The 57,671-nt window shown below is 71.3% G+C and carries 51 protein-coding genes, 2 tRNA genes and 1 pseudogene (1 of these 54 running past the window's edge); 20 read left to right on the plus strand and 34 right to left on the minus strand.

The features are described from left to right. The first annotated feature begins 125 nt into the window (after positions 1 to 125). The 6 genes from ACZ4FV_RS16925 (at position 126) to ACZ4FV_RS16950 (ending at position 6,968) form a co-directional block, all read left to right on the plus strand. Positions 126 to 1,292, plus strand: coding sequence for a PucR family transcriptional regulator (locus ACZ4FV_RS16925; protein ID WP_395872725.1), 1,167 nt, complete (start codon positions 126 to 128; stop codon positions 1,290 to 1,292). 98 nt (positions 1,293 to 1,390) lie between these two features. After that, a complete protein-coding gene (locus tag ACZ4FV_RS16930; RefSeq protein ID WP_395872723.1) occupies positions 1,391 to 2,572 on the plus strand; it encodes an ACP S-malonyltransferase in 1,182 nt (393 codons plus the stop codon). 73 nt (positions 2,573 to 2,645) lie between these two features. Further along, entirely contained in the window at positions 2,646 to 3,656 is a 1,011-nt protein-coding gene (locus ACZ4FV_RS16935) for a beta-ketoacyl-ACP synthase III (RefSeq protein WP_395872721.1), read from the plus strand. Between the two features lie 79 nt (positions 3,657 to 3,735). Further along, positions 3,736 to 3,984 carry an acyl carrier protein gene (locus ACZ4FV_RS16940; protein ID WP_395872719.1) on the plus strand — a complete coding sequence of 83 codons (249 nt, stop codon included), beginning with the start codon at positions 3,736 to 3,738 and terminating at the stop codon, positions 3,982 to 3,984. A gap of 133 nt (positions 3,985 to 4,117) precedes the next feature. Beyond that, positions 4,118 to 5,419, plus strand: a complete 1,302-nt coding sequence (gene fabF / locus ACZ4FV_RS16945) for a beta-ketoacyl-ACP synthase II (RefSeq protein WP_395872717.1) — start codon at positions 4,118 to 4,120, stop codon at positions 5,417 to 5,419. A 103-nt stretch (positions 5,420 to 5,522) separates the two neighbouring features. Next, positions 5,523 to 6,968 (plus strand): acyl-CoA carboxylase subunit beta, encoded by a 1,446-nt coding sequence (locus ACZ4FV_RS16950; RefSeq protein WP_402230871.1) that lies wholly within the window; start codon positions 5,523 to 5,525, stop codon positions 6,966 to 6,968. A gap of 124 nt (positions 6,969 to 7,092) precedes the next feature. Here the strand turns inward: ACZ4FV_RS16950 and ACZ4FV_RS16955 are convergent, their stop codons facing one another. Beyond that, positions 7,093 to 7,587: a DUF3145 domain-containing protein gene (locus tag ACZ4FV_RS16955; RefSeq protein WP_026218798.1), complete on the minus strand. Its 495-nt coding sequence runs from the start codon at positions 7,585 to 7,587 to the stop codon at positions 7,093 to 7,095. 328 nt (positions 7,588 to 7,915) lie between these two features. On the opposite strand from ACZ4FV_RS16955, the gene ACZ4FV_RS16960 reads away from it, so the two are divergent. Then, on the plus strand, positions 7,916 to 8,887 hold the full coding sequence (locus tag ACZ4FV_RS16960) for an SGNH/GDSL hydrolase family protein (RefSeq protein WP_395872715.1): 972 nt from the start codon (positions 7,916 to 7,918) through the stop codon (positions 8,885 to 8,887). A 168-nt stretch (positions 8,888 to 9,055) separates the two neighbouring features. Here the strand turns inward: ACZ4FV_RS16960 and ACZ4FV_RS16965 are convergent. Further along, a tRNA-Ile gene (locus tag ACZ4FV_RS16965) sits at positions 9,056 to 9,129 on the minus strand. 258 nt (positions 9,130 to 9,387) lie between these two features. Here ACZ4FV_RS16965 and ACZ4FV_RS16970 point away from each other — a divergent pair. Then, on the plus strand, positions 9,388 to 10,332 hold the full coding sequence (locus ACZ4FV_RS16970; RefSeq protein ID WP_465322840.1) for an NADP-dependent oxidoreductase: 945 nt from the start codon (positions 9,388 to 9,390) through the stop codon (positions 10,330 to 10,332). 125 nt (positions 10,333 to 10,457) lie between these two features. On the opposite strand, the gene ACZ4FV_RS16975 is transcribed toward ACZ4FV_RS16970, so the two are convergent. After that, positions 10,458 to 11,432, minus strand: coding sequence for an LLM class flavin-dependent oxidoreductase (locus tag ACZ4FV_RS16975; RefSeq protein ID WP_395872711.1), 975 nt, complete (start codon positions 11,430 to 11,432; stop codon positions 10,458 to 10,460). A gap of 107 nt (positions 11,433 to 11,539) precedes the next feature. Between ACZ4FV_RS16975 and ACZ4FV_RS16980 the strand changes: the two genes are divergently transcribed. Then, positions 11,540 to 12,076: a nuclear transport factor 2 family protein gene (locus ACZ4FV_RS16980; protein ID WP_395872709.1), complete on the plus strand. Its 537-nt coding sequence runs from the start codon at positions 11,540 to 11,542 to the stop codon at positions 12,074 to 12,076. A 54-nt stretch (positions 12,077 to 12,130) separates the two neighbouring features. Here the strand turns inward: ACZ4FV_RS16980 and ACZ4FV_RS16985 are convergent. Next, positions 12,131 to 12,206 (minus strand) — tRNA-Asn (locus ACZ4FV_RS16985). A gap of 162 nt (positions 12,207 to 12,368) precedes the next feature. Between ACZ4FV_RS16985 and ACZ4FV_RS16990 the strand changes: the two genes are divergently transcribed. Then, complete coding sequence (locus ACZ4FV_RS16990; RefSeq protein WP_395872707.1) at positions 12,369 to 12,668, plus strand: YtxH domain-containing protein; 300 nt, start codon at positions 12,369 to 12,371, stop codon at positions 12,666 to 12,668. Positions 12,669 to 12,814: 146 nt separating this feature from the next. Here ACZ4FV_RS16990 and ACZ4FV_RS16995 read toward each other — a convergent pair whose 3' ends face one another. The 9 genes and pseudogenes from ACZ4FV_RS16995 to ACZ4FV_RS17035 all read right to left on the minus strand — a co-directional run. After that, positions 12,815 to 14,287, minus strand: coding sequence for an FGGY-family carbohydrate kinase (locus ACZ4FV_RS16995; protein WP_395872705.1), 1,473 nt, complete (start codon positions 14,285 to 14,287; stop codon positions 12,815 to 12,817). Between the two features lie 41 nt (positions 14,288 to 14,328). After that, complete coding sequence (locus ACZ4FV_RS17000) at positions 14,329 to 15,483, minus strand: RNA polymerase sigma factor (protein WP_395872704.1); 1,155 nt, start codon at positions 15,481 to 15,483, stop codon at positions 14,329 to 14,331. A gap of 137 nt (positions 15,484 to 15,620) precedes the next feature. Continuing rightward, on the minus strand, positions 15,621 to 17,555 hold the full coding sequence (gene dnaG, locus ACZ4FV_RS17005; protein ID WP_395872702.1) for a DNA primase: 1,935 nt from the start codon (positions 17,553 to 17,555) through the stop codon (positions 15,621 to 15,623). Between the two features lie 52 nt (positions 17,556 to 17,607). Beyond that, entirely contained in the window at positions 17,608 to 18,867 is a 1,260-nt protein-coding gene (locus ACZ4FV_RS17010) for a deoxyguanosinetriphosphate triphosphohydrolase (protein ID WP_402230815.1), read from the minus strand. A gap of 114 nt (positions 18,868 to 18,981) precedes the next feature. Further along, positions 18,982 to 19,830 carry an RNA polymerase sigma factor WhiG gene (gene whiG / locus ACZ4FV_RS17015; RefSeq protein ID WP_395872698.1) on the minus strand — a complete coding sequence of 283 codons (849 nt, stop codon included), beginning with the start codon at positions 19,828 to 19,830 and terminating at the stop codon, positions 18,982 to 18,984. 733 nt (positions 19,831 to 20,563) lie between these two features. Next, a complete protein-coding gene (gene dprA / locus ACZ4FV_RS17020) occupies positions 20,564 to 21,802 on the minus strand; it encodes a DNA-processing protein DprA (protein WP_465322841.1) in 1,239 nt (412 codons plus the stop codon). Further along, the gene (locus tag ACZ4FV_RS17025; RefSeq protein ID WP_465322864.1) at positions 21,799 to 23,358 is read right to left on the minus strand and encodes a YifB family Mg chelatase-like AAA ATPase; all 1,560 of its coding nucleotides are present in this window, start codon (positions 23,356 to 23,358) and stop codon (positions 21,799 to 21,801) included. Before ACZ4FV_RS17025 ends, dprA begins: the two co-directional genes overlap by 4 nt. Before the next feature lie 404 nt (positions 23,359 to 23,762). Then, on the minus strand, positions 23,763 to 23,921 hold the full coding sequence (locus ACZ4FV_RS17030; RefSeq protein ID WP_465322866.1) for a hypothetical protein: 159 nt from the start codon (positions 23,919 to 23,921) through the stop codon (positions 23,763 to 23,765). A gap of 660 nt (positions 23,922 to 24,581) precedes the next feature. Then, positions 24,582 to 24,806 (minus strand): annotated as a pseudogene (locus ACZ4FV_RS17035) (helix-turn-helix domain-containing protein); the annotation flags it as partial. Between the two features lie 71 nt (positions 24,807 to 24,877). Between ACZ4FV_RS17035 and ACZ4FV_RS17040 the strand changes: the two are divergent. The 3 genes from ACZ4FV_RS17040 (at position 24,878) to ACZ4FV_RS17050 (ending at position 27,939) form a co-directional block, all read left to right on the plus strand. Beyond that, entirely contained in the window at positions 24,878 to 25,537 is a 660-nt protein-coding gene (locus ACZ4FV_RS17040) for an ATP-binding protein (protein ID WP_465322842.1), read from the plus strand. 390 nt (positions 25,538 to 25,927) lie between these two features. Further along, positions 25,928 to 26,233, plus strand: coding sequence for a hypothetical protein (locus ACZ4FV_RS17045; protein WP_465322843.1), 306 nt, complete (start codon positions 25,928 to 25,930; stop codon positions 26,231 to 26,233). Between the two features lie 875 nt (positions 26,234 to 27,108). Further along, positions 27,109 to 27,939, plus strand: a complete 831-nt coding sequence (locus ACZ4FV_RS17050) for a hypothetical protein (protein WP_465322844.1) — start codon at positions 27,109 to 27,111, stop codon at positions 27,937 to 27,939. Between the two features lie 12 nt (positions 27,940 to 27,951). On the opposite strand, the gene ACZ4FV_RS17055 is transcribed toward ACZ4FV_RS17050, so the two are convergent. Further along, positions 27,952 to 28,731, minus strand: a complete 780-nt coding sequence (locus ACZ4FV_RS17055; protein WP_465322845.1) for a GntR family transcriptional regulator — start codon at positions 28,729 to 28,731, stop codon at positions 27,952 to 27,954. 190 nt (positions 28,732 to 28,921) lie between these two features. Here ACZ4FV_RS17055 and ACZ4FV_RS17060 point away from each other — a divergent pair, with 190 nt between their 5' ends. The 4 genes from ACZ4FV_RS17060 (at position 28,922) to ACZ4FV_RS17075 (ending at position 32,498) form a co-directional block, all read left to right on the plus strand. Then, positions 28,922 to 29,299, plus strand: a complete 378-nt coding sequence (locus ACZ4FV_RS17060) for an SCO3933 family regulatory protein (protein ID WP_465322846.1) — start codon at positions 28,922 to 28,924, stop codon at positions 29,297 to 29,299. After that, positions 29,299 to 30,609, plus strand: a complete 1,311-nt coding sequence (locus tag ACZ4FV_RS17065) for an FtsK/SpoIIIE domain-containing protein (RefSeq protein ID WP_465322847.1) — start codon at positions 29,299 to 29,301, stop codon at positions 30,607 to 30,609. The genes ACZ4FV_RS17060 and ACZ4FV_RS17065 overlap by 1 nt, the downstream gene beginning before the upstream one ends. Continuing rightward, complete coding sequence (locus ACZ4FV_RS17070; protein WP_465322848.1) at positions 30,606 to 30,797, plus strand: hypothetical protein; 192 nt, start codon at positions 30,606 to 30,608, stop codon at positions 30,795 to 30,797. The genes ACZ4FV_RS17065 and ACZ4FV_RS17070 overlap by 4 nt, the downstream gene beginning before the upstream one ends. Before the next feature lie 249 nt (positions 30,798 to 31,046). Continuing rightward, positions 31,047 to 32,498 (plus strand): replication initiator, encoded by a 1,452-nt coding sequence (locus ACZ4FV_RS17075; RefSeq protein WP_465322849.1) that lies wholly within the window; start codon positions 31,047 to 31,049, stop codon positions 32,496 to 32,498. Positions 32,499 to 32,661: 163 nt separating this feature from the next. Here the strand turns inward: ACZ4FV_RS17075 and ACZ4FV_RS17080 are convergent, their stop codons facing one another. The 12 genes from ACZ4FV_RS17080 to rpsP all read right to left on the minus strand — a co-directional run bounded on the left by ACZ4FV_RS17080 (position 32,662) and on the right by rpsP (position 42,468). Continuing rightward, positions 32,662 to 34,251, minus strand: coding sequence for a recombinase family protein (locus ACZ4FV_RS17080; RefSeq protein ID WP_465322850.1), 1,590 nt, complete (start codon positions 34,249 to 34,251; stop codon positions 32,662 to 32,664). A 139-nt stretch (positions 34,252 to 34,390) separates the two neighbouring features. Next, a complete protein-coding gene (locus ACZ4FV_RS17085) occupies positions 34,391 to 34,966 on the minus strand; it encodes a YraN family protein (RefSeq protein ID WP_465322851.1) in 576 nt (191 codons plus the stop codon). 45 nt (positions 34,967 to 35,011) lie between these two features. After that, positions 35,012 to 35,338 (minus strand): DUF2469 domain-containing protein, encoded by a 327-nt coding sequence (locus ACZ4FV_RS17090; RefSeq protein ID WP_395872691.1) that lies wholly within the window; start codon positions 35,336 to 35,338, stop codon positions 35,012 to 35,014. Positions 35,339 to 35,477: 139 nt separating this feature from the next. Next, positions 35,478 to 36,047, minus strand: coding sequence for an NUDIX hydrolase (locus tag ACZ4FV_RS17095; RefSeq protein ID WP_395872690.1), 570 nt, complete (start codon positions 36,045 to 36,047; stop codon positions 35,478 to 35,480). Positions 36,048 to 36,132: 85 nt separating this feature from the next. Continuing rightward, positions 36,133 to 37,155, minus strand: a complete 1,023-nt coding sequence (gene lepB, locus ACZ4FV_RS17100; protein WP_395872688.1) for a signal peptidase I — start codon at positions 37,153 to 37,155, stop codon at positions 36,133 to 36,135. Between the two features lie 140 nt (positions 37,156 to 37,295). Then, positions 37,296 to 38,444, minus strand: a complete 1,149-nt coding sequence (gene lepB, locus ACZ4FV_RS17105; RefSeq protein ID WP_465322852.1) for a signal peptidase I — start codon at positions 38,442 to 38,444, stop codon at positions 37,296 to 37,298. Continuing rightward, positions 38,437 to 39,507 carry a signal peptidase I gene (gene lepB, locus ACZ4FV_RS17110; protein WP_465322853.1) on the minus strand — a complete coding sequence of 357 codons (1,071 nt, stop codon included), beginning with the start codon at positions 39,505 to 39,507 and terminating at the stop codon, positions 38,437 to 38,439. Before lepB (ACZ4FV_RS17110) ends, lepB (ACZ4FV_RS17105) begins: the two co-directional genes overlap by 8 nt. Positions 39,508 to 39,572: 65 nt before the next feature. Further along, positions 39,573 to 39,932, minus strand: coding sequence for a 50S ribosomal protein L19 (gene rplS, locus ACZ4FV_RS17115; RefSeq protein ID WP_395872682.1), 360 nt, complete (start codon positions 39,930 to 39,932; stop codon positions 39,573 to 39,575). A gap of 153 nt (positions 39,933 to 40,085) precedes the next feature. After that, complete coding sequence (gene trmD, locus ACZ4FV_RS17120; RefSeq protein ID WP_395872680.1) at positions 40,086 to 40,904, minus strand: tRNA (guanosine(37)-N1)-methyltransferase TrmD; 819 nt, start codon at positions 40,902 to 40,904, stop codon at positions 40,086 to 40,088. After that, positions 40,901 to 41,608, minus strand: coding sequence for a ribosome maturation factor RimM (gene rimM / locus ACZ4FV_RS17125; RefSeq protein ID WP_402230800.1), 708 nt, complete (start codon positions 41,606 to 41,608; stop codon positions 40,901 to 40,903). Before rimM ends, trmD begins: the two co-directional genes overlap by 4 nt. 150 nt (positions 41,609 to 41,758) lie before the next feature. Continuing rightward, a complete protein-coding gene (locus ACZ4FV_RS17130) occupies positions 41,759 to 41,998 on the minus strand; it encodes an RNA-binding protein (protein ID WP_020553237.1) in 240 nt (79 codons plus the stop codon). A gap of 2 nt (positions 41,999 to 42,000) precedes the next feature. Further along, on the minus strand, positions 42,001 to 42,468 hold the full coding sequence (rpsP, locus tag ACZ4FV_RS17135; protein WP_360310613.1) for a 30S ribosomal protein S16: 468 nt from the start codon (positions 42,466 to 42,468) through the stop codon (positions 42,001 to 42,003). 264 nt (positions 42,469 to 42,732) lie between these two features. Between rpsP and ACZ4FV_RS17140 the strand changes: the two genes are divergently transcribed. Next, on the plus strand, positions 42,733 to 44,439 hold the full coding sequence (locus ACZ4FV_RS17140; protein ID WP_395872676.1) for a proline--tRNA ligase: 1,707 nt from the start codon (positions 42,733 to 42,735) through the stop codon (positions 44,437 to 44,439). A gap of 84 nt (positions 44,440 to 44,523) precedes the next feature. Here ACZ4FV_RS17140 and ACZ4FV_RS17145 read toward each other — a convergent pair whose 3' ends face one another. From ACZ4FV_RS17145 to ACZ4FV_RS17180, 8 genes are all read right to left on the minus strand, one after another. Next, positions 44,524 to 45,060, minus strand: a complete 537-nt coding sequence (locus ACZ4FV_RS17145) for a hypothetical protein (RefSeq protein WP_395872674.1) — start codon at positions 45,058 to 45,060, stop codon at positions 44,524 to 44,526. Between the two features lie 85 nt (positions 45,061 to 45,145). Beyond that, positions 45,146 to 47,446: a bifunctional serine/threonine-protein kinase/ABC transporter substrate-binding protein gene (locus tag ACZ4FV_RS17150; protein WP_465322854.1), complete on the minus strand. Its 2,301-nt coding sequence runs from the start codon at positions 47,444 to 47,446 to the stop codon at positions 45,146 to 45,148. 204 nt (positions 47,447 to 47,650) lie between these two features. Further along, a complete protein-coding gene (locus ACZ4FV_RS17155) occupies positions 47,651 to 49,369 on the minus strand; it encodes an alkyl sulfatase dimerization domain-containing protein (protein WP_395872670.1) in 1,719 nt (572 codons plus the stop codon). A gap of 26 nt (positions 49,370 to 49,395) precedes the next feature. Then, positions 49,396 to 49,959, minus strand: a complete 564-nt coding sequence (locus tag ACZ4FV_RS17160; protein WP_395872668.1) for a GNAT family N-acetyltransferase — start codon at positions 49,957 to 49,959, stop codon at positions 49,396 to 49,398. A gap of 80 nt (positions 49,960 to 50,039) precedes the next feature. Beyond that, complete coding sequence (gene ffh / locus ACZ4FV_RS17165) at positions 50,040 to 51,605, minus strand: signal recognition particle protein (protein ID WP_406298616.1); 1,566 nt, start codon at positions 51,603 to 51,605, stop codon at positions 50,040 to 50,042. 134 nt (positions 51,606 to 51,739) lie between these two features. Beyond that, entirely contained in the window at positions 51,740 to 54,070 is a 2,331-nt protein-coding gene (locus tag ACZ4FV_RS17170) for a [protein-PII] uridylyltransferase (protein ID WP_465322855.1), read from the minus strand. Positions 54,071 to 54,224: 154 nt separating this feature from the next. Then, the gene (locus ACZ4FV_RS17175; protein ID WP_360310627.1) at positions 54,225 to 54,563 is read right to left on the minus strand and encodes a P-II family nitrogen regulator; all 339 of its coding nucleotides are present in this window, start codon (positions 54,561 to 54,563) and stop codon (positions 54,225 to 54,227) included. After that, the gene (locus tag ACZ4FV_RS17180; protein ID WP_395872663.1) at positions 54,560 to 55,873 is read right to left on the minus strand and encodes an ammonium transporter; all 1,314 of its coding nucleotides are present in this window, start codon (positions 55,871 to 55,873) and stop codon (positions 54,560 to 54,562) included. The genes ACZ4FV_RS17175 and ACZ4FV_RS17180 overlap by 4 nt, the downstream gene beginning before the upstream one ends. Before the next feature lie 600 nt (positions 55,874 to 56,473). On the opposite strand from ACZ4FV_RS17180, the gene ACZ4FV_RS17185 reads away from it, so the two are divergent. Both ACZ4FV_RS17185 and ACZ4FV_RS17190 read left to right on the plus strand, forming a co-directional pair. Then, entirely contained in the window at positions 56,474 to 57,424 is a 951-nt protein-coding gene (locus tag ACZ4FV_RS17185; RefSeq protein WP_395872661.1) for an ABC transporter permease, read from the plus strand. After that, on the plus strand, positions 57,421 to 57,671 hold the start of the coding sequence (locus ACZ4FV_RS17190; protein WP_395872659.1) for an ABC transporter permease. It continues 676 nt past the right edge of the window; only the first 251 of its 927 coding nucleotides appear in the window; the start codon lies at positions 57,421 to 57,423; its stop codon lies off the right edge, out of view. Before ACZ4FV_RS17185 ends, ACZ4FV_RS17190 begins: the two co-directional genes overlap by 4 nt.

Genomic DNA, 57,671 nt, shown 5'->3' on the forward strand with positions numbered 1-57,671 from the left:
TCAGATGTGTGCTCTTTCGATCTCACCCACGACACCCGCCCCGCCACCCCGCGCCCCACCCCCACCCCCACCCCCACCCCCGAGCCGGCGACGAAGTCGCCCGACAAGCAGAGGATGATAGGCAGGTGAGTTCCAAGCCCGATTTGCGCGCCGCGACCGTCCGCCGGCTCGAGAAGTCCGCCGGCGCACTGGCCGGCGCCGCCCTGGCGAGGATGGACGAGGCGCTCCCCTGGTACCGGAACATGCCCGCCGACAACCGCTCTTGGATCGGCCTGGTCGCGCAGGCCGGCATCTCCGCGTTCACCGAGTGGTTCCGGCATCCGGAGACCCCGCAGAAGGTGAGCGCCGACGTGTTCGGCACCGCGCCGCGCGAACTGACCCGCACCATCACCCTGCCGCACACCGTGGAGTTGATCCGCACCACGATCGAGGTGGTCGAGGCCGAGATCGCCACCCTGGCCGCGCCCGGCTACGAGCAGGCGCTGCGCGAGGCGCTGCTGTTGTACTCCCGGGAGATCGCCTTCGCGACCGCGCAGGTGTACGCGCACGCCGCCGAGACGCGCGGCGCGTGGGATGCCCGACTGGAGGCGTTGGTCGTGCACTCGCTGCTGCGCGGCGAGGCCGACGAGGGCATCCTCTCCCGCGCCTCGGCCCTGGGCTGGGGCTCGCCGGACTCGGTCATGGTCGTGGTGGGCAACGCCCCGGACGCGGACACCCAGGCGGTCGTGGACGGCATCCATCGGGCCGGCCGACACGCCCGACTGAACGTGCTCACCGGCGTCCAGGGCGAGCGGCTCGTGGTGATCCTGGGCGGCACCGACGACCCGATCCGGGCCACCCGTTCGCTGATCGGCCAGTTCGGCCCGGGCCCGGTGGTGGTCGGCCCCGAGGTACCGGATCTGCTGGCCGCCGTCCGCTCCGCGCAGGCCGCGATGTCCGGACACCGCGCGTGCGTCGCGTGGCCGGACGCCCCGCGCCCGGTGTCCGCCGACGATCTCCTGCCCGAGCGCGCGCTCGCGGGCGATGAGGAGGCCAGGGACCAGTTGGTGGAGGAGATCTACATACCTCTGCACGCGGCCGGCTCCGCGCTGCTGGAGACACTCTCCGTGTACCTGGAGCAGGCGGCGAGTCTCGAGGGGGCCGCCCGGATGCTCTTCGTACACCCGAATACCGTGCGCTACCGGCTGCGACGTGTCGTTGACGTTACCGGACTCGTACCGACCGAGACGCGTTCCGCGTTCACCCTCCAGGTCTCGCTGATCCTCGGCCGGCTCGCCGCAATCGAGAGCTAGCCCGAACACCATTTGTAGGAAACCCACAAAGTCGCCATCGGATCTTCGTCCCTGCCGATAAGGGGCTCACACCCCTGGCAGGAGAGAGGCTTGACCTCGTGCTCGTACTCGTCGCTCCCGGACAGGGTGCCCAGACGCCCGGATTCCTCGCCCCTTGGCTCGACCTCGATGGTGTGGCCGATCGGCTGCGCTGGTGGTCCGCCGTCACGGGCCTCGACCTGATCCATTACGGCACCAAGGCCGACGCGGACGAGATCCGGGACACGGCGGTGGCCCAGCCGCTGCTCGTCGCCTCGGGTCTGGTGGCCGCCCTCGCGCTCTTCCCGCACCCCTCCGACGCCTATCGCGTGGTCGGCGCCGCCGCCGGTCACAGCGTCGGCGAGCTGACCGCCGCCGCCGGCACCGGGGTGATCACCGCCGAGTCGGCGATGACCCTCGTCCGCGAGCGCGGCAAGGCCATGGCCGCCGCGGCCGCCGTGACGCAGACCGGCATGAGCGCGGTGCTCGGCGGCACCCCGGAGGCGGTGCTCGCCAAGATCGCCGAGCACGGCCTGACCCCGGCGAACATGAACGGCGCGGGCCAGATCGTCGCGGCCGGCACCCTGGAGCAGCTCGCCGCGTTCGCCGCCGACCCGCCGGAGCGGGCGAAGGTGCGACCGCTCGCGGTGGCCGGCGCCTTCCACACCGAGCACATGGCGTCCGCGGTGAGCCGGCTCGCCGAGTTGGTCCCGGGTGTGACCGTGCGCGACCCGCGCACGCCGTTCATCTCCAACTCCGACGGCGCCGTGCTGCACGACGGCCGCGACGTGGTCAAGCGGCTGGTCACCCAGGTCTCCAACCCGGTGCGCTGGGACCTGTGCATGGAGACCATGAAGGACCTGGGCGTCACCGGGCTGATCGAGGTGGCCCCGGCCGGCACCCTGACCGGTCTGGCCAAGCGCGCCCTGCCGGACGTGGAGAGGGTCGCGCTCAAGACCCCGGACGACCTGGAGGCGGCCCGCAAGCTGGTCGAGCGGCACGGCAGCCCCAGCACGATCGACGCCTCGCCCACGTGGCGCCTGGTGGTCGCGCCGTTCAAGGGCATCGTCGAACTCACCGACGTCAAGGCGGGCGACTCGCTGATGCCCGGCTCCCGCGTCGCCACGGTGCGCTCGCACCGTGACGAGCAGACCATCACCGTCCCGCACGGCGGCACCGTGGTCGAGTGGCTCGTCGAGGACGGCGACCCGGTCGCGCCCGGCATGCCGCTGCTGCGCATCCACCCGCAGAGCTCGCTGTGACGTACGTCGTGACAGTCGCTCCGCACCCGGCCGCGAACCCACCCGGCCTCGAACCCGTACGGGAGGACCACGCGTGACCGCTACCATCACCCCCCGCGCCGGTGCCGCGCACGCGCGCATCCTCGGCGTCGGCGGTTACCGCCCGGCTCGGATCGTGCCCAACTCCGAGCTGGTGGACCGGATCGACTCGTCCGACGAGTGGATCCAGAGCCGGTCCGGGATCAAGACCCGGCGCTGGGCCTCCCCCGAGGAGACCGTCGCCGAGATGTCCATCGCGGCGGCCGGCAAGGCCCTCGCGCACGCCGGCCTGGACGCCTCGCAGGTGGGCTGCGTGATCGTCTCGACGGTCACCCACCTCAAGCAGACCCCGGCCATCGCGACCGAGATCGCGCACCGCCTGGGCGCGGGCGGCGGGCGGGCGGCGGCGTTCGACGTCTCCGCGGCCTGCGCGGGCTTCTGCTACGGCGTCTCGTTGGGCAGCGACATGGTCCGCGGCGGCAGCGCCGAGTACGTCCTGGTGATCGGGGTCGAGCGACTCAGCGACCTGACCAACCTGTCGGACCGCGGCACCGCGTTCATCTTCGGCGACGGCGCGGGCGCCGTCGTGATCGGTCCCTCGGCCACGCCGGGCATCGGCCCGGTCGTGTGGGGTTCGGACGGTGCGCAGTCCGAGGCGATCACCCAGACCGTCGACTGGAACGACCTGCGCGAGGATCGCGAACAGGAATTCCCCACGCTCAAGATGGAGGGCCAGAAGGTCTTCCGCTGGGCCGTGTGGGAGATGGCCAAGGTCTGCGAGCAGGCCTTGGACGCCGCCGGGATCAAGGCCGAGGACCTGGACGCGTTCATCCCGCACCAGGCCAACATGCGGATCACCGATGCCATGATCAAGGCACTGAAGCTGCCCGCCGAAGTGCCGGTCGCCCGCGACATCGCCGAGAACGGCAACACCTCCGCCGCGTCCATCCCGCTCGCGATGGAGCGCATGCTCGAAAGCGGCGAAGCGGTCAGCGGAGGCACCGCCCTGATCATGGGATTCGGGGCCGGCCTCGTCTACGCGGGGCAGGTCATTACGCTTCCGTAGTCCCCCGTCGGTCGCCGCCGACCGGACGAGCAACATCAGCAGTACCCGTCACCGCAGAAGATTCGAATCAAGGAGCAACATGGCTGCCAGCCAGGAGCAGGTCCTCGAGGGCCTCGCCGACATCGTCAACGAGATCGCCGGCGTCCCGCAGGACGAGGTCGAGCTGGACAAGTCCTTCATCGACGACCTGGACGTGGACTCGCTGTCGATGGTCGAGGTCGTCGTGGCGGCCGAGGAGAAGTTCGAGGTCAAGATCCCGGACGACGACGTCAAGGGCCTCAAGACCGTCCGCGACGCGGTGGACTACATCGTCAAGGCCGCCGCCTAGGTCGAAAGCAGCGCCGGCCGTACCCCGGGCCGGACCCGCACCCGCGAGTCCGGCCCGGGCGGTCGCAGCACCACCGGCACCGGCACCCCAGCCGCCGGATCGCCCGAAACAACAGCGTGGGAGTGAGAAGACAGTGAAGTCGACCGAGCGCAACGACGCCGCGCGAACCGTGGTCGTCACCGGTCTGGGCGCGACCACGCCGGTCGGCGGGGATGTCGCGAGCACGTGGTCCGCGCTGCTCGCGGGCACGTCCGGCGCGCGGGCGCTGACCGAGGAATGGGCCGCGCAGTTGTCGGTCACCTTCGCCGCGCGCATCGCGGTCGAGCCGCTGGAGGTCATGCCGAAGGTCGAGGCGCGTCGCCTGGACCGCTCCGGCCAGTTCGCGATGATCGCCGCGCGCGAGGCCTGGCTGGACGCCGGCTACGCGGCGAAGAACACCGCGCCCGAGGACGCCCCGGACGCGCTCGTCGTGGACCCGATCCGCCTCGGTGTGGTCATCGCCTCCGGCATCGGCGGCGTCACCACCCTGCTCGACGCGTGGGACATCTTCAACGACAAGGGTCCGCGTCGCGTGGGCCCGCTCACCGTCCCGATGCTCATGCCCAACAGCCCGGCCGCCAACGTCGGCATCGAGTTGGGCGCGCGAGCGGGTGTGCACACTCCCGTCAGCGCGTGCGCCTCGGGCGCCGAGGCGGTCGCCTACGGCCTGGAGATGATCCGCTCGGGCCGCGCCGACGTGGTGGTCTGCGGCGGTACCGAGGCCGCGATCCACCCGCTGCCGATGGCCGCCTTCGCGAACATGATGGCGATGTCCAAGCGCAACGACGAGCCGCAGCGCGCGTCGCGCCCGTACGACAAAGGTCGCGACGGCTTCGTGATGGGCGAGGGCGCGGGCGTCCTGGTCCTGGAGAGCGCCGAGCACGCGGCGGCCCGCGGGGCCCGCGTGTACGCCGAGGTCGCGGGCGCCGGACTCAGCTCCGACGGCCACCACATCGCCCAGCCCGAGCCGACCGGCCGCGACATCGCCCGCGCGATGGCACTGGCCCTGGAGGACGGCGGCCTCGCGCCGGAGGAGATCGTGCACGTCAACGCGCACGGCACCTCGACCCCGGCGGGCGACGTCACCGAACTCAGGGCGATCCGCGCCACGTTGGGCGACGCGGCGGCCGACAAGGTCACCGTCACCAGCACCAAGTCGATGACCGGGCACCTGCTCGGCGGCACCGGCGCGGTCGAGTCGGTCGCCACCGTGCTCGCCCTCTACCACCGCACGGCGCCGCCCACGATCAACGTGGACGACCTCGACGACGAGGTGGACCTGGACATCATCCGGGGCGAGCCGCGCACGCTGCCCGACGGCGACATCGCCGCGCTCAACAACTCGTTCGGCTTCGGCGGGCACAACGTCGTCGTCGCCTTCCGCCGGTTCGGGTGACCCCCGGGCTTCTCGCGCTCGTCCGCGACGCGCGCCGCCGGGCGGCACCATGCCCGACGCGCGCGACGCGGCGGGCAGGACGGACCGTATACACGTGACCGTGATGGACAACCGACCCGGTGGCAAGGCCGCATCCGCGCCCGCCGCCAGGCCCACCCGTCCGCACCGCGACGACGACCCGCGCAACCCGAGGCTGCGGCTGCGCAACCTGGTGGATCCGGGCTCGTACGAGGAGATCTCCGCCTACGAGACCACCTCCGGCACCCTCGCGTGCGTCGGCACGATCAACGGCGCCCGGGTGGTCGCCTACGCCTCGGACCCCACCGTCCAGGGTGGCGCGATGGGTGAAGAGGGCTGCGCCATCGTGGTCGAGGCGTACGAGCGGGCGATGGCCGAGCAGGCGCCGATCATCGCGCTGTTCCACTCCGGCGGCGCCCGACTCCAGGAGGGCGTGGCCAGCCTGCACGCGGTGGGCCGGATCTTCCACGCGATGACCATGGCCTCGGGCCGGATCCCGCAGATCTCGGTCGTGCTCGGCGCGGCCGCAGGCGGCGCGGCCTACGGACCCGCGCTGACCGACATCGTGATCCTGGCGCCCGAGGGCCGAATCTTCGTCACCGGCCCGGACGTGGTCCGCTCGGTCACCGGCGAGGACGTCGACGCGCTGCGCCTGGGCGGCCCCGAGCCGCACGGCCGACGCAGCGGTGTGGTGCACGTGGTCGCCGATTCCGAGCAGGACGCGATCGACCGGGCCCGCGGCCTGGCCGATCTGCTGGCCAACCAGGGCGAGATCGACCCGACCGGCCTGGACCGCCGCGAACTGGGCGCGCTGCTGCCCGAGTCCGCCAAGCGGGCCTACGACGTGCACCCGGTGGTCGAGGGCCTGCTGGACGAGCCCGGCCAGGAACTGCACCCCAAGTGGGCGCCGAACATCGTCACCACGCTCGGCCGGCTCGGCGGGCGCACCGTGGGCCTGGTCGCGAACAACCCGCTGCGCCTGGGTGGTTGCCTGGACTCGGCGTCGGCCGAGAAGGCGTCCCGCTTCGTACGCATGTGCGACGCGTTCGGGGTGCCGCTCGTGGTGGTCGTGGACGTGCCCGGCTACCTGCCCGGCGTGGGCCAGGAGTGGGACGGCGTGGTGCGCCGCGGCGCGAAGCTGCTGCACGCGTTCGGCGAGTGCGTCGTGCCGCGCGTGACGATGGTCACGCGCAAGGCGTACGGCGGCGCGTACATCGCGATGAACTCGCGCTCGCTGGGGGCGACCCGGGTACTGGCCTGGCCGACCGCCGAGGTCGCGGTGATGGGCGCGGTCGCCGCCGTGCGCATCCTGCACCGACGCCGGCTCGCCGAAGTCCCGGACGAACTGAAGCCGCAGGTGGAGCTGGAGCTGGCGGCCGAGCACGAGAAGGTCGCCGGAGGTCTGGAGCGGGCGATCGAACTCGGCGTCGTGGACGAGGTGATCGACCCGGACGAGAGCCGGATCGCGATCGCGAAGGCGATCGCCGCCGCGCCGCGCACCCGCGGCGCGCACGGCAACATCCCGCTGTAGGTCCGAAGGCGGAGACGCGTGGGGCCCTTCCGGATGATTCGGAAGGGCCCCACGCGTCGGTATGTCTATACGTATGTCTTCTCCCCGGCTGCTCCGGCCGCCGCCCCGGGTCCACCGCCCGGGCTCAGACCACCTGGTGCAGCCAGCGCACCGGCGTGCCCTCCCCCGCGTAGCGGAAGGGCTCCAGTTCGTCGTCCCACGGCTTGCCGAGCAGCTTCTCCACCTCGGAGCGCAGATCGACCTCGCCGCGGGCGGCCCGACCCAGAACCGCGCGCAGCCGATCCTCGGGGATCAGGATGTCGCCGTGCGCCCCCGTGACGGCGTGGAAGATGCCGAGATCGGGGGTGTTGCTGTAGCGCTCCCCCTCGGCGTTGGCCGAGGGTTCCTCGGTGGCCTCGAAGCGCAGCAGGTGCCACCCGCGCAGCGCCGAGGCAAGGCGCGACGCGGTACCGGGCGCGCCCTGCCAGGACAGCTCGGCCCGCAACATACCGGGCGCCACCGGCTGGCGGACCCAGTCAAGACTCACGCGCACGCCAAGAACGCCCGCTGCGGCCCACTCGACGTGCGGGCACAGCGCACGCGGCGCGGAGTGCACGTACAGAACTCCACGTGTCGTCACCGGGACCTCCAGGCTTCAAGGACGAGGTTCGCCTTCCCCAGCGGCCTCAACCCTTGTCTCGGACTGCCTGTTCGAATCCCGGTCTTCCATTGTGCCCCACAGACCACGGATGTACCACAGGCACCAGTTGCTGTCCGTAATCACATGTGGGCAATTGTCCGATGTGAAGGAACAATTCGTTACTCACCGTCTCGGAATGGTGAGCCACTGCACTCAACGTGCCCGGCCGTCGACAACGCCACTCCCGGCTTTGTCGGCCTTCACACGAAGGAGTGACGTACCGTCGATGGACATCGTCGTGTCGATGCTAGGGGTCGGGAGGGGCGGCGTGGGCGGGAAACGACGAGTAGGGGTGGTCACCGCGACGATGGTCGCGACGCTGTTGGCAGTGTCCTCGTGCAACGACTCGGGTGGCGGCGACGCCGCCGCCCCGGCCGCGGTCGGCGGTAAGCCGGCGGCCGAGCCGAGCGGAAGGCAAACCGGGAAACCGGGCAACCCGACCTCGGCCGAACAGCCCAACGGGAAGGCGATCACCCCGACACCGGACGCGCCGGCGACCGCGACCGCACCACCCCGACCGCGCTCGATGGCGGCCCTGGGCGACTCGATCACGCGCGGCTTCGACACGTGCTCACCGCTCCAGGACTGCCCGGAGAAGTCGTGGGCCACCGGCACCTCGGCCGACGTGAACAGTCACGCCAAGCGGCTGGGACTGCCCGCGGACGCCGTCTTCAACAACGCCGAGACCGGTGCCCGGATGTCGGATCTGGCCGGCCAGGCCCGCAAGGCGGTCCAGGAGCGGGCCGAGTACGTCACGATCCTGATGGGCGCCAACGACGCGTGCCGGCGCTCCGAGGCCGAGATGACCTCGCCGGGCACGTTCGAGAGCCAGTTCCGCGACGCGCTGGACGTACTGCGCGAGGGGCTGCCGCGCACGCGCGTCCTGGTGGTCAGCGTGCCGGACCTGGGTCGCATGTGGGAGACCGGTCACGACGAGATGATGGCCCGCGCGGTGTGGTCGATGGCGAACGTGTGCCAGTCGATGCTGGAGGATCCGCAATCGGCCAAGCCCGCCGCACTGGACCGCCGGCAGCGGGTGCGCGACCGGGTGACCGCCTTCAACGCCAAGCTGCGCGAGGTGTGTTCGACCTGGTCCAACTGCCGCTACGACGGCGGTGTGGTGAACACCCAGCGGTTCGGGAAGAACGACGTCAGCCACTGGGACTGGTTCCACCCGAGCGTGGCGGGTCAGCGCACGCTGGCCGAGGTCACGTCACGCCAGGGATATACATGGGGATAGCCCGTACGAGTGATTTCCCTCCCGGAATCCCCGGTGGGCCCGCTAAGCTCTCACTCGACTACGGAAAAGAGTCGCTCGACGACACACAGCGACGAAGCCAAGCGGCGAAAGCTTACGATCGAGACATACGACGTGGGACACGCACAGCGAGACGCCGACCTGAACGGGTGGGGCGGGTGGGACTCGAACCCACGGCCAAGGGATTATGAGTCCCCTGCTCTAACCAGCTGAGCTACCGCCCCCGTGCCGTCCGCTGCCGGACAGCCTGACGCAGCATAACCGGTCAGGCGCGACCAACGCTTGGGGGGATCCTCACGAGCGTTGTCTCATCCTGCCCGAAAGTGTTCGCATCCCATCGCTCGATCGGGTCGAGGCCGCGTGCGCCGCATCGCACCGTCGGGTCCGGGCCGCCCTTGCCCGCCGGTCGTTTACGACGCGCCGCGCGCGGTCACTCGGGTGATCCCGGTCATCGTTGGAGTTCGTGCGAGGAGAGAACCACCATGCGCGCTGTCGCCGTGAACGAGTTCGGAGGCGACCCGAAGGTCGTCGACGTCTCGAAACCCACCCCCGCCAGGGGTGAGCTGTTGGTCGAGGTCGCGGCGGCGGCCGTCAACCCGTTCGACTGGAAGGTCGCGGACGGCATGCTCGCCGAGTCGATGAAGCACGCGTTCCCGCTCGTGCTCGGGGTGGACTTCGCGGGCACGGTCGTGGACGCGGGTTCGGACGCGGTCCGGTTCTCGGTCGGCGACAAGGTGTTCGGCTCGGCGCTGCGCGCGCCGGTCGGCGCGGTCGGCGCGTACGCCGAGTTCCTGACCGTGCCCTCGACCGGTCTGATCGCCTCCGCCGCCGATCTGGACCCGGCCCAGGCCGCCACGCTGCCCACCGCCGCGGGCACCGCGCTGGGCCTGCTGGAGGCCGGTGGCGTGCGCGCCGATCAGACCCTCCTGTTGGTCGGCGCGGCAGGCGGCGTCGGAACCTTCCTGACCCAGCTCGCGGCGGCGCGCGACGTCCGGGTGCTCGCGGTGACCCGGGGCGTCGGCGCGTCGAAGATGGGCGCGCTCGGCGCCGCCCAGACCTACGACGCGACCGGCGGGATCGTCGCGGACAAGGTGCGCTCGGACTATCCCGACGGCGTGGACGCGCTGGTCGACCTGGTCTCCGACGCGACCGACTTCGCCGCCTACGCCCGGCTGATCCGGGACGGTGGAGTGGCGCTGACCACCCAGTTCGCGGCCGACGCGCGGGAGTTGGCCGAGCGCGGGATCGAGGCGATCAACCACGACCAGAAGTCCACCGCGGAGTTGTACGACCGGCTCGCCGACGAACTTCGCGGACACCGGATCACCGTGCCGATCGAGGCCCGCCTGCCGCTGAGCGACGCTCCCACCGCCATCGCCCGCAGCCGCCTCGGCGGCGCCCGGGGCAAGACGGTGATCATCCCGTAGTCCCGGCGGGGCGCCTCCCGCCGACCTCGCCCGACCGCCGCCCGACCCGCGCCCGCGCGCCCGGGCGGCGGTCGGGAGCGCCGGCGCCGCGCCGTCCCGGCCGGCCCCGAGGGTCGGTGCCCGGGTCACGCCACCAGTGGCGCCAGTCGCGAACACAGCGTCGTCACGTGTGCGCGCGCCATCTCCTCGTCCATGCCGCTCAACGACGCGAAGAACCACACCGTCTCGATCGGCGTATCGGCCACGTACGCCCGGATCTCCCGGGCCGCGTCCTCGGGCGTCGCGTGCAGGAAGTGGCCCGGCGCGGCGGACAGTCCGCGCGCCCGCCACCGGTACGGGTCGATCGGACGCGGCGGTGCGGCGTCGGTGCCCTCGACCGCGTACCGGTGGTAGCCGTCCCACTGGTGCGCCAGGTGTCGGGAGACCACCGGCCAGTCCCGCTCGGGGTCCTCGGTGATCCATCCGTTCAGCAGCCCGGCCATCCGGGCGCCGGCCGGGTCGTGACCCGCCTCGCGCAGTCCATCCAGGTACGGGGCTGCCATCGCCGGATTCGCGGTCAGCAGCGATTCGCCCAGCAGCCCGGCCCGCCGCGCACCCTGCGGCCCCTGGTAGCCGAGCCAGATCCGCGGCCGGCGCTGGACCGGCCCCGGCGTGATCGTCCCGCTCTCCCACAGTCTGCGGATCTCGCGCGCGCTCGCGTCGGTGGCCGAGAACCGGGTCCCGATCAGGTCGGACCGGTCGAACAGGTCGTATTCGGGCTTCCGGTAACCGGTGCCGATGCCCAGTTCCAGCCGACCGCCGCTGACCAGGTCCACGATCGCCGCCTCCTCGGCCAGGTGCGCCGGGTGCCGCAGCGGCGCGATCGTGACGCCGGTGCCGATCCGGGCCCGCTTCGTGCGGGCGGCGATCGCGGCGGCCAGGGTGAGCGGCTGGCTGAGGTAGCCGTCGTCGAAGCCGTGATGCTCGGTGGTCCAGATCGAGTGCACTCCGAGCCGGTCCGCCTCCTCGCACAACTCCAGCGTGAACGCGTACAACCGGGACCAGTCCTGCCGCCACTCGACCGGGTTGCGCAGGTCCAGGTAGATGCCGACGTCGACCATGCGACCGCTCCCCACGGGTGGGTGCCGAACGCGCGGACCCGGGGCATCGTCCCGGCCGGGCATCTGACACGGTGATATCTGACTGACCGTCAGCTTACGGAGGCAGCATGTCGGACCCGATCACCACCCGGCTCGATCGCCTGGAGGCGCACGAGCAGATCCGCCAACTCGCCGCCCGCTACGCGCTCGCCCTGGACGGTCGGGACGTGCCGGCGCTGGCCGCGCTGTTCGTGGACGACGTGCGCACGGGTGACGGCGGGGTCGGCCGGGACGCCCTGGCCCGGTGGTTCGACCCGGTGCTGCGCCCGTACGGGATCACCTTTCACCTGATCGGGAACCACGTGATCGACCTGGTGGACCAGGACCACGCCACGGGCGTCGTGTACTGCCGCCCGGAGCACGAGGTGGGCGACCTGTGGGTGGTGATGCCGATGATCTACCGGGACCGCTACGAACGGCGGGACGGGCGGTGGTACTTCCGCAGCCGCAAGCCGAGCGTCTTCTACGCGGCCGACGTGCTGGAGCACCCGTTGGCCGTGCCCGACCGCTTCCACTTCCCGAACAACCCGATGATCACCGAGGCGGAGCTGCCCCAGGCGTGGGCGTCGTGGCGCGAGTTCTGGGCCCGCACCGGGAGCGAGTAGCCCGGCCGGGCAACGCGGAAGCGCCCACCAGGTGAACCTGGTGGGCGCTTCCGGTGGCTCCCGCAATTGGACTCGAACCAATAACCTGCCGGTTAACAGCCGGCTGCTCTGCCAATTGAGCTATGCGGGATTGCGTCGGACCGTTCGGCGGTCGCTGCGTGGAATACATTAGCGCATTCCGAGGGGTGGCCCGCACCAGGGTTTTTCCGGTAGGACCTCACAGGTTGCCTACGCACCGCGCCCGGGTAGGCGCTGACGTGCACGGGCGGGACACACGACCGCGGAGGACACCATGATCAACAAGCTCACCTTCGTCACCGGCCTCGCCATCGGCTACGTGCTGGGGGCGAAGGCCGGGCGTGAGCGGTACGAGCAGATCCGGAAATTGTCCGGCACGGTGGCGGGCAGCCCGCCCGCCCAGAAGGCCGGGCACGCGGCGGCCGAACTCGGCCGCGGGGCCGGCGTCAAGGCCGGTCGGGCGATCGGCGAGCACCTGCCCGAGCGGGTGGGTCGGCACCTGCCGGACCGGTTCGGCCGGCACGGCACGAACGGCACGTCGGTGACGCCGCCGCGCTACGGACAGGGGCTGTAGTACCCGTAGGCGCCCGATGCGGGCAAGCACCCGCGTCGCCGCAGTACCCGCGGCACCCGCGACGGCCGGTGGCATCGGTCGGGCGGGGCCGCGGATCGGGCCTGTCCGGCGCCGGCCGACCATCCGTCGGTCGGCGCCCCGGCCGATCACCCCCTGCGGTGGCGCCCACCCGCGTCCGCACCCTCGCGCGGCGGCGCCACCGCGCCCGGGTGCAGCCGATCACGCACCTCGCGATACTGCGCCCGGACCGCGTCGCCGAGCGCCAGTTCCTCCTCGCCCGGTTCCGGGAACACACCCACCCCCGAGGGCCACGCCGGGAGCACGCCGAACAGCGCCCACGCGGCCTGCCGGGCCGCGCCCTGGGCCACGTAGCGCCCGGCGAGCGCCGCCGCGGGCACCGCGGTCGGCAACCCGAGCAGCGCCGGCGCGATCGTGGCCACCGCGGCCGAGCGCGCGCCCGGGCCGACCAGAATCACCCGATCCACCGCCACGTCCCGATCACGCAGCACGTCCAGCGCGTCCGAGATGCCGCACAACATGCCCTCCACCGACGCCCGGGCGAGCGACGCCGGCGTCATGCTCTCCCGGCGCAGCCCGGTCAGCGTGCCCGCCGCGTGCGGCAGGTCGGGGATCTGCTCGCCTTCGAGGTAGGGCAGCAGCACCAGTCCGGCGGCGCCCGGGGTGGACTCCAGCGCGACCCGGTCGAACTCCTCGGCGTCCAGTCCCAGCATCGACGCGGTGCCGCGCAGCACCCGGGCCGCGTTGAGGGTGCGCACCAGTGGCAGGTATCGCCCGGTGGCGTCCGCGTAGGAAGCGACCACCCCGGTCGGGTCGGCCACCGACACCGGGTGCGGTGCGAAGGCGGTGCCGGTGGTGCCGATGGCCACCACCACGTCGCCGTCGGACAGCCCCGCGCCCAGCGCCAGGGCCGCCTCGGCGCCGGTGCCGGCGGAGACCAGCACGCCTTCGGGGGTGCGCCCGGCGGCGCCGCCCGGCGGCAGCACGAGCGGCGTGCGCGGGACCCGGCCGATGGCCAGGTGCAACAGGTCCTCACGCCACTCGCCGGTGGTGGCGTAGTAGCCGGTCGTCGAGGCGTCCGCGCGGTCGGTGACCGGCTCCGGCGGGCAGCCGAGCAGTTGCCAGGTGACCCAGTCGTGCGGGAGCAGGACGGAGGCGATCCGGGTGACCGCGTCGGGTTCGAACCGGGCGAATCGCCGCAGTTGGGCGATCGCCGACGACGAACCGGGCACCGATCCGGTCGCGACCGTCCACGCCCCCGGCCCGCCCAGCGCGTCCACGAGGTCCGCGGCGGCCCCGGAGGCCCCGAGGTCGTCCCCGGGCAGCGGATGCCCGAGTACCACGCCCTGCGCGTCCAGCGGGACGGCGCCGTGGTTCTGGGCGGCCACCCCGATCGCCGCCACGCCGTCGAGGAGGCCGCCCGCCGCGGCCTCGCCGAAGGCCCGCAGCCACGCGCCGGGCGTGGTCGCGGCGCCCTCGGCGTACGCGGCGCGCCCCTGGCGCAGGGGCGTACCGCTCGCGGCGTCGCAGACGAGGATGCGCAACTGGCGCGCTGAGCAGTGCACCCCGGCGACGAGGGTGGGTGTCGGGCTTGTCGGCATGGGCGAATTCTGACAGCAGACGAACCTCGGAACAGTAGGGATCAGTCGAGATAGCCTCGCAGTTGCTCCGAGTACGACCGTTCGCGAAGTCGGGACAGTGTGCGCGACTCGATCTGGCGTATTCGCTCACGGGTCACCCCGAAGACCCGGCCGATCTCCTCCAGGGTGTGCGGTTCGCCGTCGGCGAGCCCGTAGCGCAGTTGCACCACCTGGCGTTCCCGGTCGCCCAGGGTGGACAGCAGCGCCTCCAGGTGCTCGCGCAGCATCAGGTATGCCGCGGCCTCGGCCGGGGAGGTCGCGTCGGTGTCCTCGACGATGTCGCCCAGGAGCACCTCGTCCTCGCCGACGGGTGTGTGCAACGACACCGGCTCCTGGGCCAGCCGCAGGATCTCGGTGACCCGCTCGGCGGTCAGGTCGAGGACCTCGCCGACGTCCTCCGCGGTGGGCTCCTCGCCGCGCTCCTGCAACAGCCGGCGCTGCACCCGGATGACCCGGTTGATCAACTCGACCACGTGCACCGGGACCCGGATGGTCCGGGCCTGGTCGGCCAGCGCCCGGCTCATCGCCTGGCGAATCCACCAGGTCGCGTAGGTGGAGAACTTGTAGCCGCGGGTGTAGTCGAACTTCTCCACCGCCCGGATCAGGCCCAGGTTGCCCTCCTGGACCAGGTCGAGCAGGCCCAGGCCGCGGCCGACATAGCGTTTGGCGATGGAGACCACCAGGCGCAGGTTGGCCTCGATCAGGCGGCGTTTGGCCCGCTCGCCGTCGCGGACCAGGGTGGCCAGCGCGTCGCGGGCGGCGGGGTCGGCGGGCGGGTCGTCGAGCAGGCGTTCCTCGGCGAACAGGCCGGCCTCGACCCGGCGTGCCAGATCGACCTCGTCCGCGGCGCTCAGCAACGGCACTCGGCCGATCTCGCGCAGGTACTGGCGCAGCAGGTCGGCGGACGAGCCGCCGGACTCGGCCGGCCGCGGAGTGTCGTCCGACTCGGCGTCGGTGTCCGCTCCCGCGGTCTGCTCGGCCGTGTGCGACACGGCGGCCGCGGTCGGTGCGGGTGCCGCGTCCGGCACGGGTGGCGCGGTTCCTGGGGTGGCGTGCTGGGTGAGGACGGTGGCCGGGCCCGGTTCAGGCTCATCCGTCCGATCCGTGTGGGCGGGGTCGCCGCCGGGCGTTTTCCCCCGTCTGGTGTGCCGATGCACCTTCCCCAGTCTGCTGTACGAGGGGGCCTGTAGCCGAGAGCCAGGCGCGGAAATCTCGCCCGGCGCACGGGCGATCGCGGCGATCGACGTGGCGTGCCGGCCCCGCCGGGGCGGTTTCGGGCCGGCGGGCGGGCGAATCAGCCGCCGGGGGCGTACAGCGCCTCGGCGCCTCGGTCGACCAGCGCGCGCTTGTACGTCTCCAGCGTGGTCAGTTCCTGCCAGACCAGCGCGTACGCGTCGGCGTCGCGGACCGGATCGATGCGCAGCAGGCGGGACTTGGCGTCCGCGATCCGGCGTTCGGCGGAGAACACCCGCAGTCGGACCAGGTTGCCGTCGGCGTAGGCGCGGTCCGGTTCGGCGGTGCGGTGCAGGCTCTCCACCGCCAACTCGGTGACCATGTGCCGGATGGTGTCGTCGGGTGCGGCGGCGCGCACCTCGGCGACCCAGTTCGGGGTCGGCGCGAGGTCGCAGGAGACGCCGCCGGCGGCCGCGATCGCGGCCCGGACGGCCGCGTACGACGGGGCGGTGAACTCGTCGGCCTCGTAGTGGTCGAACGCCGGGGCCACCAGCTCGGGAGCCTGTAGCGCGAGCTTGAGCACCTCGCGCTGCACGGCCTGACACATGTCTCGCGGGTCCGGCCGGAAGCCGGCGGGTCGTTGCGGGGTCTGGGCCGGTCGGCCGGACTGCGGGGGCGCCTGGCCCGGGCCCGTGCCGCGTTCGCCGCGCGCGGCGCGCTCGCGCTGCCACCGGTTGATCTGGGCGACCCGGCCGACCACGAACCGCTCGTCCAGGAAGCCGAGCATCGAGTCGAGCCGGACCGCGTAGGTGTGCCGCAGGGCCTGGTCCTTGATGCCCGCGATGACCGGCGCGGCGGCGTCCAGCGCGGCCACCCGGCCCTCGGCGGTGGACAGGTCGTGGCCCTCGATCCGGCTCTTGATGGCGAACTCGAAGAGTGGGACGCGCGCGTCGATCAGGCCGAGCACGGCCTCGTCGCCCTTCTCCAGGCGCAGGTCGCACGGATCCAGACCGCCCGGCTCGACCGCGACGAAGGTGCGGGTGACGAACTTCTGGTCCTCCTCGAACGCGCGCAGCGCGGCCTTTTGGCCCGCCGCGTCGCCGTCGAAGGTGAAGATCACCTCGCCGCGGAACTCGCCGGAGTCCATCAGCAGCCGGCGCAGCACCTTGATGTGCTCGTCGCCGAAGGACGTGCCGCATGTGGCGATCGCGGTTCCGGCGCCGGCGAGGTGGCAGGCCATCACGTCGGTGTAGCCCTCGACGATGACCGCCCGGCCGGACTTGGCGATCTCCTTCTTGGCCAGGTCGAGTCCGTAGAGCACCTGGGACTTCTTGTAGATCGGCGTCTCGGGGGTGTTCAGGTATTTGGGACCGTTGTCGTCGTCGTAGAGCTTGCGCGCTCCGAAGCCGATCACGTCGCCGGTGATGTCGCGGATCGGCCAGATCAGCCGGCCCCGGAAGCGGTCCATCGGACCGTTGCGACCCTCGCTGGCCAGGCCACCCTCCAGCATCTCCTGCGGGGTGAAGCCCTTGCCGCGCAGGAATCGCACCAGGTTCTCCCAGCCCTTGGGCGCGTACCCGAGCGAGAAGTGTTCGGCGGCGTCCTGTTCGAAGCCGCGGTCGGCGAGGAAGCGGCGGGCGGTCTCCGCCTCGGGGCCGGCGAGTTGGTCGGCGAACCAGCGCGCGGCGATCTTGTGTGCCTCGACCAGGCGGGTGCGCCGACCCTGCTGACGGCCGGGGGTGTAGCCCCCCTCCTCGTAGCGAAGCTCGATGCCGTACTGCTGCGCGAGTCGCTCCACGGTCTCCGAGAACGTGGTGTGGTCCAGGCGCATGACGAAGTCGAGCACGTCGCCGCCCTCGCCGCAGCCGAAGCAGTACCAGAGGTTCTTCGCCGGGCTGACCTGGAAGGACGGGGACTTCTCGTCGTGGAAGGGGCACAGCCCCTTGAAGTTTCCTCCGCCCGCGTTGCGGAGTTGCAGGTGTTGTTCGGCGATCTCCGCGATGCGTGCCGTCTCGCGGACCCGCCTGACGTCTTCCTCACGGATACGGCCGGCCACGATCGTCGAGTCTACGGGTCGACCGGACGGGCGTGGGCGGCGACCGGCGCGGTCACCGCGCGCTCAGCGCCGCGTGCAGGGTGATCGCGGCGCGGTCGGTGAGCGAGGCCACCTGGTCGATCACCACGCGCAGCCGGGCCGCGTCGTCTGCGGCCTCGACCCAGTCCTCGCGCAGCGACGCGTCCAGGCTCTCCGGCGCGTCGGCGGACAGCAGTTCGACCAGTTCGGTGAGCACCGCGCGCTGTCGTTCGCGCAGCCGCTCGGCACCCTCGCGGGCCATCACGTAGCGCGCGGTGACCGCCTTGAGCACCGCGCATTCGAGCCGGATCGCGCGCGGGACGATCAGGTCGGCGGCGTAGCGGGTGACCGGCTCGGTGCCGTACAACTCGCGCGTGGCGTGCTCGGCGGCCAGGCAGAAGCGGCCGATCAGGCCGCTGGTGGCGTTCTTGAGCCGGGCCTGGGCTCGGCGCGAGCCGTCGTAGCCCGCCGGCCAGAAGTCGAGCGCGAGCAGCCGGTCCAGCGCCTCGCCGAGTTCGTCGGCCTCGCAGTCGGGGCGGTAGCGGCGCACGGTGAGGTCGAGCAACTCGCGCCGCTCGCCCGGGTCGCGCAGCCGGACCAGGTCCAGTCGATGCGACTGGACCGCGTCCTCGAGGTCGTGCACCGAGTAGGCGACGTCGTCCGACCAGTCCATCACCTGGGCCTCCAGGCAGCGGCGGCTCGGGTCGGCGTCCCCGCGTACCCAGTCAAACACGGCGCGGTCGTCGTCGTAGGCGCCGTAGGAGTGGGTGTCCGAGCGGCGCGGCCACGGGTACTTGAGCACCGCGTCCAGTCCAGCGCGGGTCAGGTTCAGACCCACGCTGCGGCCGTCGGGGCCGAACGTCTTGGGTTCGAGCCGGGTGAGCAGGCGCAGGCTCTGCGCGTTGCCCTCGAAGCCGCCGCAACTCTTGGCCGCCTCGTCCAGGGCGCGCTCGCCGTTGTGCCCGAACGGCGGGTGGCCCAGGTCGTGCGCCAGGCACGCGGTCTCCACCAGGTCGGGATCGCAGCCCAGCGCCTGGCCCAGCTCACGGCCGATCTGGGCGCATTCGAGCGAGTGCGTCAGCCGGGTCCGCGGGCTGTCCTGGCCCGCGGCGGCGGTCTCGCCGGGGACCACCACCTGGGTCTTGCCCGCGAGCCGGCGCAGCGCGGCCGAGTGCAGCACCCGGGCCCGATCGCGTTCGAACGCGGTGCGCCCGGGCCGCTTGTTGGGCTCGGGGACCCATCGGGCCAGGTCCTCGGGTTCGTAGTGACCGCGGATCGATCGATCCGCGGTCACCGGTCGTCCCGCTCGAGATGCCGCCGTGCGTGCCGATTTGCTGTCCACTTGTCCACATTAAGGAATCGCACCGACATCCGACGACGGCCGGACCGCGAACAACGCGCGAAACCTTCATCGCGCGTCGGACAACTTGCCGCGCAGTTGCAGCACCGCCTTGGTGTGGATCTGGCAGGTGCGGCTCTCGGTGACCCCGAGCACCTGGCCGATCTGGGACAGGGTCAGGCCCTCGAAGTAGTAGAGCGTCACCACGGTCTTCTCCCGTTCCGGCAGCGCGTTGACCGCCCGGGCGAGCAGGTGCCGCATCTCGCGGCTCTCGGCCACCTCGACCGGGTCGTCGGCGGTGGTGTCCTCCAGCGTGTCCACCAGGCTGAGCCGGTCGCCGCCGTCCTGGCCGGTGTGCAGGAGTTCGTCCAGGGCCATCACGTTGATCAGCGAGAGCTGGCTGAAGATCGCGTGCAGGTCCTCCAGCGCGATGCCCATCTCGCGGGCGACCTCGACCTCCGAGGGCGTGCGGTTGAGCTTGGCCTCCAGGCCCGCGTAGGCCAGTTCGACCGCGCGGGCCTTCTGCCGCACGGACCGGGGAATCCAGTCCAGCGCGCGCAGTTCGTCGATGATCGCGCCTCGGATGCGGCTGATCGCGTAGGTCTCGAACTTGATCGCGCGGTCGAGGTCGAACTTCTCGATCGCGTCGATCAGGCCGAACATCCCGTACGAGACGAAGTCGGCCTGGTCCACGTTGGCCGGAAGTCCGACGCCGACCCGCCCGGCGACGTACTTCACGAGCGGCGAGTAATTCAGGATGAGGCGTTCCCGCAGGGTGGGATCCCCCGAGCGCTTGAAGTCGCTCCAGAGGTTCTCGAGCGCGCGGTTGGAAGCGCCACCGTCCTCGACGGTGACGGCCGGTCCGTCCTGGGAGCCGGCCGCGGTGGCGCTCTTACGCCCTGGGGTTTGCTTGGGCATGCGTGGCCTTGTGTCGTTCCACGGAGACGTGCGTGCAAATCTGGGTATTCGCGAGCGTAGCGTGACCTGGCGAGTGCCGAGCGCTACGAAGATCGGGTCCTGCCCCGATCGGCCGGCTCACGGCGGTGCGGCCGAGGTCGCGCGGATCGTGGTGCGCGGTCTCGGGCGGGGTCGCGGGAGCGGCTGCCCGGCGCCTTCGCGGCTTCGGGCGGGGCGCACGCGGCCCGGGGGCGATCCGCCGGGCGGCGGGCCCCGCGATCGAGCCCGCGTGCCGCCGCCCACCGGCGGTGATCCACCGCCCGAGGGCGCGCGCGAGGCGCCGGTCCCGGGGCAGCGCGCGTGCCCGCCCGCGTGTGCCGGGCGGGTGCGCCATGGCGCACCCGGGGCCGGCGCCGAACGCGCCGGCCCGGACGGGCGCACCCGCCGCGCCGCGGCGCTGTCCGGGGGCCGGCGAATCCGCGAGGTCGTGGGCCGGTACGGGCGTGTCGTCGCACGTCGGGCCGGTACCGGTCGGGTACGCGCGTTCGAGCCGGCCGGTTGTGGCGGCGTGCCGGGCGCGCGGCCGGCGGGCGAGCCGGTGGGCCGGATCACGCTCCGTCCTTCGGGCGGGTCCGACCGGCGGCGGGGCGATCCGGTCGGGGCCGCTCTCCTCGGCCGCGCTCTCGTCGGTCACGGGGTATGGCACCTCCTCGATTGGGCCTCCCCTCACGGTGATGATCACTGCCGCCCCAGGTCAAGCACCGCCACGGCGACGCCACCCCTTCGAGGTGCGATCGACCAGTTCCCGGCCCGCCAGGACGTCGAGGTGGCGGCGGGTGGCGGCGGGCGCGACGCCGGCCTCGCGGGCGATCAGCGCCGTGGACAGCGTGTCGTGGATCGGCACGCTCTCCAGGATCCGACGCGTCTCGGGCGCCAGGTCGTCCCCCGGCCGGGTCGGACCGGCCAACACCGGTGCGAGGTCGTCGCCGATCAGCCCCACCTCCTCGATCACCTCGGCCGCCCGGGTCACCAGCACCGATCCCGGCTCGCGCAGCAGCGCGTGCACCCCGGCCGAACTCGGCGAGCCGATCGGCCCCGGCACGCCCATCACCCGGCGCCCCAGCCGCGCCGCCCGACGCGCGCTGATCAGCGCACCGCTGCGCAGCGCCGCCTCGACCACCACGGTGCCCCTGGTCAGCGCGGCGATCACCCGGTTGCGCTCGACGAAGCGGTACCGGGTCGGATGCGCGCCCGGCGGCAGCTCGGTGACCAGCGTGCCCTCCTCGGCGATCCGCGCGAGCAGCCGCTCGTGGCCGCGCGGATAGTTCACGTCGATCCCGCACGCGAGCACCGCGACGGTACGCCCGGCCACCACCAGCGCGCCCCGGTGCGCGGCGGCGTCCACGCCGTAGGCGCCGCCGGAGATCACCGTCCAGCCCGCCTCGGCCAGGTCGGCGGCCAGGGTCGCGGCCACGTGCGCGCCGTAGTCGGTGCACGCCCGCGCGCCCACGACCGCCACCGAGCGCAGCGCGGCGAGCCGCAGCGGTGCCGCGCCGCGGACCCACAGGCCCAGCGGCCGGGCGTCCCCGAGGTCGTCGAGCTGGCTGGGCCAGCCCGGATCGCCCGGAGCCACGAAGGCGCCGCCGAGCCCGGCGATCCGGGCCAGGTCCGCCCGCGGGTCGTGGCCGCCCAGCCGGACCCGGTAGCCCGCCGGATCCCGCCGGGCCAGCTCCACCGGCAGCGGTCCGGGCCCGCACAGGTCGCGCAGCAGCCGTGCGGCGCCGTGCACGCGCACCGCGCGGCCGAACGCCGCGTCACCCGGCTCCACCAGGCGGGTCAGCGCGGCCCGGGCCACCCGCTCGTCCTCGCCGTCCGCCGCGTCCGCGCCGACCGGGACCGCCGAGACCGCCTGGGCTGCCCGGGCTGCCTCGGCTCGGGCCGCCCGGACCGCCGGGTCCGCGTCGCCCCACGGCAGCGGGTCCGGCCCGGTCACCGGGCGGGCCCGTCGTCGCCGGCCGAGTCGCCCCGGACGATCCCGGTCCGCAGCTCCAGCGCCGCGTCCACGTCGTCCCGGCCCGGCCGCTCGTGCCCGCGCAGGTCGGCGACGGTCCAGGCGACCCGCAGGACCCGATCCAGGCCCCGGGCGGTGAGCAGGCCGCGCTCCATGTCCCGGGCGGCCCGGTCCAGCGCGTCCGGCTCGATGCTCCAGCGGGTGCGCAGCTCGCGTCCGGGCACCTCGGCGTTGACCGCCCACCCGGTCCCGGCCAGCCGCCACGCGGCCCGCTCCCGGGCCGCGAGCACCCGCGCGGCCACCACCTCGGACCGCTCCCCCGTCCCCTCCGGCGCGAACAGCTCGGCCCGGGAGACCGCGTCCACGGTCACCCGTACGTCGATCCGGTCCATCAGCGGCCCGGACAGCCGGGACAGATACTTGTGCCGCATCAGCACCGAGCACGTGCAGTCCAGGCCGCGCCCGGAGAACCGCCCGCACGGGCACGGGTTGGCGGCCATCACCAGCAGGAACCGCGCCGGGAAGCACAACATCCCGCCGCTGCGCGCCACGGTGACCGTGCCGGACTCCAGCGGCTGGCGCAGCGCGTCCAACACCCGCCCGCTGAACTCCGGGCTCTCGTCCAGAAAGAGCACGCCGCGATGGGCCAGGGACACCGCGCCCGGGCGCGGCAGGCCGTTGCCGCCGCCCACGATGGCGGGCATCGTGGCGCTGTGGTGCGGCGCGCAGAACGGCGGCACGGTCACCAGCGGCAGGTCCGGGCGCAGGGTGCCGGCGATCGAGTGCACCGCGCTGACCTCGAGCGAGGCCGGACCATCCAGCGCGGGCAGGATCCCGGGCAGCCGTTCGGCCAGCATCGTCTTGCCCGCTCCCGGGCTGCCGAGCAGGAACAGGTGGTGTCCGCCCGCCGCGCACACCTCCAGGGCCCGGCGGGCCCGGCCCTGTCCGGCGACGTCGGCCAGGTCGGCCGGCTGCGCACCGGCCGGCGCGGGACCGGCGGCCAGGGTGCCGACCACGGCCAACGGGTCCGGGCCAAGGCCGATGTCGGCCACCGCCCGCTCCTCGACCGGCACCGGCTCGCCCCGCAGCAGCGCGAGCAGGTGCCGCAGCGAGGTCACCCCGCACACGGTGATCCCGGGCACCAATTCGGCCTCGCAGGCCACCACGGCGGGCACCACGACCCGCCCGCAGCCGGCCGCGGCGGCGGCCATCACCGCCGGCAGCACCCCGCGCACCGGCCGCAGGCGCCCGTCCAGGCCCAGTTCGCCGACCATCACCAGGTCCTCGATCGCGCGGGGGTCGAGCACGCCCGCCGCGGCCAGCACGGCGGCCGCGATCGGCAGGTCGAACCCGGAGCCGGTCTTGGGCACGGTCGCGGGCGACAGGCCCACCGTGAGCCGCCGCTGCGGCCACTCCTCACCGCTGTTGACGAGCGCGGCGCGGACCCGCTCCTTCGACTCCACCAGGGTCTTGTCGGGCAGGCCGCAACCTGTTCTTAGAAGTGTGTTACTACTCAGATGACGAGCGACCGCATATATAGGTGTCCAGCCATCAACGTGGCCAAGATCGGGACCCAGCAACGAATCAACCTAGGTAAGCCTGGGCCGAGACCTGAACCGGTGTTGGCCCGGTGCTAGCTCTCCGGGGCCTGGGGGTGCGGGTCGCTACGATGGCGCGGACGGCGGATTTGGCGCGCGATGGGTAGGGGTGAGTGACCGATGGGCGACTGGGACATCACTTACAGCACGACGGTTGACTACCCGACACGGCATACGGCCCGACTGGCGTTCGACACCGAACCGGGCTACGGGCCCAGCATCGGCCAGATGCAGAACGCCCTTCGAACTCTGGTGTCTCTCCCGGCTGACGCTGAGCCTCTGTACGACGGTGGGCCCATGGTCGACATCGCCATTCACGATGTTGTAGAGGTCGGGGGGTGACCTCAGAGGCGGCGCCGGGCGTCGTCCAATCGTTGCGAGTAGTACGCCTGGTCACGGGGGAAGTCGGATAGTTCGGCGACGCCTTCCTGAAGTGCTCCCACGGCTGTGGACCAGTCGCGCGCGGCGTATGCGGCGTCGCCCACCAGTAGCTTTGCCCGCAACGGGTCAAGCCAGTAGAGCCACCCTGGGCGTTCCTCGGCGTCCGGAGCGCGAAGGGCCAACCCGTAGGCGTGCTCGGACAGTCTCCGGGACGCGTCCCGATCGCCGAGTGCGGCGGATGCAAGAGCGCCCGCGTGCGCTGCGATGGCTTCGGCGGCCGGAGACAGAGGGCCTGAGCCCCGTTGCGCTACCTCTGCGATTCTCAATGCTCGGTGCGGGTCGCCGTGCTGGAGAGTGTAGAGAGCCCGAACGCGGGCTACCCAAGACGTCATGTCGGCTGATCCTGCGTCAATGGCCCATCCGTGTGCCAGGTTCAGCCACTGAAGTGCAGGGCCCTTGCGGCCCTCCTGCTGTGCAACCCAGGACAGCCAATGCGCATGTTCTGCGCAGAGGACCAACAGCCTATCGGCGACGTCCCGGGAGGCATCGGGTAGAAGCTGAGTGACGGTGTTCAGTTGCGACCGGACTACAACCCAGAGGTCGGTGCCGCCTACCTGATCCTCGGTTCGGCGCTGCTCAGCAAGCACATGCGCTATCCAGTCGGCCGAGGCAGTGTCAAGACGGCTTGTGCGCTGGGCATGTGAAATGCGGTCGCTTAGCTCAGCGTTGGGGCTCCACTCCAGGGAATCCCCCGGTTCGGGTAACCCTGTCAACTCGCTCGGCACGGCTAACCCCTCCGAAATGCGACTGATGACGTCAACGGATGTAACGTGCCGTCTGCCCCGCTCGATCGTGGATACGTGCGACTGGGGCATGCCGATAAGGACCCCAAGCCTCTCTTGCGAGACTCCGGCAAGGCTTCGGTACCGGCGGAAGATGACGGCCCAATCGCGTGCGGCCCATGCGGCGCGCAAGCGGCCGTCTGCCCATGGTCCCTGCTGTCTCATGGGACGACCATACGGCGGTTGTATACAGCCTGTGTATGGGATCCGGGCAGTCCAACCGCAACCCTCAACGCATGGGCAGAACGCAGATTGGGCGGGCGGGCCTGCGGCACGTGATCACGCGGGTTCAGCCGGATGAACGCGACCGGGAACGGACTGTTCCCGGCTGGTCGGAAGCGGATGGCCGGTTAAGTCCCGGGGAACGCTGGCTCGGAGCCGTGCTGAGCGGTCCAGGATGGGATCCCGTGTGGATCCGGGAACGCACTTGGGAGTCGCATCCGGCGGAAGTGAAGCGGGCTCGGGCGTTGACCTGGGCGGCCATGGCGGACTGGAATCTTCTCGAACTGACCGATGAGGCCATACTCTGCGCATCCGAGTTGGCGACGAACGCCGTGGTGCACGCGTTCATGCCGGACCAACAGGGCTGGTTGGGGCGCACGTTCACGATGCGCTTGTCGTTCTGGCCCATGCGCGCGGTGGCGATCGAGATCCGGGATGCGGATCCGCGTCCGCCCGTGATGCCCGATCGACGGGTATTACAACCGTATTTGTCGGAACCGCATCTGATGGGTGGCTCGCTGCGCGGCCTGCGGATAGTCGAAGCCGTTTCGGACCTGCTGTCGTGGGGGCCGCTGGGCATGGGGGGAAAGACGGTGTGGTGCCGCTTCGACCTGGCACCTCGTGGGCTGGCAAGGCCGTTCACGATGACCGGAAATCCTGCTGACAGCCCCTGAGTCGGCGGGGCCGCTCGCTCCGTTCCTGCGGCCCCCTTCGAACTCCCTCGGAGGAGACTCCTTCTCTTGTCCGCCTCCGTGGGTTCCTGCTGTAGGGAAGGCGTGTCGACAGCGTCTCCTCTCCCGTGACGGCAGGAGGCGGCGCGCGGACCGGCAGCGCCGCGCGCCGCTCCGATCCCCCGGGTGGCGTCTTGCAGATCGAGTGCAAGGCGCCACCCGGACAACCGCATAGCTCAGTCCGGACCACCCCGTGCCTTGGAGGGAAAGGGGTGGTCCGGTTGGGGCCCTGACGAACCCCGGTGCCGATGGTACCGGGGTCGTCGCGCTGCGTGCTGGCGTGACGGTCCGTCAGGGACCTTGTTCTGGGCTGGGGTTGAGGGAGGAGTCACGGTGAATCCGGATATGAGCGCGGGGGAGGCGGGTCACCCGGCCGGCGGCGGGGGCTTGGGCGACTGGGACCCCGGGGCGTCGTTGTGGTCGCCGGGGGTGGACTACCTGACGGCCTGGCGTGCCGCTGCTGCTTCGGCGAACCTGCTCAACGACGTGTTCGAGGCGCACGGGTTCTCGTCGGAGGATGCTCGGGCGGTCGCGGTGTCGTTGGCGGACGGCTCGGCGACGGTGGATGTCCGGCTGTCGGTGGCCGGGGCCCGGGTGGTGTCCGGTGCGCTGCGGCGGGTGTCCGGGCGCGCGGCGTAAGGGTCTTCGGCGGGGGCTGCGTGTCGGCCTGGTGCGCGCGGGTGGTGGTCGCAGTGTTGGGCCGGTGTCCTGCCTGTGCGGGGGTCGGGCATGGTCGGGGGCCCGTACGCTGGCCGGCACAGTGGGGAGCACCGCTCCCCACCCGAATTCCCCACTGAGGGCCCCCGGCCTTGCCCGACGCGGGGTCCCCGTGCTGGGAGGTGGCTCAAGACTGCGGACGCCGGCCCCCACGGTGCGGGCTTGTGGTCCTGGACGCGTCGGTGCCTTCCGAGGGAGAGGGAGGCACCGCGGCTGCCCACATCGCGCTTTCGCCGGATGGTGGTGTCCGGGGGCAGCCGCTGTGCCGGGCCCCTCACGGGTCCTTGCCCCGGGCGGGGCCGGCCGGGGTGTCGACCCGGGACCGGCGGCCACGCCGCACGCCCGGGGCGGGCGCCCCGGGCGGGCCCGCCCCCGGCGCGGAACGCGCCGGGCTTGAGTAAGTAGAGAAAGTCTCGGACACACCCCCGGGATGGTGCGATCAGGTGTGCCGCGACGGATCTGCGTGAACCATGGTTGCGGGCGTGCCTCGGGTGGTGGCTCGACCCGTCGGCCGGTAATGATCTTCGTCCCTGGTATTCCTGGTTGACACCATGCCTAGGCTCCCGTTCATGATCCGGAGAACTTGCGCAATGGTGATCTTGTTCGGAATGGCAGCCGTTTCCTGCTCGGGGGTAGATAACCCGGGCTCTGCCCAAGCCCCTTCGTCCCGCCCGGCCGTACCAAGACCATCGGCCCCTGTGTCGAGGCCCCTCCCGCTGGTACCCGCGATATCGGAAACCGATGCGCGTACGGCGGTATTAGAGTATTGGGCAGCGAAAAAGGCTGCTTTTGACGGGATGGATATCTCTCTCGTCCGGGACCTGGAGGACGGTACGCCGCTCGCAACGGATACGAACCGCATAGCGCGGATAAAGCAGTACGGGCAGAAGAGCCCGACCCTCTTTTACCATCCTGCATCCGTGAGCGACGTTCGCATATTCAATGCCGGAGAGACCCCCGTCGGGGCGAACCGGTATTTCTTGTCCAGTCAACGGATTGTGGGTGTACAGGAGAGAGTGGCGACGATGTATGTCGTCTTTCGCCAGAGCGGCGGTGCGGGGAAATGGAAGGCGATAAATTCGTCGGCCGTTTGGGCGGAGAAAGTGAACCCCGACCCCTTGCCCGCGTCGGGAACGACCCTGGCGACGGCGCCCGGCGTCGATGCTGCCTGCGGGGCCCTCGTCGACTTGCTCAACGACCGTGCGGCGCCGGACGGCTATTGGGGTGCGAGCGGTGCGGCGGCCCAGAAATCGCGCCTGTGGCGCGTACGGGATACGAAGGAAGGGGGTACGAAGTCGGCCGTGACTGCGGAACTGTCACCCGATGATCAGGGCCCGGTATGGATCCTCCCGAGTGGCACCAGAATTGCCCAGTGCGGCACGGTGGAGAAATGGACGTTCACACCCCCGGAGAAATCCTGTATGAGCTGGGCAAGCACGTGGGGCGACGAGCAATTCTACGGCCGACCCGTCGTCTGGACGGCCTATGGGGAATCCCTGGAAGCAGGAAACTACGGGCTTTCCATCCCTGGGGACGGAAAGCCCGTAGATATCCTGACGTTGCAATGGTCCGGCCTGGGACTCCGCAGTGACGATTGTCCGGCGTCATACCGTCACGTCGATTACTGATGCCGAAATACGTCAGTCCTTGGCGGCGCGGGGTTTGCGGCCTGCGGGTCGGCCCTGTGGGGTGATCACGTAGTCGGCCCGCGCAGCTTCGGCCCCGGTCCGCGTTTCCTCCAATAGGAGTGGTCCCGAATTCCCGCCGGTGATACGGCGGATGATCAGTACGGGTGTGCCTTCCGGTAGTTGCAGCGCGCTGGTCTCGTCCGGGGTGGGCATCCGAGCGGTGACGCTCTCGTGCCACGTGAGGCGGTGGCCGGCGGCTTCGAGGGCGGCGTACAGCTCGGCCTGCGGGCGGGTGCAGTCGTTGCCCAGCCCGGTGCTGTCGGCGGTCCGAAACGGAATCAGGGTGCGGACCTGTGCGCGGGTGCTGGAGGGTCGGTGGGTCATCAGTCGGTCGCACCCGAAAGCGGCTTCGCCCTCGTCCATGCCGAGCAATGGCCCGGTGGTGGCGTCGGTGGTGGTGCGGTAGGCGGTGGGTTCCTCGACCTGCGACCACTCGTCGTGAGGGTCGGCGTAGTGGCCGGTGCTGCGGACGATGGCCCGGTCCAGGGTGACCGTGGGTCCTGTTGCGGTGTCGCGCACGTACGAGCCCTTGCCGCGCCGCACGATCACGAGTCCCTCGGTTCGCAGTGCGGCCAGTGCCTGGCGCACGGTGGGGCGGGATACCCCGTAGCGCTCGGACAGGGCGCTCTCGGACGGCAGCAGTGTCCCCGGCGGGTACTCGCCGGCCTGGATGTCCCCTCGGATCGCGGTGGCCAACTGCCGGTATAGCGCGTCGGGTCGGACCAAATCCATGGGGTCTCCTCGGTGGCTGCTGTTCACCGTGTACGGGTTCGTCTCGCTTCCGACTGTATGGCGTCACCCGTGCTGATGTCACCTGTCATGACAAGTCACTTGCATCACAGCGCTTCCTGGCTGACACTTGTCATGACAAGTGACGTCCGACAACAGACGGACGTCCGCGAGTGGCTGGAGGCCACACCAAATGCAGTCCATACCTGTGGACGTCACCCGGCTCGGGACGCTGCTGTGCGTCGTCGCGCCGGAACCCAAGCTCGTATCCCGGGACACCGGGGAACTCAAGACGGACCGTGACGGGGTGACCGTGTGGACGGTCGGCGTATCCGTGCGGCAACAGGGCACGCGTCGGGCGTCCGTGATCGAGATCGCGGTGTCCGGTGAACCCGTCGGCATCACGGAAGGCGTACGCGTGGCCACCGTCGGCCTGGTCGCCTTCACCTGGGAGCAGAACGGCCGGCACGGCACCTCGTTCCGGGCCGACTCGATCACCCCTGCGGCTGCCGACGCCGGCGGCCCGCTGGTGTCCGCTCTGCGCGGCAAGGACAAGGCGGGTGACGCCTGATGATGCGTCAGTTACTCGCATGGGTCCTGCTCGTTGCGGTGGTGGGGCTGCTCGTCGCGGCCACGCTGCTGCGGCGGCGTTTCCCGGTCGGCTGGTGGTACGCGGTCGGGTTCCTGCCGACTGCCGTTCGAGTGCTGCGCTCGTGGCGTCCGCTCACGATCGAACGGGGCCTGACCATCACGCGTCGTCCCTCCCGCGTGCTGCTGGGAGATCTGATCGTGCGCGGACAGCCGCTGCGGCCGGTCCCGCCCAGGATCGGCATCCCCCGCCCGCGACCGGGCGGCCTGGAAGTCGCGGTGCGCATGCACGCCGGCCAGACCCCGGACGCCTACGCGGCTGCGGCGGACTCCCTGGCGCACGCCTGGCGCGTCCACGCGGTGCGGGTGACCTCCCCCGTACGGGGCCGTGTGCGGCTGTCCGCACTGACGACCGATCCCCTGGGGGAGGTTTCCGCCCCGGACAAGCCGGGCGCAGCCGACCCCCTGATGTGTGCCCGGGTCGGCCAGCGGGAGGACGGCGTTCCGTGGGTGATCGACTTCCGGGCCCTACCGCACTGGCTGATCGTCGGGGCCACGCGCACGGGCAAGTCCACCCTTCTCGCCGCGCTGGTGACCCGGCTCGCACCGCAACCCGTCGCCCTGGTCGGCATCGACCTCAAGGGCGGCATGGAACTCGGCCTGTTCGGTCCGCGCCTGTCGGCGCTGGCCACATCCCGCCGGGAGGCCGGTGCGCTCCTCGATGCCCTGGTGGAAGAGACACACCTGCGCATGACCGTGTGCCGGTTTGCCCGGGTGCGCTCCGTGTGGGAACTGCCGGACGGCAAGCGGCCCGTGCCGATCGTCGTCGTGGTGGATGAGGTGGCGGAACTGTTCCTCGCCGCGTCGCGTGCGGAAAAGGACGACGCGGCGCGGGCGGCCACGGCGCTGGTACGGCTCGCGCAACTCGGCGCGGCCCTGGCCGTGCACCTGGTCGTTGCCGGGCAGCGCGTCGGCTCGGACCTGGGGCCCGGGGCAACAGCGCTGCGGGCGCAACTCGCCGGGCGCGTCTGCCATCGGGTGTCCGACCCCGGGACGGCGGAAATGGCCCTCGGAGATCTGTCTCCCGAAGCGGTCGATGCCGCGCAAGCCATCTCCCCCGACGAACCGGGGGTCGCCATCCTCACGGGCATCGGCGGCGACTGGATGCGGGCCCGGTCGGTCCTGGTGACCCCCAAAGACGCGGCGCGCACCTCCGCCGACCACGCGGGGACGACCCCCGACATGCCCGCGCTGACGGCGGCCCTGGCCGGCTGCGGTGAGGGGGCACGGTGAACAGCGCTTCGAGCACGTTCCCGCTGGTCTTCGTCTTCGGCCTGATCGTCTTCATGCTCGTCCGCGCCGGCGAACTGCGCGTGTGGCAAGTCGTGATCACCGGTCTCTTCGGGTTCTACATCGCACAGTCCGCGCTGGCCCCGGCGATTTCCGGCCTGGTGGCCTCCCTCGTCTTCGCGCTCTTCTGACCGACCGCCTTGGAGAATCCCTTTTGACCATGCACCCCGTCCGCTGCCCGATCTGCCACGGCGACCGCAACACCCGTACCCGCACCGGACGGCGCCGCAAGTGCCGCTGCTGTCGCGGCAAGGGCACCATCCGCTGACCCATCCGACCCACCCGCACGACCCGAGAGGCCGCATCACCGTGACCACACCTCCGCGCCGCACGGCGCCTCCCACGCACCACACCCCCTCGGCTGCCAGGAGGCACCACCCTTGCCGCGCACCACCACACCCACCGACACCACCGAACGCACGAACAGCCGCGCCCGACAAGCGGATCGGGCACGGCTGTTCACACTCTCACCCGTCGATCAGGACCTGATCCGCATAGCCAACTTGCCCGGATTCGGGCGCTGGGTCGAACAGATCCGCGCAACCGGCGGCTGTGAACACCCGATCTACCTGAGCGGGTCCACCGTCACCCGTGACGCCTCCGGGGCGGTGGTCCACGCCTACTCCACCGAAGACGAACCCGGCGGACGCCTGGCCGTGCGCTGTCGCAACCGCCGGGCCTCGCGCTGCGCACCCTGCTCCTACGAACACCAGGGCGACACCTTCCACCTCGTCCGCGCGGGCCTGGTCGGCGGCAAGAACGTGCCCGCCGTGGTGCGCGACCATCCACGCCTGTTCGTCACCCTGACTGCCCCCGGCTTCGGCGCGGTTCACCGTGGGACCACGGACGGGCCCTGCCGACCCAGACGCGCCGGCAGCCTCTGTGAGCATGGGAGGCACCGCGGCTGCCCTCTCGTGCACAAGCACGATGAGAGTGTCGTGGGGCAGCCGCTGTGCCGGGCGTGTTACGACTACCCGCACCACGTGCTGTGGAACGCACACGTCGGGCCACTGTGGGACGGCTTCACTCACGCTGTGCGGCGGCGCTTGGCCTCGGCGGCGGGCATCTCCCGATCGCGCCTGCGCGAACACCTCACGGTTTCCTTCGCCAAGGTGGCCGAGTACCAAGCACGCGGCTCGGTTCACCTGCACGCGGTCGTGCGCTTAGACGGCCCCGACGGTCCCGACTCGCCTCCGCCGGCCTGGGCCACGGATGACGTCCTGGTCGCGCTCGTCCCCGAAGCTGCCGCCGGGGTACGGGTGTCTGCCCCGGAGTCCGAAGCACTCGGCTCCTACGTCCTGCGCTGGGGCCGACAACTCGACGTGCGACCGCTGCGGGCGTTCAACGACGGACGTGAGCTGACCGACGACGCGATCGCCGGTTACCTCGCCAAGTACGTCACGAAATCCACCGTGGCCGGCGGCGGCACCGACACCCGGATCACCCACCGCTCGACCATCGACCTGCTACCCGTCACGAACCACGTGAGGGCTCTCCTGCGGACCTGTTGGGATCTGGGCGGACTGCCGGAACTCGCGCACCTGCGCATGCGCCCCTGGGCTCACACGATCGCCTTCCGGGGCCACTGCCTGACGAAGTCGATGGCCTACTCGACTACCTACGGAGCCCTGCGGGCGGCACGCGCCGATCACCAACGTTCCGACGGCAACGCGGTCCCCGAGGATCTGGGGGCATTCACGCTCGCCACATGGCGCTTCGCCGCGCACGGCCACACCCCTGGAGAGGCCGAGATCGCAGCAGGGATCGCGGAAGACCTGATGTGGCAAAGGGCGCTCGTCCGTGAAGAGCGTGCTGCGGGGAGGTCACGATGACCTCCCCGCGCAAACCATCGGCCAGCTCGACGCCCCGGGGAATGACGCGGCAGGAGTGGTTAGACCACCACGTTCGACGGGCACCGAAGATCACTCCTGAGCAGTGGCGCAGAACACACGTGATCCTCGGAGGTGGGTCACTGGAGCAGTAGCGCTAAGGGTTCTATCGCCAGACGGGTTCGATGGCGTTGTGATCAAACACCGGGCCTCGGGTCTGGGATGGATGAACGATGACCGCCCGCAGATACTGGCCCAGCAGCGCTCGCTTACCGTCCGTACCCGCTCGTTCCCACTCGTCCCGGACATCTTCGACGGGTCGTCTCTGCTGTGCGCGCATGGTTATGGCATGGCGGTTCTTGCTGACCTTTGCCAACAATTTCCTTTCGCGCGTCTCCAGCCCTGGCACCACGGCAAAAAAGGAATCTCTGGTCACCGTGCCGTCCCGCATGCCATCGCGCATGTCCTTCAGGCGGGAGCGCACGTCCTCAAGTTCGATGGCGCTCGGATCGGTCACGTCCATCGACGGAAGCACGGCAGCATCGTCCGGGGCGTTTGCCGTGAGGTGTGCGAAGAGCAGATCTTCGAGAAGCTTGTCAAGCTTGGCCATGTTCCGTTGGCTACCGCCGCATCCCCCGTGGACCCGGGTGGGACACCGGTAGATCTTCACCAACTTGGCTGAGGGGGCGGCGGCCCTGGTCCCCACCATGGACGTGTTACAGAGTGTGCCGTCATCCCTGGGGCGACCACAGCGGAGAAGACCCGAGGCAAGGTGTTTCCGGGTCTTATCCCCAGTGAAGTCGTGGCCCTCGCGCCGGCGCTCGAACTCCGCGATGACGGACTCCCACTGCTCTACCGTGAGGATTGGCTCCCACCGTCCCCGCAAGTAGTTGCCGTCTGCATCCTTAAGCGCCAACGCTCGCGGGTCCACGACGTCCGCGTTTTCGCTGGGTTCGCGTGCCTCGTCCTCATCGTCCGGTGAGGGGCGCATCAACCCGCCGTAGACAGCGATGCCTGCAATGCGGGGACTCAAGATCATTGCCTTGAGCGCCTTGAGTCGCCATGGTCCGCCTCGGACTGTCGGGACGTCCGAAGCGCTCACAGAGCGCACGATGGCGGACATCGCGTCTCCGGCGATGAATCGCTCTGCGGCCGATCGGAGTAGATCCGCTTCTGCGGGCTCCAGGGTCCGCCCGTCGTCCTTCCACCCGAAAGGACGGGTTCCGGGGCGGCTACGGCCGTCCTGGGCCTTCTGGAGCCAGTCACGCGCAACCCGTCGGCCCGTTTCAGCGCTGGACTTGTTTGCCATGGCCACGACCACGCGGGCCATGGCTTTGCCGTTCTCGGTCATGAGGTCCAATGCCCCAGTGACACCGATCACGGGTCGCCTGAAGTGATCAACCAGATCGATCAAGTCTTCGAGATCGCGCGGTTGCCGAACGAGTCGGTCAAGGTCGTAGACGATGATCCCGTCGATCTCGCCGTCCTCGTAGTCGGCAAGCATCTGTCGGAACTCCGGGCGGATCACGCGCCAAACGCTGCGCCCCCCGGGGAGGCGAACCCTCCGCCTGCGGTAGGCGCTCGTGTCGTTTTCCTCGTAGATCTTGGTCACAGTCCAACCGCAACGTGCGGCCAGATCGTAGACGTCTTCCCGCTGCCGTCCTACCCCTCGTTCTAAGCCCAAAGGGTCGTGGGAGATGCGAACATACCCGGCTGCCCGGCGTGGTCTTCTGCGTGCCATTCCCATGCTGTCCATGGGAGTAGCGTATGTTCACGAACGGAGAGACCCACCAGCGTGAAGGTGGTCACCCCCGGCTCCAGGTCGGCCTGAACCTCCACCACCACGCCGTCCACACCGAGCAGGGTGACCGAGCGTGTGCGTGCGAAGCCCATGCTCAGCCCACCCCTCGGATGTGCTCGACCAGGGCCGCCCCGCGCTCGGCCGGGACCACCGCGACCAGGTCGATGCGCACCTCGCGCCCCGGCGGGCCGCCGAGCGGATGGGCGAGCAGCCAGCGCTCCGCGAGCACCCGCAGTCGCCGCGCCTTGACCGCGCCGACCGCCTCCAAGGGATGCTCGAAGCCGCCCGCGCGCCGGGTCTTGACCTCGCACACCACGAGCGTGGGCCCGTCCCGCGCGACGATGTCGATCTCGCCGTCACGACAGCGCCAGTTCCGGTCCAGGACGGCCATCCCGGCCTCGGCCAGAAACCGGGCGGCGACCCGTTCGCCGTACCGCCCCACGGCGGTGTTCCGCGACTGCCGGCCCGGCGCACCCCGGCTCCGCGCGCCCCGGCCATCCGCGCCCGGATCTCCCGCACTCGGGGTCCCGGCGTCCGGGTGTCCCGCACCCCGGGGCTGTTCGCCCCGGTCCTCGCCGCCGGCCGCATCGGTCCGCACAACGACCACCTCCGGCCCCGACGGTGCCGGAACCGGAGGTGGTCGAGAGTCGTTCCGCGTCCGCCTGTGCACAACTCGGCCGCTGTGGACGCCGCCCTCGCGGGTGTGCGGGTTCGCTCAGTTGCCGAACCCTTCGTTGCCCGCGGGCATCTCGAACTCGCTCTTGGTCAGTTCCTCGACGTTGACGTCCTTGAAGGTAAGGACGCGGACATTCTTCACGAATCGCGCAGGTCGATACATGTCCCACACCCACGCGTCCGCCATGGACAACTCGAAGAAGACCTCCCCGTCGGCCGACCTCACGTGCAGTTCGTACTGGTTGGTGAGGTAGAAGCGCCTTTCCGTCTCGATGACGTACTTGAAGAGACCCACGACGTCGCGGTACTCGCGGTAGAGCTGCAGCTCCATCTCGGTCTCGTACTTTTCGAGATCTTCCGCACTCATGCGCGCCCCTCGCTCCTGCGCTTCGCTGACGTCTCCCATTGTGTACCGGCGACCCACGTGGCCACCGGCGCACCATGGCACAACCGTCCGGGAGCAGCCGTTCGGCCCGGATCCGCAGATCCCGGCCGCCCGGCGCGGCTCAGCCGTTCCAGCGCTCGAACGGCTCGTCGATCAATTCGCCGGCCAGGAAGGCGGGCAACAACTCGGGCAGGCGTCCCGGATAAAACCGTGCCGGAGCCGCCGCGATCTCGGCCGGCGTCCACCACACCGCCTCCTGGTACTCGGCCAATTCGTCGGCCGTCCAGAGCGACCGATCCTCGCAGACCTTCGGCGTACGCTCGGCGATCCGCACCAGCACCACGAACTCGTGCTGCACCCGCCGATGCCCCGGTCGCACCCAGGTCACACTCCGCCGCCAGGTGGGCGGGCCCACATCCGCGGGCGCGATCCGCAGGCCGGTCTCCTCCAGGATCTCCCGGACGGCCGCGTCCACGTAGCTCTCGCCGGGGTCCAGGCCGCCGCCCGGCAGGTCGTACCAGTGCTGCGGATCGGATTCGGGGACGTGGGTGCGAAAGAGCAGCACCCGATCGTCGGGGTCGAGCAGCACCACACGCACGGCGCGGCGTTCCAGGTCGGGAGCCAGGTCGGCGGGGTAGTCCGGAACCGGCTCGGGCACATCTCCGGGCCATGACACGGGTTGAGTCGTCATCCACGGATTGTGCCCCGAACGCGTACGGCCGGGTCGCCCGGGAGAAGGATTCCCGAGCGACCCGGCCGTGCGCGAGGGCCCACGCTCAGGTGGGCGGCGCTCCCGAGGGATCGCGCGTGCTCACCCGCGCGTCCGACGCGTCGTCCGCCCCGGCCCGACGGTGCCGCCGCCACAACACCAGCGGCACGGCCCCGATCAGCCCGGCCGCCATCGGCGTACCGCCGATCACGTCGAGCCCGAGACCGGGCTGATCGAACGTGCCCGGCACCCCGAGTCCGTGGATCCGGTTCAGCGGCCACACCACGGTGAACGCGCGCCCGATCACCTGGTCCTTGTCGACCGTCCCGTTGCCCGGCTGGTCCATGTGATAGCGCGAGTCGGAGGAGTTGTCGCGGTTGTCGCCCATCAGCCAGATCCGGCCCTTGGGCACGGTCACGTCGAACACCTTCGTCGACGGGGCCACGCCCTTCTTGAGGTACGAGCTCTCGTCCAAGGGTTTGCCGTTGACCATCAGGCGGCCCTGCGCGTCACAACACTGCACGCGGTCGCCGCCGACTCCAATCACCCGCTTGATCAGGTCCTTCTCGTCCGCGGACGGCATCAGGCCGACCCAGGACATGCCCTTCTGCAGTCCGCGCACCACCGCGTTGTCGGACTGCTTCGGGGCCTCCTGGAGCCAATTGCCCGGGTCGTGGAAGACCACGACCTGACCGCGCTCGGGCTCCGCGCCGAACCACGGCGAGAACTTGTTCACCAGCACCCGGTCGCCGACCTTGATGGTGTTCTCCATCGACTCCGAGGGAATCGAGAACGCCTGGACCAGGAAGGTCTTGATGAGCAGCGCCAACACGATGGCGATCAGCAGCAGCAGCGGCAGTTCCCGCCAGAACGACCCCTTCTTCTTCCGCCGCTCGCCCGAGTCCGAGGCACCCTCGCCGTCGCCGGAATCCTGCGGCTCGTCCGATCCACCGGAGCCGCCGGGCCCGCCGGGACCGTCCGTGTCGGGCGGCGAACCGTCGCCCGGGCCGCCGCCGGGGGTGGGGGTCGGGCCCGCCGGCGGGAAGATCGGCGCCGCGTCGGGGGCGGCGCCGTTTGCTGGTCGTTTCACCAGATCGGGCGACTGCGTGGGCCCGTCCCCGCTCGTTGGTTGGGTCGGTGGCGCTCCGGGATCGTGCGGCGCGTCGGTCGGATGCCGCTCGTGCGGCTCCCGCCCACGATCGTCGTCTCCACCAGCGGATCGCGCTCCGATCACGACTTCCCCCACGGCGCCTCCTCGTACCCGTGCAGGCCGGACGGCACCCGGTCGGGGCTGTCCACCGGCTGCCCACAGCTCTGTCTTGATGATTTCCGACCCGTGCCGCGCACGTCGCCGGGTCGATGTCGACCCCAAGGGTCCGGCATGCGCCGGCGCGAGCGTACACGTCGGCGTAGCAGGACCAGCGGAACCGCACCCACCATTCCCATAACGACCGGGGTGGGCGGGAGAATCGCAACCGACAGGGCTTTGTTCCCGAACGTCTCCGGAACGGGCAGTCGATGCGCCCGACCGAACGGCCAGGCCACCACGAATGCCCGACCGACCACATCACCCTCCGGGATCGTGCCCTGATAGGGCCGGTCCATATGTGCCCGCGAGTCGGCGGAATCACCGCGATGGTCGCCCATCACCCACAACCGACCCTTGGGCACGGTCACGCTGAACCTCTTCTCGGAGGGTGCGTTGCCCTTGTACAGGTAGGGCTCGTCCAGCGGGACGCCGTTGACGGTGATCCGACCGGAGGGGTCACAGCAGGCAACCGTGTCGCCGCCGACCCCGATCACCCGCTTGATCAGGTCCTGTTCGTCGTCCGAGGGGAGCATCCCCACGAACACGAGGCCCTGCTTGACCTGCTTGAGTCCCGGCGGCGGATCGTCCGAGTTCTTCTTGCCCAACCACCCGCCCGGGTCCCGGAAGACCACCACCTCGCCGCGTTCGGGAGTCCACCCGAACCACGGCGAGAACTTGTCCACCAGCACCCGGTCGCCGACGTTGATGGTGTGCTCCATCGAACCGGACGGGATGTAGAACGCCTGCACGAGGAACGTCTTGATGAGCAGCGCGAGCGCGAGCGCGATCACCGCCAGCATCGGCAACTCGCGCCACAGCGGCACCACCTTGTCCTTGCGCCGCGAACGCCTGCCGCGGCGGCGGCGCTTGGGCCTGCCCGTCTCCACCGACGGTGCCGCGGGTGCCGGGGGCCTCGCGGGTGCCACGGGTGCCGGTTCGGCCTCGCCGAGCACCACCGCGCCGGCCGACCCCAGGGGCGGGACGGCGGCGCCGGTGACGTCCCGGCCCGCGCTCGGCCCGGAGGGGCCGGCGGCGCGGGCGCCGCCCTTGGGTTTGCCGCGCTTACCCACGACGGTCGAAGTCCGACCGCTCGAACGTCTTCGGCCGGTCCGTGCCCTGGATCCGGCCGAACGGCCAGATGATCCACTGCGCGCGCCCGATCACCCGGCTCTCGGGCACCATGCCGCCGCCGGGCTCGCCGAGGTGATCGCGCGAGTCGGCCGAGTTGCTGCGGTGGTCGCCCATGACCCACAGCTTGCCCTTGGGCACCTCGGCTTCGAAGGGGAAGTCCGAGGGCTTGTCGCCCGGATGCAGGTAGTCGCCCTCGTCCAGCGGCACCCCGTTGACGGTGATCCGACCCTGCGCGTCGCAACACTTGACCACGTCGCCGCCGATCCCGATCACCCGCTTCACGAAGTCGTTGTCGTCCGGGTTCGTGAAGCCGAACACCCCGCCGAGCTTGCGCAGCGCGCCGGTCACCGGGTTGGGCTTGTCGGTGTCCTCGGGAGTGAACGAGCCGCGCCCGTCGAAGACGATCATGTCGCCGCGCCGGATGTCGCCGAACTCGTAGGCCAGCTTGTTGACCAGGACCCGGTCGCCGACCTGAAGGGTGTTCTCCATCGAACCGCTGGGGATCACGAACGGCTGGGCCACCCACGAGTTCACCGCGAGCACCACCACCATCGCGACCGCGACCAGCAGCGGCAGTTCGACCCACGCGGGCATCCGTCGCCGGCCCGGCGCGGGCGGCGCCTCCTCGTCCTCGTCCTCCGAGTCGGCATCGGCGTCGGCATCGGCATCGGCATCGGCGGACTCGTCCCGCTGCACCGCCGGATCGGCGTCGGAGTCGGCTTCCGCGACCGGATCCGCGCCGAGGTCGGCGGCCGCCGCGGGCTCCGGGTCCGCGGCCGGCACCCGAGTCGGCTCCGCGGGCGAATCCTTCGCCGGATGCGGGGAGTTGACCGCCTCCGCGACCGTGGCGACCGCCCCTTCGGGCCCGCTCCCGTCGCCGTCCGCGCTCCGTGCCCGATCCGAGACACGCGAAGGCCGCGCCTCCACGACCTCGGTGGACGAGGTACCGGCGGATTCCTCCGCCGTGGAGGCACGGCCTTTGCTCTGCTCTGCGTCGTCCATCACGAACGAGCCTAGCGTCCGGGTCGTCTCGACACGGTCGAGGCACCCCGGGTGGAACGTACGGGTCAGCGGCTCGGACGGTCCGTGCGCTTCTCCTTGATCTTCGCGGCCTTGCCGCGCAGGTCGCGCATGTAGTACAGCTTCGCGCGACGGACCGCGCCGCGGGTGACCAGCTCGATCTTCTCGATCACCGGGGTGTGCACCGGGAAGGTGCGCTCCACGCCGACGCCGTAGCTGACCTTGCGGACCGTGAAGGTCTCGCGGATGCCGTCACCCTGGCGACGCAGCACGAAGCCCTGGAAGACCTGGACGCGGGACTTGTTGCCTTCGATGACTCGCACGTGCACCTTGAGGGTGTCACCGGGACGGAAGTCCGGGACGTCGTCCCGCAGGGATGCGGCATCGATGTGGTCGAGCTTGTTCATCTCGCGTCGCTTTCTCGTGGGTGCCACAGGTCACCCACGGGTTTCGTGGTCACAGGTGTGGGGTCGCCGCTCCCGAGTGGCGCTCCCCCTGTGGCAGGGGTGCCGTCCGACTCCCGGGGAACCCGGTCCGGATCGGGACATGGCAACAGCGTCTCAGTCTGCCACAGGTGCCTCGGCCGGCTGAAACCGGCCGTCCCGCTCGACCCAGCCGAGCTCGGCGAGGGTGGCCCGGTCCTTCTTGTCCACCGCTCCCGGATCGATCCTGGCGATCAGGTCGGGCCGGTGCGCGGCGGTCCGGCGCAGCGCCTCGTCCCGCCGCCACCGGGCGATCGCGCCGTGGTTCCCGGACACCGTGATCGGCGGCACCTCGCGACCGCGCCACTGCGCGGGCTTGGTGTACACCGGCCCCTCGAGCAGGTTGGCCATCGCGCCGGGCGCGAACGAGTCGTCCCGGTGCGACTCGGCGTTGCCGAGCACGCCGGGCAGCAGTCGGGCCACCGCCTCGACCATGACCAGCACGGCGACCTCGCCGCCGGCGAGCACGTAGTCGCCGATGGACACCTCGTCCACCCGCATCCGGGTGGCCGCCTCGTCCAACACCCGCCGGTCGATGCCCTCGTACCGGGCGGGCGCGAACAACAGCCAGGGCTCGTCGGCCAATTCGACCGCGAGGTCCTGGGTGAACGGGCGCCCGGACGGGGTCGGCACGATCATCCGCGGCACGGCGGCGGCCTCGCCGCGGCCCTGCTCCAGCACCGCGTCCAGCGCGAGCCCCCACGGCTCGGGCTTCATCACCATGCCGGGGCCGCCGCCGTACGGGCTGTCGTCGACGGTCTTGTGCACGTCGAACGTCCAGTCCCGCAACTGGTGCAGGTGTACGTCGATGAGCCCCTTGGCGCACGCCTTGCCGACCAGGGAGACGTCCAGCGGCGCGAGGTACTCGGGGAAGATCGTGACGACGTCGATCCTCACGAGGGGTCCTGCCCCGACTCCGACGCGGCCCCCGGCTCCGGCTTCGGGCCGGGCGCCGGCTTCGCCGCGGCCCGGGCCGCCTTCGCCTCGGCCCGCTCGGCGGCCGTGAGTTTCCTCGGCTTGCTCTTCCTCGGCTTCCGCTCGCCCGGCTCGGCCTCGCCCGCCTCCGGGTCCGGCACCGCGAGCACCGCGTTCTCCGCGTCCAGCAGACCCGGCGGCGGGGTGATCACCGCGCGCTGGTTCTCCAGGTCGATCTCCGGGACGATCTGGTGCACGAACGGGATCATCACCTCGCGCCCGTCCGAGCGGCGGACCATGAGCAGGTCCTGCGACGGCAGGTGCACGACCTCGGTCAGCTCGCCCACCGCCTCGCCGTCGGCGGTGAACACGTCGAGTCCGACGAGCTGGTGGTCGTAGTACTCCTCGGGGTCCTCGGGGAGTTCCTCGGGGTCGACCTCGGCGATCAGGAGGGTGTTGCGCAGCGCCTCGGCGTCGCTGCGGGTGGTCACGCCCTCGATGGTGAGCAGCAGCCGGCCGCTGTGCACCCGGCCGTCGGCGATGGTCAGCGGGCCGACCGAGGGAGGGTCCGTCATCAGCACCGCACCCGGCGCGAGCCGCAGTTCCGGCTCGTCGGTACGGACCTCGACGGTCACCTGGCCCTTGATGCCGTGTGCCTTGCCGATACGGCCGACCACAAGCTGCACCTGCGACTCCTCAATCTCTGCCCGATGGGACCGATGGGACCTCATGCCCGGGGCAGGAGGGGAAAACGCCGGGAAGGCGGAAATGCCAAGAAGCCGCCCGGCGGAGGATTCCGCCGGGCAGCTCCCGGTTGGACGTGATGTCCGGGTACGTCAGCGAACCTGGTCGACGTCGACGAGGTCGACGCGGACTCCTCGGCCGCCGAGCGCGGTCACGACGGTGCGCAGCGCACGCGCGGTGCGACCACCTCGACCGATGACCTTCCCGAGGTCTTCGGGATGTACCCGAACCTCGAGAATGCGGCCGCGGCGAAGATTACGCGCCCGTACCTTGACCTCGTCCGGATGCTCGACGATGCCCTTGACCAAATGTTCGAGGGCTTCCTCGAGCATGGTCAGCCCTCGTCAGCGGCGGTCTCGGCGGCGGCTTCGCCCTCGGCGGCCGGAGTCTCGGTCTCGGCGGCAGCCTCGACCTTCTTCTCCTTCTTGGCCTTCGGCGTGGTGGCGCCGTCCTTGGGCTCGTCCATCGCCTCACGGGCGGCGGCCTCGAAGAGCGACTTCTTGTCGGCCTTCTCCGCGGCGACGAGCAGCGGGGCCGGGGCCGGCAGACCCTTGTGCTTCTGCCAGTCGCCGGTGAGCTTGAGGATGTGCGCGACCGGCTCGGTCGGCTGCGCGCCGACACCCAGCCAGTAGAGCGCCCGCTCGGAGTCGACCTCGATGCGCGAGGGGTTCTCCATCGGGTGGTAGATACCGATCTCCTCGATCGCCCGACCGTCACGCTTGGTGCGGGCGTCGGCGACGACGATGCGGTAGTGGGGCGAACGGATCTTGCCCAGGCGCTTCAGCTTGATCTTGACTGCCACGAGAGTGGTGTCTCCTGCATCTTGACGTGGGTGAACAGCCGGCATTCACGTGGGGACATGAGGCTCGGCTGATCGTGGACACGGTAAGCATGCGGAGAGAGGGTCCGGCAATGCCCCGGGTACTCAGCTCGCCATTCTGCCAGACATCCCGGCCCCGACCAAAGCCGGGCACCGATTCGACCGGCCGAGGGCCGCGCGGCTTTTAGAATGCAAGCCGCATCGCCCTTCTCCCTCTTCTTCTAGTCGTTAGGTCGCCACGGTCTCATGCGTTGGTCCGAACTGTACGTACCCACCCTCCGCCAGGACCCCGCCGACGCCGACGCGGTCAGCCACCGTCTGCTCGTGCGCGCGGGGTACATCCGCCAGCTCATGGCCGGCCACTACTCGCTGCTGCCGCTCGCGGTGCGGGTGCGGGCGAAGGTGATCACGATCATCCGCGAGGAGATGAGCCGGATCGGCTCGCAGGAGATGGTCCTGCCGACCATGCACCCGGCCGAGATCTGGCAGAAGAGCGGGCGCTGGGAGGTCATGGGCGACGAGATGTTCCGGCTCAAGGACCGCAAGGGCTCGGACCTGGCGCTGGGCATGACGCACGAGGAGATCTTCACCACCCTCGCGCACGAGCTCAGCTCCTACCGCGACCTGCCGCAGACCTGGTACCAGTTCCAGACCAAGTTCCGCGACGAGCCGCGACCCAAGAGCGGGCTGATCCGGGTGCGCGAGTTCACCATGAAGGACTCGTACAGCTTCGACCTGGACGCCGAGGGGCTGGACCGCTCGTTCGAGGCGCACCGGCAGGCGTACGTGCGGATCTTCCAGCGGCTGGGCATCCCGGCGATCGCGGTGCAGGCGTCCAGCGGCACCATGGGCGGCAGCGGCTCGACCGAGTTCATGTGCCCGTCGACGGCCGGCGAGGACCTCGTCGTGCACTGTCCGAACTGCGACTACGCGGCCAACGTCGAGAAGGCGACCTCGCGGCTCGCGGAGATCGAGGACGGTGCCGGGCTCGACGTGCCGGAGCGGTTCGACACCCCCGGCATCAAGACCATCGAGAACCTGACCAAGGCGCACGGCGTGCCGGCCGACCGGCAGATCAAGACGCTGGTCTACATGGTCGGCGGGCGGCTGACCCTGGCCCTGTTGCGCGGCGACCACGCGCTGGTCGAGCAGAAGCTGATCGACACCACCGGCTCCACCGACGTGCGCCCGGCCACCGCGGACGAGATCAAGGCCGCGCTCGGCGCGTACCCGGGCAGCCTGGGCGGGGTCGGCGTGAGCGACCTGCCGATCCTGGCCGACGAGGCGCTGCGCGGTCGTCGGGACATGGTGACCGGCGCCAACGTCGACAAGGTGCACGTGCGCGGCGTGGACGTCGAGCGGGACATCGCCGTGGGCACCTGGGCCGACCTGCGCGAGGTGGTGGCCGGCGAGCCGTGCCCCGCGTGCGGCACCGGCCTGGAGGTCGAGCAGACCGTCGAGATCGGCCACATCTTCAAGCTCGGCTACAAGTACACCGAGGCGCTGGGCGTGAACGTGCTGGGCGCGGACGGCGAGCGGGTCACCCCGATCATGGGCAGCTACGGCATCGGCGTCGAGCGGGCGATGGCCGCGGTCGTGGAGACGCACCACGACAAGAACGGCATCGTCTGGCCGGTCGCGGTGGCACCGTTCGAGGTCGCGGTCGCGCTCCTCGACGTGGACGACGAGAAGTCGCGCGTCACCGCCGAGGAGATCTACACCGAGTTGGTCCGGCAGCGGGTGGACACGATCCTGGACGACCGCGCCGAGCGTCCCGGGGTGAAGTTCAAGGACATCGAGCTGGTCGGTATCCCGTTCCGGGTCACCGTCGGCGCGCGCAGCCTGGCCGAGGGCAACGTGGAGATCGTCTCGCGCGCGAGCGGTGAGAAGGCGCTGGTCCCGGTCGCCGAGGCGGTCGAGTACGTCCGCAAGCTGGTCCTCGACGCGAGCTGACCCCGTTCCCGATCGTGCGAGCGCCCCCGCCGGGTCGACCGGCGGGGGCGCTCGCGCATGCGGGTGCCGCCTCGCGCGCGGATCTCATCGCGGTGCCGGGATGCCCCTGCCGACCGCGTGGGTCGGCCTCTCGTCGATCGGGATGGCCCAGCGGGCGATCTCCTCGACGTGCACCGTGTTGGTGCCGAACGTGCCCGGGGTGAGCGCGTAGGTGAGTTCGCCGATGTCCACCGCGCCGGCCACCGACACCGGACCGCCCGGGCAGGTGCCGGTGACCGCGAAGCTGGTCGGGCTCGCGGGGGCGTCCAGGACGTGCCCGGACCACATCGCGGTGCCCTCGTCGTCGATCTCCACGGCGTCCTCCACGACCTCGACGATCACGTCGGGGAACAGCCGCAGGGTGATCTGTCGAGGTGCCGGGGCGGTCACCCGACACAGGAAGTCGAAGTCCTTCGGCGACACGGCCATCGGCCCCTCGCGCAACACCCACGGTCGGGCCGGGTCCGGCCCGACCGCCGACTCGCCGAGCAGCGTCGCCCCGGCCGGCCACGCGCCGCTCGGCAACGCGATCGCGCAGAAACCCGCCATCAGGGCACCGAGCAACCGTCGAGAAGTAGTCATGCACCGATCAACGACCGACCCCGGCCGTCGTTATCGTCCGGCGCGGGCGGCCGTGCTCGTCGTTCCGCCGACCGCGCCGCGCGCCTCAGCCGATCCCGAGGCGGGCGCACTCCGCCGCGAGTTCGGCCGTGCACACCTCGCGCGGATCCACCGTGCCGGCCAGTAGGGGCAACATCTCCTTGAGGTTGGCCCGGGTCAGCGCGACCGGCGCGAGGGCCACCGTCGGCACCTGGGTCGTGCCGTTGTCGCGGGTGGCGTCCACGCGCGACAACGCTTCGCCCCGGCCCAGCGTGATCGCCATCTCGGCGGCGGCCTCGGCCTCCGGCCCGCCGGGCTTGAGCACCGAGACGGTCTGGGTGCCCGCGATGATCCGGCGCAGCGTGGCCGGGTCCGGATCCTGTCCGGTCAGCGGCACGGGTGCGGCGACGCCGGCGGCGGTCAGGCCGCGGAGCACGCCCGCGGCCATCGTGTCGTCCACCGCGTAGACCCCGATCACCTGGGTCGGCCCGCCGAGCGCGGTCAGCGCGTCCGCGATCACCTGCTGGGCCCGGTTCCCGCCGGGGTCCTCGAGGTCGTACTCGCGCCCGATCGTCACCTCGCCGTCGAGTACGGCGTGTGCGCCACGCTTGATCTCGCTCCCGGCCCGGTCCCCCGCGCGACCGTTGAGCATCACGATCGAGCCGCGTCGCGGTCCGCCCGCCGCGCGCACCGCGTCGAGCAGCGCCTGCGCCTGGAGTCTGCCCACCTCCCGGAAGTCGAACGAGACGTGCCCGGCCACGGGACCCGCGGCCAGCTTGTCGAAGGCGACCACCGGAATGTCGTGTTCCCGGGCCCTGGTCACCGCCGACGCCGTGTCCTTGGGGTCCACCGGGCCCAGCACCAGCACCCGGACACCGGCCGAGATCATCGCGTCGATCTGCGCGCGCTGCACGTCCGGCCGCCGGCGGGCGGGCTCGAACCGCACCGAGCAGCGGGGGCACAGTTGCCGGATCCGCGCCTCGAACGCCGGTCGCACGCTCGCCTCGGCCCGATCGTCGGGCAGCAGCAGGCCGATCCGGAAGGCGGTGGGCGGGTTCGCGGTGCTCTGCGCGCCGCCGCCGAACCCGCGCCACACCAGCAGCCCGGCCGTCAACGCGACCGCGACGGCCACCGCGACCGCCACCGCGTAGCGCGGGCGGGTCGGTGGCAGTCGATGGCTTCCGCCCCGTGCCGCACCGAGCGCACGCGGAGCGCGCGGGGCGGCCGGCCCGGCCACGCCCGGCACCTCGCCCACCGCCTCGCCGAGCGCCTCGTTCGTCGCGTCCCGCGGCACCGCGTCCCGAGCCGGCTCGGCGCCGAGTCGGCTCGGCCCGAAGCCGACCGAGTCGCCGGTGTCCTCGACCGCCGGGCCGACGAGCCCCGCGCCCGCCGGGTCCGCGGTCGCCTCGGCCGCCGGGCCGGCCGTCTCCCGGCCCACCGAGTCGGCGAAGTCCTCGGCGGGCGGCGGATCCGGTGTGCCCTCGGCGTCCAGCGCGCGCCCCGCGATCCGCAGCAGCGCGTGCGCGAGCGGCGCCGGCAACCAGCCGCCCGGCAGGTCCTCGTCGGTCTCGGTCGGCACCAGCGCGCGGGCCCGGGCCGGCGTCGGTCGGCGGTTCGGATCCTTGTCCAGGCAGGCTTGCAACAGCGGCAGGAACGCCTCCGGGGCGTCCTCCAGATCCGGATCGCGGCCGGTCAGGTTGGCCAACAGGACCGGCCAGGGCCCGGATCCGAACGGCAGTCGTCCGGTGGCCGCGTAGGCGAGCACCGCCCCGTAGGAGAAGACGTCGCTGGCCGGCCCGACATCGGCCCGCTCGAACTGCTCCGGCGACATGAACCCGAGCGTGCCGAGTGTGTGCCCGGTGCGGGTCAGCGCGGTCGCCCCGTCCAGCAGCGCGATGCCGAAGTCGATCACGATCGGGCCGTCGACCGCGAGCAGCACGTTGGCCGGCTTCAGGTCCCGGTGCACCAGGCCCACCGCGTGCATCGCGACCAGCGCGTCGGCCAGACCGCGGGCCACCGCGGCGAGCGTGTGCGCGGGCAGCGGGCCGAACGTGCCGACCGCCTCGCCGAGCGCCATCCCGGGGATGTACGCGGTGGCCAGCCACGGCACCTCGGCGTACGCGTCGGCGGCCACGACCGGTGCGGTGAACGCGCCCCGCACCCGGCCCGCGGCCTCCACCTCGCGGGCGAATCGCTGCCGGAACGCGTCCTCGTCGTCCAGGAGTTCGACCCGCACCCGCTTGACCGCCACGGTCCGCCCGGCGGGCCCCCGGCCGAGGTACACCTGCCCCATGCCGCCGCTCCCGAGCCGGCCGAGCAGTCGAAACGGTCCCACCCGACGCGGATCGTCGGTGCGTAATGCGTCCACTGGGGTTCCCCCGTCATCGACTCCGGCCGCCGATCCCACCCGACGGCCGCGGGCACGATCCCACGCACGCCACACCCCGCGTGCACGGCTGCACCCCATCGTTGCCGAACCCGACCCCGCCACGCAGGCACACCGCACGGATGAGGGCGCCCGCGTACTCGACGCGCATCGCGCGTACACCCGCGCGCCGAGAATCGGCCGGGTTCAGCGCAGCGTGAGTTCGGTGGGCTTCTTCGGTTGGGCCGGGTCGAAGAGGTCGAGCAGGGCGGCCGCCCGCTCGGGCGTGCCGGTGGTGGTCGTGGCGTCCCCGCCGGCCAGCGCGCCGCGTAGGTCGGTGCGACCCAGGTGCAGGGACTCCACGGTCTCGCGCGGGAGTTCGAGGACCACGTCGGCGTCCGCCGGGATCTCGCGCAGGAAGCGGGCGACGCCCCGGTGGATGTGCAGCGCGACCGCCTCCTCGCCGTGCACGCCGCCGCGGACCCGCCAGCCCAGCACGGCGTCCACCTCCAGCGCCTCCTCGGCCCGCAGCCGGGTCGTGTACAACTCGATCAGCCACGCCGCCGGGATCCGGGCGACCAGGTCCCGGGGCGCGAAGATCGCCGCGAAGTTGATCAGCGGCAGGATCGGCTGGATCCGGTCCTCCAGTTCGTCCGCGCTGGTCAGGTACCAGTTCCGCCAGTTGACGTTGAGCTGCGCGTAGCCCAGCCGGCGAAACGCGGCGGCCTTGACCGAGCGCGCGTCCGCGTCCTCGCGGTCGATCCGGGTCAGGTGCGTGGCCAACTCGGCCGCCCACTGGTACTCGCCCGCCGTGTACGCCTGCCCCGCCGCCGCCAGCACCCGCTCCCGGCCGCCCATCAACTCCACCGTCCGGCGCGCGTATTCCGCCCGGGGCAGCGGATCCAGGTCCACCGGGTCGCCGCCGAACCAGCCCAGATAGCCGAAGAAGATCTGCCGCACGGTGTGCTTGACCGTGCCGTAGTACTCCCGCGCGTACGGCGCGTACGAGGCCAGGTGCTCGGGCAGTTCGACGGTCTCGGCCAACTCGTCCGGGGTCAGCCCCTCGTTCATCCGGCGCACGGTCTGGTCGTGGATGTACTGGATGCAGTCCCGCTCCACGCCCAGCACCTCGGCGACCTTCGCCGCGCCGGACACCGGCTGCCCGTGGCTGGGGATCAGGTGCGCGGCCCGGTGGGCGCGCAGCGCGTCGATGCTGCGCACCCACTGCATCGGGTCGCGGTAGCGGCAACCGCGCAGGGTGTGGATGTTCGGCAGGGTCGGCCCCTGGATGGTGTCTCCGCACAGCAGGACGTCGCTGTCCGGGAGGTACACGCTGATCGCGTCGTCGGTCTCGCCGGGGTTGTGGAACAACCGCAGCCGCACGCCCGCGACCTCGGTCTCCAACTCGTCTCCCACCAGCACCGTGGGCATCACGAACGACGGTGTGCCGACCCCCGCGTGCGGGCCGACGGCGTCGTTGACGCCCTCGGTGTCCGAGGGGCCGAGCAGATTGCCCAGCGAGTACACCGAGCGCAGGCCCATGATGTGCAGCGCGGGTCCGGACTGGTCGGTCAGCGCGGCCAGGAAGGTCCGGTGCGCGTACACGTCCACGTCCGGCGTCGCGGCCCAGTGGCTCAGCCCGTTGACGTGATCGGGGTGGTGGTGGGTGACCACCACGGCCCTGACCGGAGCCCGCGGATCGTCCAGGTGCGGGCGTACCTCCGCCTCGATCACCGCGGCCAGGTCCGCGCCGCTGCCGGTGTCGACCACCACCAGGCCGTCGGGGCCCTCGATCACCGTCGCGTTGGCCGAGGACCAGCCCACGGCGACGTGCACATGCTCGGCCACGGTGTACACGCGCTTGGCGAAGTGCGCGGTGTGGGCGGCGAGTTCGGGATGAACGGCAGGCTCGACCTCGTACGTCATGGCCGGGCAGCCTGCCACGTCCGGCCCTACGAGGGAAGAATGGTCTTCTCCGCCCCGGGCCATTCCTCCGCGGTCAGCGCGAACCGTTCGTGGTCGCGCCACGCGTCGTTGAGAAAGAGCATGCGCGGCGTGAAGCCCTCGTAGCGAAAGCCCATCCGCCGCGCCAGCGCGATCGAATTCTCGTTCCCCGGCTGCACGTTGATCTCCAACCGGTGCAGCCCGAAGCCGTCCGCGGCGAACACCCGATCGATCACCAGGGCGAGCGCCTCGGTCATCCGCCCGGTGCCCGCGTACGGCGTGTAGGCGTCGTAGCCGAGCGAGGCGTTGCAAAACCGCGAGCGCACGATATTCGACACGTTGATCCGGCCGGCGAGCGCCCGGTCGGCGATGTCCACCGCGAGGAAGGTGCGGAAGGTGTCGCTCTGCCGGCGGATCAGGTCCGGCAGGTCGTCCGGGTCGGACGGGTTCCAGCGCGCGATGTGCTCGGAGCGGCGGATCGCCTCGGCGGACGCCGCCGCGTCCGACACCCGCGGCGCCCGGATGCCCACCCGGCAGCCGGGCACGGTGTACAACTCCGGCGTCCCGACCATCCACATCCCCTTCTCGTCCTCGCCGACCGTTTCCCCGGAGGGCGCCCCCGGGGCACGGTCGGCCCGCGTCGCCTCCGAGCCTACTTCTGGCCCGGAGGAAGGAAGTTCTTGAACTCCTCGGGCAGTTCGAAGTCGGCCGCGCCGCCCGCGCCGCCGGCCGGCAGACCGAACGGGTTCGCCGCGCGCTCCTCGCGCCGGGCCGCCTCGGCCGCCGCCTCCTGCTTGCGCTTCATCGGGTTGCCCGACTGGCGCTTGCCCTTGGCCTGCTTGGGCGCCTTGCCCTTCTTCTTGCCGGCGCCCCCGCCCATGCCCGGCATCCCGGGCATGCCCGGCATGCCGCCGCCCTTGGCCATCTGGCCCATCATCTTGCGGGCCTCGACGAACCGCTCGATCAGGTTGTTGACCGCGTTGACCTCGGTACCGGCACCCTTGGCGATCCGGGCCCGGCGCGAGCCGTTGAGGATCTTCACGTCGGCCCGCTCGGCCGGCGTCATCGACTTGATGATCGCCGCGACCCGGTCCAGGTCGCGGTCGTCGATGTTGTCGATCTGGTCCTTCATCGCGCCCATGCCGGGCAGCATGCCGAGCAGCTTGGAGATCGAGCCGAGCTTCTTGACCTGCTCCATCTGCTGGAGGAAGTCCTCCAGCGTGAAGTTGTTGCCGCCGCCGTGCAGCTTCTCGGCGGCCTTGAGCGCGAGGTCCTGGTCGTACTTGGCCTCGGCCATCTCGATCAGGCTGAGCATGTCGCCCATGCCCAGGATGCGCGAGGCCATCCGGTCCGGGTGGAAGGCGTCGAACTCGTCGAGCTTCTCGCCGCTGGAGGCGAACATGATCTGCCGGCCGGTCACCGACGCGACCGACAGGGCCGCGCCACCGCGCGCGTCGCCGTCGAGCTTGGAGAGCACCACGCCGTCGAAGCCGACGCCGTCGAGGAAGGCCTGCGCGGTGACCACCGCGTCCTGGCCGATCATCGCGTCGACGACGAACAGGATCTCGTCCGGCTTGACCGCGTCCCGGATGTCCGCGGCCTGCCGCATCATCTCGGCGTCGATACCCAGGCGACCGGCGGTGTCGACCACGACCACGTCGTACTGCTTGGTCTTGGCGAACTCGATCGAGTCGCGGGCGACCTTGACCGGGTCGCCGACGCCGTTGCCGGGCTCGGGCGCGTAGACCGCGACACCGGCCCGCTGGGCGACCACGGAGAGCTGGTTGACCGCGTTCGGGCGCTGCAGGTCGCAGGCCACCAGGAGCGGCTGGTGCTTCTGCTCCTTGAGCCACTTGCCGAGCTTGCCCGCCAGGGTGGTCTTGCCCGCGCCCTGGAGGCCGGCGAGCATGATCACCGTGGGGCCGGTCTTGGCGAAGCGCAGTCGCCGGGTCTCGCCGCCGAGGATCCCGACGAGCTCCTCGTTGACGATCTTGACGATCTGCTGGGCCGGGTTGAGCGCACCCGACACCTCGGCGCCCCGGGCGCGCTCCTTGACGCGTCCGATGAACTCGCGGACCACCGGGAGGGCCACGTCGGCCTCGAGGAGGGCGACGCGGATCTCGCGCGCGGTGGCGTCGATGTCGGCTTCGGAGAGCCGCCCCTTGCCGCGAAGGTTCTTGAAGGTCGCTGCGAGGCGGTCGGAGAGAGTGTCGAACACGTCGGCAGAGGTCCTTCGTCAGATACGGGTGGTGTCGGGCCCAGCCTAACCGCCCGCCGAGCGGTCGTGGCGGGGGCACGCGCCCCGGCTTGGCCCGCCGGCCCCGGATGCGGCGCCCCGCGCCGCCTCGCCGCTCACCCGGCCAACGCCTTCTCCAACGTCCTGGCCAGGTTTCGGGCCTCGCCGGCGGCCAGCGGCCGGCCGTTCGGGGCGACCACGTAGAAGGCGTCCACGGCTTCCGCGCCGTGGGTGCCCACCCGGGCCTGACGCACACTCACCCGGGCGTCGGCGAGCGCCTTGCCGATCCGGTGCAGCAGTCCGGGGCTGTCGTGCGCGCGCACCTCCAGGACGGTCGCGCTCTCGGACGCGTCCGCGATCACCTCCACCCGGGCGGGCGCCCGGGTGGTGCCGCGCCGAGGCGGGTACGCCGCCTCGCGCTTGGCCAGCCGGGCGGCCACGTCCAAGCCGCCGGCCAGGGCCTTGCGCACGTCCTCGCGCAGCGCGGCCGGGTCGGGCAGCCGGCCGAACTCGGTCTCCACCGTCCACACCGTGATGCCCAGCTCGTCGACCACGTCGATCGCGGCCGAGCGCACGGTGAGCCGATGCAGGGCCAGCACGCCGGCGGCGAGCGCCATCAGGCCGACCCGGTCGGCCGCCGCGATGGTCACCTCCGCGCCGAAGGGCAGCGGTTCCAGGCGAACCACCGGGAGTTCGCCCGGTACATCGGCGGTGACGCTCCGCTCGGGCACCGCCGGGGCCGGCCGGCCGGCGAACACCGCCCTGGTCCGGGCGACGAGGTCCCGGACCAGGGCGTCCCGCCACTCGCTCCACGCGGCGGGTCCGGTGGCGGCGGCGTCGGCCTCGGTGAGCGCGTGGAGCAGTTCGAGGGTTTCCACGCCGCCCACCGCCTCGGCGAACGCCGCCACCGTGGTCGGATCGTCCAGGTCGCGCCGGGTCGCGGTGTCCACCAGCAGCAGGTGGTGGCGCACCAGGGTGCCCAGTACGTCCACGTCGTCCTTGGCGAAGCCCATCCGCGCGGCCGCCTCCCGCGCGATCACCTCGCCGCTCACGCTGTGGTCGCCCGGCCAGCCCTTGCCGATGTCGTGCAGCAGCGCGGCCACCAGCAGCAGGTCGGGCCGGGCCACCCGCCGGGTGTGCGCGGCGGCCTCGACCGCGGTCTCGATCAGGTGCCGGTCGACGGTGAAGCGGTGCACCGCGTTGCGCTGCGGGCGACAGCGCACCCGTTCCCAGTCCGGCAGCAATCGGGTGATCAGCCGCTTGGACTCCAGCGCCTCCCAGACCGGCAACACGTCGCGCCCGGCGCCGAGCAGCGCCACGAACGCCTCACGCGCGGCGGGCGGCCACGGATCGGCCAGCGGCGGGCACTCCAGCTCCAGCCGGTCCACGGTGTGCCGGGACAGCGGCAGGCCGGCCTGCGCGGCGGCCGCGGCGGCGCGCAGCAGCAGCACCGGGTCCCGGGCCGGCTGCGCGGCCTGGGCCAGCACCGCCTCGCCGGCGTACTCGACCACGCCCTCGGCCAGTGGCGTACGCGCGGACACCCCGGCCCGGGCCCGGCGCAACCGACGCACCCCCGAGCCGGCCTCGCGCGCCGCGAGCACCCGGGAGACCTCGCGCCAGGTCACGTCGCCCGCGTAGGTCAGCGCCCGCGCCGCCTCGGAGACCCGGCGCAGCAGGGTGTCCGCGTCCAGCAGCCCCAGCCGCCGGGCGACCGCGTCCTGCTCCTGGAGCAGCAGCCGGTCCGAGCCGCGTCCGGTGACCAGGTGCAGCGCGTCCCGCACGTCCAGGAGCGTGGCCCGCGCGGTGTCCACCTCCTCGTGCGGCGCGTCCGCGATCCACGAGGCCGAGATCGCCCGCAGCGCGGTGGCGTCGCGCAGGCCGCCCCGGGCCTCCTTGAGGTCGGGTTCGAGCAGGAAGGCGACCTCGCCGTGCCGCTCCGCGCGTTCTCGGCAGGCCGCGAGCAGTTCGGGCAGCCGCTTGACCGCGGCCGCGCGCCACGCGGTGAACATCGAGGTGCGCAGCGCGGCGGTCAGGTCGGCGTCGCCCGCGATGTGCCGGATGTCGAGCAGGCCGGTCTGCACCCGCAGGTCCTCGGCGGCGGCCCGGCGGGCCTCGTCGGGGGTGCGCACCGAGTGGTCCAGCGCGATGCCGGCGTCCCACACCGGGTACCAGATCGCGTCGGCGAGTTCGCCGACCCCGCGCCGGCCCTCGTGCAGCAGCACCACGTCCAGGTCGCTGCCGGGGGACAACTCGCGCCGGCCGTAGCCGCCGACCGCGACCAGCGAGACGCCCTGTGCGGGCGCGCCCGCGCCGGTGAACAGCTCGGTCAGCCAGCGATCCGACAGCGCGCCCAGCGCCTGTCGGCGGGCCGCCCCGGTGGGGCCGGCGGGATCGGCCAGGAGGTCGTCCCTGGCCCGGGTGTAGCGCGAAGTGGGGGTCGGTTGCATGGGGCCTGCTCCCTCGTTCACACGCGCCGGCCGAAGTGTGCCCCGACGTGGGCCGGGGCAAGGTGGCCGAGCACCGCGAGCGGTCGACGCGAAGGCCGATGGCCGGACCCGTCCCCGAAGACTCGCTTCGGGGCGGGACCGGCCATCGGGGGTCCTACAGGGCTTCCGGGCCGCGTTCGCCGGTACGCACCCTGACCACACTGTCCACCGGGACGATCCAGGCCTTGCCGTCCCCGATCTTGCCGGTGCGCGCGGCCTTGACCAGCACGTCCAGCAGTTCCTCGGCGTCCTCGTCGTCCGCGACGACCTCGATCCGGACCTTGGGCACGAGGTCGACCTGGTACTCGGCGCCTCGGTAGACCTCGGTGTGGCCGCGCTGCCGGCCGTAGCCGCTCGCCTCGGTCACGGTGAGGCCGTGCACGCCGAACGCCTGGAGGGCGTTCTTGACGTCGTCGAGCCGGTGCGGCTTGATCACCGCCGTGATGAGCTTCACGCATCCACCTTCGTGTCGGCGGGGGCCGCGGCGCCCGCGCCCGTAGAGGTGCCGATGCCCGCCGACGGTCGGGTGGAACCGCCGAGTGCGGCGAAGTCGTACCCGGTCTCGGCGTGCTCGACCCGGTCGATGCCGGCCACCTCGTCGTCCTCGGACACCCGGAAGCCGATGGTCTTGTGAATGACCGTGCCCAGGATGAAGGTGACGACGAAGGAGTAGGCGAGGACGGCACCGACGCCGATCAGCTGCTTGCCCAGCTGGTCGAAGCCCCCACCGTAGAACAGGCCCTCGACATCGTTTTGGATGTGGCCGGTGGCCAGGAAGCCGGGGGCGAGCGAGCCGATGATGCCGCCGACCAGGTGCACGCCGACCACGTCGAGCGAATCGTCGTAGCCGAGCTTGTACTTCAGGCCCACCGCCCAGGCGCAGACCGCGCCCGCGACCAGACCCAGCGCGATCGAACCGAGCGGGCTGAGCGCACCGCACGCGGGGGTGATCGCGACCAGGCCGGCCACCGCGCCGGACGCGGCGCCCAGGGTGGTCAGGTGTCCGTCGCGGATCTTCTCCAGGAACAGCCAGCCGAGCATGGCCGCGGCGGTGGCGATCTGGGTGTTGATCAGCGCCCGGCCGGTGACGCCGTCCGCGGCGAGCCAGGAGCCGGCGTTGAAGCCGAACCAGCCGAACCACAGGAGGCCGGCGCCGATCATCACCAGCGGCAGGTTGTGCGGGCGCATCGGGTCACGCTTGAAGCCGACCCGCTTGCCGATCACCAGGACCAGGGCCAGTGCGGCGATACCGGCGTTGATGTGCACCGCCGTACCGCCGGCGAAGTCGATCACGCCCTTCTCGAACAGCCAGCCGTCCGCGGCCCAGACCCAGTGCGCGATGGGGAAGTAGACCAGGGTCACCCAGAACGCCACGAACACGGCCCAGGCGGTGAACTTGGTGCGGTCCGCGACTGCGCCGCTGATCAGCGCCGGGGTGATGATCGCAAACATCAGCTGGAAGGCCGCGAACACCGTCACCGGGATCGTGTAGCCGTCCCACAACTCCGCGACCCCGATGTCGCGCATGCCGTACCAGTCGAGGTTGCCGACCAACCCGCCGAAGGCGTCCGTACTGAACGTCATCGAAAACCCGTAGAGCACCCACAGCACCGTCACGACAGCCAGGCAGATGAAGCTCATCATCAGCATGTTCAGGACGCTCTTCACGCGGACCATGCCGCCGTAGAAGAACGCCAGCCCGGGCGTCATGAGCATGACCAGTGCGGCGCTCAGGAGTACGAATGCGGTGTTACCCGTGTCCATACTCTGCCTCTCTTCTCCGTGGCCCCGGCCGACCTCCGGGAGCTCATGGGAAGGAGCTTCGGGGTGTGAGGTTTCACGCCGTGGCGCGACGTGTTTCGCCGACGTGACGCTTGGCGCACATGTGTTTCCGGCGGATGAACGTCCGCTCACGCGCCGAGCCGGCCGGATCGCGCCGCTCGCGCGGAGCTACGGGTGGCACGGCCCGGGCGGCTCGGGGTCGCGCGCGCGACGCGTGTGTGGGTGTCCGGCGGATGAGCGGCGGGCGACCCACACACAGCCCGTCGACGACATCTGACGCACCGTCAGTTAGTTGGCCTCCGCACCTTATTCGCGCAGGTCGACACGTGCGGACGGAGGGCAACCCTCCGGTTCGGGACCGACGTTTTCGACCCGCTAACGGTTGCCGTGAATCCATTGACATTGATCGCGCCCACTGCCGTAATTAATCACCGCGCTTAACTGACGACCCGTCAAGGCACGTGTCACCACAGGTGAACGGCCCTGTCCGGGATTCGGCGGTTTCGCGCGAACGCACCACCGCACGGAATGTTCAACAGACCTCGTCAACCGACCAGACCAGCGAGAGGGGGTGACACCGTCGTGTTGCGCCTGCTCGGTCGCAAGTTGCTGGCCCTGATTCCGGTGCTGTTCCTGGTCACGTTCGCGACCACGGCCCTGCCCGACCTGGTGGACGGCTCACCGGTCGCCCAGATGCTCGGCCCCGGCTCCACACCGCAGGACCTCAAGGACCTGGAGCACGAGTTCGGGTACGACAAGTCGCTGCCCGTCCGATACGTGACCTGGGTGGGCAACGCGCTCACCGGCGACCTCGGGGAGTCCCTGAAGACCCGGACCTCCGTCATGGACGGCATCAGCGAGCGGTTCCCGGTGACCCTGGAACTCGCCGTCTTCGCCCTGCTCATGGCCCTGATCGTGGCCGTGCCGCTGGGCGTGTGGACGGCCGCGAAGGCGGGCGGTCGCGTCGACCGCGTGATCGGCGGGCTCTCCTCGGGCCTGCTGTCGATCCCCACCTTCGTCAGCGTGTTCATCCTCGTCTACTTCTTCGCGAACCCGAACATGATGCTCGCGTTCAAGCCGACGGGCTGGGAGTACATCTCGGTCGACTTCGCCAAGAACATCGAGTTCGCGTTCCTACCCGCCCTTGCCCTGGCACTCGCGGAGATCCCGCAGTTCCAACGCCTGTTGCGCAGCGACATGCTCGCCACGCTCCAGGAGGACTTCATCCTGACCGCGCGGTCCAAGGGTCTGTCCACGCCGTACGTGCTCTTCCGGCACGCGCTGCGACCCTCGTCCTTCTCGCTGCTGACCGTCTCCGGCCTGACCCTGGGTCGATTGATCGGCGGTACGGTCATCGTCGAGTCCTACTTCGCCATCCCCGGCTTGGGACAGGGCATGTACCAGGCGATCAACGGCAAGGACATCCCCGTCGTGCAGGGCACGGTCGTGGTGATCGCGATCATCTACGTGCTGCTCAACACGCTCGTGGACATCGGCTACTCCCTCATCGACCCGAGAGTGAGGGCCCGATGAGCACACTCGAAACCGCGCCCGAGCCCGCCCTGGGCGCCGCCGAACCCACCGGACTGCGCCCCTCGCAGGTCAAGCGGGCCAAGAGCGGCAAGGCCCGCAAGCGCCCCAGCATCCTGCTCTGGTTCGCCATCGCGTGGATGAGCATCGTGCTGCTCGGCGCGCTGCTGAGCCTGATCGCCCCCGGCGTCTTCCCGCACGAGTACGGCAAGGCGTTCGGCGAGGCGAAGCAGAAGCCCTTCGCGGCCTG

Source organism: Embleya sp. NPDC025285, assembly GCF_055558835.1.

Bases quoted from the DNA above. Each gene is read 5' to 3' on its own strand.
- ACZ4FV_RS16940 (WP_395872719.1), top strand. From the start codon at position 3,736: ATGGCTGCCAGCCAGGAGCAGGTCCTCGAGGGCCTCGCCGACATCGTC.
- ACZ4FV_RS16950 (WP_402230871.1), top strand. From the start codon at position 5,523: ATGGACAACCGACCCGGTGGCAAGGCCGCATCCGCGCCCGCCGCCAGG.
- ACZ4FV_RS16970 (WP_465322840.1), top strand. From the start codon at position 9,388: ATGCGCGCTGTCGCCGTGAACGAGTTCGGAGGCGACCCGAAGGTCGTC.
- ACZ4FV_RS16975 (WP_395872711.1), bottom strand. From the start codon at position 11,432: ATGGTCGACGTCGGCATCTACCTGGACCTGCGCAACCCGGTCGAGTGG.
- ACZ4FV_RS16980 (WP_395872709.1), top strand. From the start codon at position 11,540: ATGTCGGACCCGATCACCACCCGGCTCGATCGCCTGGAGGCGCACGAG.
- ACZ4FV_RS16990 (WP_395872707.1), top strand. From the start codon at position 12,369: ATGATCAACAAGCTCACCTTCGTCACCGGCCTCGCCATCGGCTACGTG.
- ACZ4FV_RS16995 (WP_395872705.1), bottom strand. From the start codon at position 14,287: ATGCCGACAAGCCCGACACCCACCCTCGTCGCCGGGGTGCACTGCTCA.
- whiG (WP_395872698.1), bottom strand. From the start codon at position 19,830: ATGCCCAAGCAAACCCCAGGGCGTAAGAGCGCCACCGCGGCCGGCTCC.
- ACZ4FV_RS17040 (WP_465322842.1), top strand. From the start codon at position 24,878: ATGGGCAGAACGCAGATTGGGCGGGCGGGCCTGCGGCACGTGATCACG.
- ACZ4FV_RS17050 (WP_465322844.1), top strand. From the start codon at position 27,109: ATGGATATCTCTCTCGTCCGGGACCTGGAGGACGGTACGCCGCTCGCA.
- ACZ4FV_RS17055 (WP_465322845.1), bottom strand. From the start codon at position 28,731: ATGGATTTGGTCCGACCCGACGCGCTATACCGGCAGTTGGCCACCGCG.
- ACZ4FV_RS17060 (WP_465322846.1), top strand. From the start codon at position 28,922: ATGCAGTCCATACCTGTGGACGTCACCCGGCTCGGGACGCTGCTGTGC.
- ACZ4FV_RS17065 (WP_465322847.1), top strand. From the start codon at position 29,299: ATGATGCGTCAGTTACTCGCATGGGTCCTGCTCGTTGCGGTGGTGGGG.
- ACZ4FV_RS17080 (WP_465322850.1), bottom strand. From the start codon at position 34,251: ATGGACAGCATGGGAATGGCACGCAGAAGACCACGCCGGGCAGCCGGG.
- ACZ4FV_RS17090 (WP_395872691.1), bottom strand. From the start codon at position 35,338: ATGAGTGCGGAAGATCTCGAAAAGTACGAGACCGAGATGGAGCTGCAG.
- ACZ4FV_RS17095 (WP_395872690.1), bottom strand. From the start codon at position 36,047: ATGACGACTCAACCCGTGTCATGGCCCGGAGATGTGCCCGAGCCGGTT.
- lepB (WP_465322853.1), bottom strand. From the start codon at position 39,507: ATGGACGACGCAGAGCAGAGCAAAGGCCGTGCCTCCACGGCGGAGGAA.
- rplS (WP_395872682.1), bottom strand. From the start codon at position 39,932: ATGAACAAGCTCGACCACATCGATGCCGCATCCCTGCGGGACGACGTC.
- ACZ4FV_RS17130 (WP_020553237.1), bottom strand. From the start codon at position 41,998: ATGCTCGAGGAAGCCCTCGAACATTTGGTCAAGGGCATCGTCGAGCAT.
- ACZ4FV_RS17140 (WP_395872676.1), top strand. From the start codon at position 42,733: ATGCGTTGGTCCGAACTGTACGTACCCACCCTCCGCCAGGACCCCGCC.
- ACZ4FV_RS17145 (WP_395872674.1), bottom strand. From the start codon at position 45,060: ATGACTACTTCTCGACGGTTGCTCGGTGCCCTGATGGCGGGTTTCTGC.
- ACZ4FV_RS17155 (WP_395872670.1), bottom strand. From the start codon at position 49,369: ATGACGTACGAGGTCGAGCCTGCCGTTCATCCCGAACTCGCCGCCCAC.
- ACZ4FV_RS17160 (WP_395872668.1), bottom strand. From the start codon at position 49,959: ATGGTCGGGACGCCGGAGTTGTACACCGTGCCCGGCTGCCGGGTGGGC.
- ACZ4FV_RS17170 (WP_465322855.1), bottom strand. From the start codon at position 54,070: ATGCAACCGACCCCCACTTCGCGCTACACCCGGGCCAGGGACGACCTC.
- ACZ4FV_RS17180 (WP_395872663.1), bottom strand. From the start codon at position 55,873: ATGGACACGGGTAACACCGCATTCGTACTCCTGAGCGCCGCACTGGTC.